The sequence below is a fragment of the Caldimonas hydrothermalis genome (assembly GCF_056746695.1).
Genome location: NZ_JBWQXA010000002.1, coordinates 54,581 through 108,555, shown reverse-complemented (window position 1 = coordinate 108,555; position 53,975 = coordinate 54,581). Strand labels below are relative to the sequence as shown.

The 53,975-nt window shown below is 68.1% G+C and carries 53 protein-coding genes and 2 tRNA genes (2 of these 55 running past the window's edge); 24 read left to right on the top strand and 31 right to left on the bottom strand.

What is annotated here, in order from left to right; all coding sequences use genetic code 11:
• On the bottom strand, positions 1-90 hold the start of the coding sequence (locus tag AC1ECW_RS03815; RefSeq protein WP_481201236.1) for a GNAT family N-acetyltransferase. The gene continues 753 nt to the left of window position 1, outside the view; only the first 90 of its 843 coding nucleotides appear in the window; the start codon lies at positions 88-90; the stop codon falls past the left edge of the window.
• A 373-nt stretch (positions 91-463) separates the two neighbouring features.
• On the opposite strand from AC1ECW_RS03815, the gene AC1ECW_RS03810 reads away from it, so the two are divergent.
• The 3 genes from AC1ECW_RS03810 (at position 464) to AC1ECW_RS03800 (ending at position 5,092) form a co-directional block, all read left to right on the top strand.
• Positions 464-4,102 carry a hybrid sensor histidine kinase/response regulator gene (locus tag AC1ECW_RS03810; protein ID WP_481201235.1) on the top strand — a complete coding sequence of 1,213 codons (3,639 nt, stop codon included), beginning with the start codon at positions 464-466 and terminating at the stop codon, positions 4,100-4,102.
• Between the two features lie 95 nt (positions 4,103-4,197).
• The gene (grxD, locus tag AC1ECW_RS03805) at positions 4,198-4,515 is read left to right on the top strand and encodes a Grx4 family monothiol glutaredoxin (protein ID WP_481201234.1); all 318 of its coding nucleotides are present in this window, start codon (positions 4,198-4,200) and stop codon (positions 4,513-4,515) included.
• A gap of 10 nt (positions 4,516-4,525) precedes the next feature.
• The gene (locus AC1ECW_RS03800) at positions 4,526-5,092 is read left to right on the top strand and encodes a UbiX family flavin prenyltransferase (RefSeq protein ID WP_409657822.1); all 567 of its coding nucleotides are present in this window, start codon (positions 4,526-4,528) and stop codon (positions 5,090-5,092) included.
• Positions 5,093-5,105: 13 nt separating this feature from the next.
• Here AC1ECW_RS03800 and AC1ECW_RS03795 read toward each other — a convergent pair whose 3' ends face one another.
• Positions 5,106-5,777: a lytic transglycosylase domain-containing protein gene (locus AC1ECW_RS03795; RefSeq protein WP_481201233.1), complete on the bottom strand. Its 672-nt coding sequence runs from the start codon at positions 5,775-5,777 to the stop codon at positions 5,106-5,108.
• Positions 5,774-7,519, bottom strand: coding sequence for a proline--tRNA ligase (locus AC1ECW_RS03790; RefSeq protein WP_481201232.1), 1,746 nt, complete (start codon positions 7,517-7,519; stop codon positions 5,774-5,776). Before AC1ECW_RS03790 ends, AC1ECW_RS03795 begins: the two co-directional genes overlap by 4 nt.
• Before the next feature lie 132 nt (positions 7,520-7,651).
• On the opposite strand from AC1ECW_RS03790, the gene AC1ECW_RS03785 reads away from it, so the two are divergent.
• A complete protein-coding gene (locus tag AC1ECW_RS03785) occupies positions 7,652-8,239 on the top strand; it encodes an RNA pyrophosphohydrolase (RefSeq protein WP_409657813.1) in 588 nt (195 codons plus the stop codon).
• A gap of 237 nt (positions 8,240-8,476) precedes the next feature.
• Here AC1ECW_RS03785 and proB read toward each other — a convergent pair whose 3' ends face one another.
• The 4 genes from proB to rplU form a co-directional block, all read right to left on the bottom strand.
• Entirely contained in the window at positions 8,477-9,595 is a 1,119-nt protein-coding gene (gene proB / locus AC1ECW_RS03780) for a glutamate 5-kinase (protein WP_481201231.1), read from the bottom strand.
• Between the two features lie 38 nt (positions 9,596-9,633).
• A complete protein-coding gene (gene cgtA / locus AC1ECW_RS03775) occupies positions 9,634-10,749 on the bottom strand; it encodes an Obg family GTPase CgtA (RefSeq protein WP_409663563.1) in 1,116 nt (371 codons plus the stop codon).
• A gap of 144 nt (positions 10,750-10,893) precedes the next feature.
• On the bottom strand, positions 10,894-11,151 hold the full coding sequence (gene rpmA, locus AC1ECW_RS03770; protein WP_409663566.1) for a 50S ribosomal protein L27: 258 nt from the start codon (positions 11,149-11,151) through the stop codon (positions 10,894-10,896).
• Between the two features lie 24 nt (positions 11,152-11,175).
• On the bottom strand, positions 11,176-11,487 hold the full coding sequence (gene rplU / locus AC1ECW_RS03765) for a 50S ribosomal protein L21 (RefSeq protein ID WP_409702213.1): 312 nt from the start codon (positions 11,485-11,487) through the stop codon (positions 11,176-11,178).
• Positions 11,488-11,780: 293 nt separating this feature from the next.
• Here rplU and ispB point away from each other — a divergent pair, with 293 nt between their 5' ends.
• A complete protein-coding gene (ispB, locus tag AC1ECW_RS03760; RefSeq protein WP_481201321.1) occupies positions 11,781-12,725 on the top strand; it encodes an octaprenyl diphosphate synthase in 945 nt (314 codons plus the stop codon).
• A 42-nt stretch (positions 12,726-12,767) separates the two neighbouring features.
• Positions 12,768-12,844: transfer RNA gene (locus AC1ECW_RS03755), tRNA-Pro, on the top strand.
• 134 nt (positions 12,845-12,978) lie between these two features.
• Here AC1ECW_RS03755 and AC1ECW_RS03750 read toward each other — a convergent pair.
• Positions 12,979-13,812, bottom strand: a complete 834-nt coding sequence (locus AC1ECW_RS03750) for a beta-keto acid cleavage family enzyme (RefSeq protein ID WP_409702149.1) — start codon at positions 13,810-13,812, stop codon at positions 12,979-12,981.
• Positions 13,809-14,030 carry a hypothetical protein gene (locus tag AC1ECW_RS03745; protein ID WP_409702147.1) on the bottom strand — a complete coding sequence of 74 codons (222 nt, stop codon included), beginning with the start codon at positions 14,028-14,030 and terminating at the stop codon, positions 13,809-13,811. The genes AC1ECW_RS03750 and AC1ECW_RS03745 overlap by 4 nt, the downstream gene beginning before the upstream one ends.
• A 294-nt stretch (positions 14,031-14,324) precedes the next feature.
• Here AC1ECW_RS03745 and pilB point away from each other — a divergent pair, with 294 nt between their 5' ends.
• The 6 genes from pilB (at position 14,325) to AC1ECW_RS03715 (ending at position 19,918) form a co-directional block, all read left to right on the top strand.
• The gene (gene pilB, locus AC1ECW_RS03740) at positions 14,325-16,043 is read left to right on the top strand and encodes a type IV-A pilus assembly ATPase PilB (protein WP_409702145.1); all 1,719 of its coding nucleotides are present in this window, start codon (positions 14,325-14,327) and stop codon (positions 16,041-16,043) included.
• Positions 16,044-16,076: 33 nt separating this feature from the next.
• The gene (locus AC1ECW_RS03735; RefSeq protein ID WP_409702143.1) at positions 16,077-17,294 is read left to right on the top strand and encodes a type II secretion system F family protein; all 1,218 of its coding nucleotides are present in this window, start codon (positions 16,077-16,079) and stop codon (positions 17,292-17,294) included.
• Between the two features lie 21 nt (positions 17,295-17,315).
• The gene (locus AC1ECW_RS03730; protein WP_409702141.1) at positions 17,316-18,170 is read left to right on the top strand and encodes a prepilin peptidase; all 855 of its coding nucleotides are present in this window, start codon (positions 17,316-17,318) and stop codon (positions 18,168-18,170) included.
• A gap of 5 nt (positions 18,171-18,175) precedes the next feature.
• On the top strand, positions 18,176-18,823 hold the full coding sequence (gene coaE / locus AC1ECW_RS03725; protein WP_409702139.1) for a dephospho-CoA kinase: 648 nt from the start codon (positions 18,176-18,178) through the stop codon (positions 18,821-18,823).
• A 127-nt stretch (positions 18,824-18,950) separates the two neighbouring features.
• On the top strand, positions 18,951-19,709 hold the full coding sequence (gene zapD, locus AC1ECW_RS03720) for a cell division protein ZapD (RefSeq protein ID WP_409702209.1): 759 nt from the start codon (positions 18,951-18,953) through the stop codon (positions 19,707-19,709).
• Positions 19,706-19,918, top strand: a complete 213-nt coding sequence (locus AC1ECW_RS03715; RefSeq protein ID WP_409702137.1) for a DNA gyrase inhibitor YacG — start codon at positions 19,706-19,708, stop codon at positions 19,916-19,918. The genes zapD and AC1ECW_RS03715 overlap by 4 nt, the downstream gene beginning before the upstream one ends.
• A gap of 75 nt (positions 19,919-19,993) precedes the next feature.
• Here AC1ECW_RS03715 and AC1ECW_RS03710 read toward each other — a convergent pair whose 3' ends face one another.
• From AC1ECW_RS03710 to argB, 6 genes are read right to left on the bottom strand one after another with little or no spacing between them, the layout of a single operon-like run.
• Entirely contained in the window at positions 19,994-20,425 is a 432-nt protein-coding gene (locus AC1ECW_RS03710; RefSeq protein ID WP_409702135.1) for an NUDIX domain-containing protein, read from the bottom strand.
• On the bottom strand, positions 20,422-21,303 hold the full coding sequence (locus tag AC1ECW_RS03705) for an ATP-binding protein (protein WP_409702133.1): 882 nt from the start codon (positions 21,301-21,303) through the stop codon (positions 20,422-20,424). The genes AC1ECW_RS03710 and AC1ECW_RS03705 overlap by 4 nt, the downstream gene beginning before the upstream one ends.
• A 55-nt stretch (positions 21,304-21,358) precedes the next feature.
• A complete protein-coding gene (gene pdeM, locus AC1ECW_RS03700; protein ID WP_409702131.1) occupies positions 21,359-22,015 on the bottom strand; it encodes a ligase-associated DNA damage response endonuclease PdeM in 657 nt (218 codons plus the stop codon).
• A 16-nt stretch (positions 22,016-22,031) separates the two neighbouring features.
• The gene (slmA, locus tag AC1ECW_RS03695; RefSeq protein ID WP_409702129.1) at positions 22,032-22,682 is read right to left on the bottom strand and encodes a nucleoid occlusion factor SlmA; all 651 of its coding nucleotides are present in this window, start codon (positions 22,680-22,682) and stop codon (positions 22,032-22,034) included.
• Positions 22,682-23,374 (bottom strand): pyrimidine 5'-nucleotidase, encoded by a 693-nt coding sequence (locus AC1ECW_RS03690; protein ID WP_409702127.1) that lies wholly within the window; start codon positions 23,372-23,374, stop codon positions 22,682-22,684. Before AC1ECW_RS03690 ends, slmA begins: the two co-directional genes overlap by 1 nt.
• A 13-nt stretch (positions 23,375-23,387) precedes the next feature.
• Positions 23,388-24,308 carry an acetylglutamate kinase gene (gene argB, locus AC1ECW_RS03685; RefSeq protein WP_409702125.1) on the bottom strand — a complete coding sequence of 307 codons (921 nt, stop codon included), beginning with the start codon at positions 24,306-24,308 and terminating at the stop codon, positions 23,388-23,390.
• A gap of 315 nt (positions 24,309-24,623) precedes the next feature.
• Here argB and AC1ECW_RS03680 point away from each other — a divergent pair, with 315 nt between their 5' ends.
• Both AC1ECW_RS03680 and AC1ECW_RS03675 read left to right on the top strand, forming a co-directional pair.
• Positions 24,624-25,112 carry a DUF411 domain-containing protein gene (locus tag AC1ECW_RS03680; RefSeq protein WP_409702123.1) on the top strand — a complete coding sequence of 163 codons (489 nt, stop codon included), beginning with the start codon at positions 24,624-24,626 and terminating at the stop codon, positions 25,110-25,112.
• Between the two features lie 17 nt (positions 25,113-25,129).
• Positions 25,130-25,405: a copper-binding protein gene (locus tag AC1ECW_RS03675; protein WP_409702121.1), complete on the top strand. Its 276-nt coding sequence runs from the start codon at positions 25,130-25,132 to the stop codon at positions 25,403-25,405.
• Between the two features lie 7 nt (positions 25,406-25,412).
• Here the strand turns inward: AC1ECW_RS03675 and bioD are convergent, their stop codons facing one another.
• From bioD to AC1ECW_RS03655, 4 genes are all read right to left on the bottom strand, one after another.
• On the bottom strand, positions 25,413-26,114 hold the full coding sequence (bioD, locus tag AC1ECW_RS03670; protein WP_481201230.1) for a dethiobiotin synthase: 702 nt from the start codon (positions 26,112-26,114) through the stop codon (positions 25,413-25,415).
• Positions 26,111-27,325 (bottom strand): 8-amino-7-oxononanoate synthase, encoded by a 1,215-nt coding sequence (gene bioF, locus AC1ECW_RS03665; RefSeq protein ID WP_481201229.1) that lies wholly within the window; start codon positions 27,323-27,325, stop codon positions 26,111-26,113. Before bioF ends, bioD begins: the two co-directional genes overlap by 4 nt.
• On the bottom strand, positions 27,315-28,712 hold the full coding sequence (gene bioA, locus AC1ECW_RS03660) for an adenosylmethionine--8-amino-7-oxononanoate transaminase (RefSeq protein ID WP_409702115.1): 1,398 nt from the start codon (positions 28,710-28,712) through the stop codon (positions 27,315-27,317). The genes bioF and bioA overlap by 11 nt, the downstream gene beginning before the upstream one ends.
• Before the next feature lie 196 nt (positions 28,713-28,908).
• On the bottom strand, positions 28,909-30,906 hold the full coding sequence (locus tag AC1ECW_RS03655; protein ID WP_409702113.1) for an SDR family oxidoreductase: 1,998 nt from the start codon (positions 30,904-30,906) through the stop codon (positions 28,909-28,911).
• 172 nt (positions 30,907-31,078) lie between these two features.
• On the opposite strand from AC1ECW_RS03655, the gene AC1ECW_RS03650 reads away from it, so the two are divergent.
• Positions 31,079-31,615, top strand: a complete 537-nt coding sequence (locus AC1ECW_RS03650) for a phasin family protein (protein WP_409702111.1) — start codon at positions 31,079-31,081, stop codon at positions 31,613-31,615.
• 2 nt (positions 31,616-31,617) lie between these two features.
• Positions 31,618-32,832 carry a patatin-like phospholipase family protein gene (locus tag AC1ECW_RS03645; protein WP_481201228.1) on the top strand — a complete coding sequence of 405 codons (1,215 nt, stop codon included), beginning with the start codon at positions 31,618-31,620 and terminating at the stop codon, positions 32,830-32,832.
• Here the strand turns inward: AC1ECW_RS03645 and argJ are convergent.
• From argJ to AC1ECW_RS03630, 3 genes are all read right to left on the bottom strand, one after another.
• Positions 32,820-34,049, bottom strand: coding sequence for a bifunctional glutamate N-acetyltransferase/amino-acid acetyltransferase ArgJ (gene argJ, locus AC1ECW_RS03640; RefSeq protein WP_481201227.1), 1,230 nt, complete (start codon positions 34,047-34,049; stop codon positions 32,820-32,822). The genes AC1ECW_RS03645 and argJ overlap by 13 nt on opposite strands.
• Before the next feature lie 8 nt (positions 34,050-34,057).
• Complete coding sequence (gene secA / locus AC1ECW_RS03635) at positions 34,058-36,802, bottom strand: preprotein translocase subunit SecA (protein ID WP_481201226.1); 2,745 nt, start codon at positions 36,800-36,802, stop codon at positions 34,058-34,060.
• A gap of 259 nt (positions 36,803-37,061) precedes the next feature.
• A complete protein-coding gene (locus AC1ECW_RS03630; RefSeq protein ID WP_481201225.1) occupies positions 37,062-38,021 on the bottom strand; it encodes a M23 family metallopeptidase in 960 nt (319 codons plus the stop codon).
• 17 nt (positions 38,022-38,038) lie between these two features.
• Between AC1ECW_RS03630 and AC1ECW_RS03625 the strand changes: the two genes are divergently transcribed.
• Genes AC1ECW_RS03625 through chrA form a run of 3 tightly spaced genes read left to right on the top strand, consistent with a single transcriptional unit; the run spans position 38,039 to position 40,128 of the window.
• Positions 38,039-38,344, top strand: coding sequence for a DciA family protein (locus AC1ECW_RS03625; protein WP_409702100.1), 306 nt, complete (start codon positions 38,039-38,041; stop codon positions 38,342-38,344).
• A 31-nt stretch (positions 38,345-38,375) separates the two neighbouring features.
• Positions 38,376-38,765, top strand: a complete 390-nt coding sequence (locus AC1ECW_RS03620) for a chromate resistance protein ChrB domain-containing protein (protein ID WP_481201224.1) — start codon at positions 38,376-38,378, stop codon at positions 38,763-38,765.
• A gap of 7 nt (positions 38,766-38,772) precedes the next feature.
• Entirely contained in the window at positions 38,773-40,128 is a 1,356-nt protein-coding gene (chrA, locus tag AC1ECW_RS03615) for a chromate efflux transporter (protein WP_481201223.1), read from the top strand.
• Between the two features lie 261 nt (positions 40,129-40,389).
• Here the strand turns inward: chrA and AC1ECW_RS03610 are convergent, their stop codons facing one another.
• The 8 genes from AC1ECW_RS03610 to petA form a co-directional block, all read right to left on the bottom strand.
• Positions 40,390-41,085, bottom strand: a complete 696-nt coding sequence (locus tag AC1ECW_RS03610; RefSeq protein WP_409702094.1) for a Bax inhibitor-1 family protein — start codon at positions 41,083-41,085, stop codon at positions 40,390-40,392.
• A gap of 107 nt (positions 41,086-41,192) precedes the next feature.
• A complete protein-coding gene (locus AC1ECW_RS03605; RefSeq protein ID WP_409702092.1) occupies positions 41,193-41,549 on the bottom strand; it encodes a hypothetical protein in 357 nt (118 codons plus the stop codon).
• Positions 41,550-41,640: 91 nt separating this feature from the next.
• A tRNA-Thr gene (locus AC1ECW_RS03600) sits at positions 41,641-41,716 on the bottom strand.
• 41 nt (positions 41,717-41,757) lie between these two features.
• Positions 41,758-42,273, bottom strand: coding sequence for a ClpXP protease specificity-enhancing factor (locus tag AC1ECW_RS03595; protein WP_409702090.1), 516 nt, complete (start codon positions 42,271-42,273; stop codon positions 41,758-41,760).
• Positions 42,274-42,280: 7 nt separating this feature from the next.
• Positions 42,281-42,892, bottom strand: a complete 612-nt coding sequence (locus tag AC1ECW_RS03590; protein ID WP_104303140.1) for a glutathione S-transferase N-terminal domain-containing protein — start codon at positions 42,890-42,892, stop codon at positions 42,281-42,283.
• Between the two features lie 119 nt (positions 42,893-43,011).
• Positions 43,012-43,791 carry a cytochrome c1 gene (locus AC1ECW_RS03585; RefSeq protein ID WP_409709426.1) on the bottom strand — a complete coding sequence of 260 codons (780 nt, stop codon included), beginning with the start codon at positions 43,789-43,791 and terminating at the stop codon, positions 43,012-43,014.
• A gap of 19 nt (positions 43,792-43,810) precedes the next feature.
• Positions 43,811-45,211, bottom strand: coding sequence for a cytochrome b (locus AC1ECW_RS03580; protein ID WP_409709429.1), 1,401 nt, complete (start codon positions 45,209-45,211; stop codon positions 43,811-43,813).
• Positions 45,212-45,245: 34 nt separating this feature from the next.
• Entirely contained in the window at positions 45,246-45,842 is a 597-nt protein-coding gene (gene petA, locus AC1ECW_RS03575; RefSeq protein WP_409709432.1) for a ubiquinol-cytochrome c reductase iron-sulfur subunit, read from the bottom strand.
• A 207-nt stretch (positions 45,843-46,049) separates the two neighbouring features.
• Between petA and mscL the strand changes: the two genes are divergently transcribed.
• Together mscL and AC1ECW_RS03565 are read left to right on the top strand one after the other, a co-directional pair.
• Entirely contained in the window at positions 46,050-46,466 is a 417-nt protein-coding gene (gene mscL, locus AC1ECW_RS03570; protein WP_481201222.1) for a large conductance mechanosensitive channel protein MscL, read from the top strand.
• Between the two features lie 167 nt (positions 46,467-46,633).
• Positions 46,634-49,135 carry a DUF1631 family protein gene (locus AC1ECW_RS03565; RefSeq protein ID WP_481201221.1) on the top strand — a complete coding sequence of 834 codons (2,502 nt, stop codon included), beginning with the start codon at positions 46,634-46,636 and terminating at the stop codon, positions 49,133-49,135.
• On the opposite strand, the gene pdxA is transcribed toward AC1ECW_RS03565, so the two are convergent.
• Complete coding sequence (gene pdxA / locus AC1ECW_RS03560; protein ID WP_481201220.1) at positions 49,113-50,147, bottom strand: 4-hydroxythreonine-4-phosphate dehydrogenase PdxA; 1,035 nt, start codon at positions 50,145-50,147, stop codon at positions 49,113-49,115. The genes AC1ECW_RS03565 and pdxA overlap by 23 nt on opposite strands.
• A 222-nt stretch (positions 50,148-50,369) precedes the next feature.
• Here pdxA and AC1ECW_RS03555 point away from each other — a divergent pair, with 222 nt between their 5' ends.
• From AC1ECW_RS03555 to AC1ECW_RS03545, 3 genes are all read left to right on the top strand, one after another.
• A complete protein-coding gene (locus tag AC1ECW_RS03555) occupies positions 50,370-50,774 on the top strand; it encodes a hypothetical protein (RefSeq protein WP_409710186.1) in 405 nt (134 codons plus the stop codon).
• 49 nt (positions 50,775-50,823) lie between these two features.
• A complete protein-coding gene (gene acuI, locus AC1ECW_RS03550; protein WP_481201219.1) occupies positions 50,824-51,807 on the top strand; it encodes an acrylyl-CoA reductase (NADPH) in 984 nt (327 codons plus the stop codon).
• Between the two features lie 130 nt (positions 51,808-51,937).
• Positions 51,938-53,975 carry the 5' portion of an NADP-dependent malic enzyme gene (locus AC1ECW_RS03545; protein ID WP_409707650.1) on the top strand. Its footprint extends 263 nt past the window's final position, so the window shows 2,038 of its 2,301 coding nt (coding positions 1-2,038); it begins with the start codon at positions 51,938-51,940; the stop codon falls past the right edge of the window.

Genomic DNA, 53,975 nt, shown 5'->3' with positions numbered 1-53,975 from the left:
TGTGGCAGGCGCCGCATCGGGGCGGTGAAGAGACCTCCGAGGCGCACGGATGTCGGCAATCGGCAAGGTCGGCAATGGCAGGTCCCTCATCAGGCGCTCCGTAGTGAGACGACGTCAAGGCTAAGGCGATTGCATGACCCGGCCATGACCCGGCCATGACAGGACGGTGACGTGTGACGACAAGCGTCGATGTCTGTCATATGACACATTCGCTAGGCCTTTTCCCGAGCCCCAAGGACCCATGAGCGTGTTACTTTGGTCGCCGAACGCGCGATGGGTTGTGGGTGTTTGCCGTCGTGCTGACTGACGCATGAATCGATCGCCCCCCACCGACACGCGCCCGCCTGGGTCGTCGACGCCCCCGCGCACACGCTGGGGCGGGGGTTGGGGCTCTGGCCTTCAAGCCGGCTTCCCCCGGCTGACGCTGCGTGTGCTCGACGGGCTGGGTGCATGCGGTCTGGTCTTGAGCACGCTGGCGTGGGCCTACGCATCGCCCACATCGGCTGCCGGATGGTGGGTGGGCTACGCTTTGAGTGCGCTGGTCTGGATTGCGCGTGTGTGGCTGTCGCGGCATGCACCGATCGACACCCCGGACGAGCCTGAGCAGGCCCGGCTGCTGCGGCAAGTGCACCATCGCCTGGCCATGGCCGTCCAAGTGGGCCGCTTCGGCATTTGGGAATACGACCTCGAACGCCGTGAGTTCCTCATCGACGCCCGTGAGCGCGAGCTCTACGGTGTGGCGCCTGACCTGGAACGCCCTCGCCTGGAGGACTGGCTGCGCGCGGTGCATCACGAGGACCTGGAACGGGTGCGCCACGCCTTCACTCAGGCCTTGAAAGCGCAGGCCCTTTACGAATGCCGCTACCGCGTCGTGCGCCCGGACGGTGAGCTGCGCTGGGTGCATTCGGTCGGTGAGGTCGAACGCAGCCCCGACGGCCGCGCCATGCGTCTGATCGGGCTGGACCAGGACGTCACGGCCGATGCCCAAGCCCAGGCCCACTTGCAAGCCGTGCTGCGTCGCCACGATCTGGCCGTCCAGGCCGCTGCCGGCATGGTCTGGGAATATGACGAGCGCTGCGGCGTGATCTGGCGCACCCCGGGTGCAGACGCCGCGCCTGACAGCGCGCCGCGCGAACAACTGAGCCGCTTCGACGCGCTGGAAACGATGATCGCGCCGCAAAGCCTGAACGACTTCCGGGCCTTCGTCGCCCGCTTGCTCCAAGGCGAAGAGCCGCAAGTGGAGCAAACGCTGCAAGTGCAGCTGCCGCGCCTCGGATTGCGTCACATCCGTTGCCTGGCCCATGTGGAACGCGATGCCCAAGGACGGGCCCGTCGCGCCTATGGCATGAACATCGACGTGACCGAGGAGGTGCAAGCGCGCGAGAGGCTGGACCGGGTATCGCAGCGCTTGCGTCTGGCCACCGAAGTCGCTCGATTGGGCGTCTGGGAATACGACGTGCGCACCCAACGCTTTGAGATCGATGCGCTGGAGCGTGAGTTGTTCGGCCTGCCCCCGGATGCCGTGCCCACCCGCGAGCTGCTGCGTTCGTGCATCCATCCGGACGACCGCGAGGGCGCCACCGAAGCCCTGCAACGGGTCATCGACGGCGAGCAACGTTACGAGTCGCAGTTCCGCGTCTTGCGCAGCGACGGGCTGCGCTGGCTGCGCGGCCTGGCACACGTCGAGCGCGATGAACAGGGGCACGCGCTGCGCCTGGTCGGGGTGAATTGGGACATCACCGAGGACCTGGCGGCCCAACAAGCCTTGCAAGACATCAACGATCGCTTGCGCATCGCCTTGTCGGCCGTGGACGCTTCCGTGTGGGTCTACGACGCGCGCACGCGCCGCCTGCACTGGGACGATCGCGGTCAAGAGCTGTATGGCATCGACCTCAACCGCGACCGCCAAGCCTGGGAGTCGGCACTCAGCCCCGGGGTGGCCGAGCGCACGCGGCAGCGTATTTACGCCTGTCTGAAAGACCCCGCCTGTCCGGCCTTCGACATCACGTACACCATCGAACACCCCGCGCGCGGCACGCGGCACATCCGCTCGGTGGCCCGCAACGAGCGAGACGCCAATGGCCGGCTGGTGCGCACCGTCGGCCTGGACATGGACATCACGCCCCAGGTGGAGACGGCTCATCGCGCCGAGGAACTGGCCCAGCGCTTGCAGCTGGCCATCACCGCCGCCGGCATCGGCGTGTGGAGCAACCGCTTGAGCGACGGCACGGTCGAGTGGAACGAGCAGCAGTACCGCATCTACGGCCAAGATCCGGCCCAGTTCCAGCCCAGCCGCGCCGCGTGGCTGGCATGCGTGCACCCGGACGATCGATCGCGACTGGCGGAAGAAATCGTCCGTGTGCACGAGCATCCGCAGGGCAAGACCTCGGAGTTTCGCATCGTGCGTCCCAATGGCGAGGTGCGCCATGTGCGGGTGGTGGCCCGCAGCACGCACGACGAGCTCGGACAGCCCACCGGCACCGTGGGCCTGACCTTCGACATCACCCCCGAGCGCCAGGCCACCGAAGCCATTGAGCGTGCCCGGGCCGCCGCCGAGGACGCCAACCGGCTCAAGAGCGAGTTTCTGGCCAATGTCAGTCACGAAATCCGCACCCCGATGAACGCCATCATCGGCATGACCGAGCTGGCACTGGGTGCGGGGCTGCCCCCGCGCGAGCACGACCAGATCGCCAAAGCCAATGCCGCTGCGCGCAATTTGCTGACCGTGCTCAACGACATCTTGGACTTCTCCAAGATCGAGGCGGGCAAGCTCGACGTGGACCACGCCGCCTTCTCGCTGCCGGCTCTGGTGGGCAGCGCGCTGGACATGGTGCGCCTGCAAGCCCAGGCCAAGGGATTGGCGCTGGAGGTGTCGATCGCGCCGGACGTGCCCGAGCATTGCGTGGGCGACCCGACGCGGCTCGGTCAGGTCCTCACCAACCTGCTGTCCAATGCCGTGAAGTTCACCGAGCATGGACGGGTGCAGTTGCGCGTCCGCCTGGCCGACGCCGTGCCGGTCGAGCGGCCCACCGTGCGCTTCGAGGTCGAGGACACCGGCATCGGCCTGAACGAGGAGCAGCAGGCGCGGCTGTTCGAAGCCTTCACCCAGGCCGATGCCTCGACCACGCGCCGCTTCGGCGGCACAGGCCTGGGCCTGGTGATTTCACGCCGCCTGCTCGACCTGATGGGCGGACGCATCGGGGTGCGCTCCACCCCCGGCGGCGGCTCGCTGTTCTGGTTCCAGTTGCCGCTGGAACGGGATGCCCGCGGATCGGCCGGCGACGGCGACGGCCCGCTCGCATCCGTTCCCCGGCTGGACGGCCTGCGTGTCCTGCTGGCCGAGGACAACCCGCTCAACCGCGAGCTCGCCGTGGCCCTGCTCGAACGGGCCGGCGCCCGGGTGACGGCCGTCGACAACGGCGCCCAGGCCGTCACCGAGGTGCAGCGGCGCAAATTCGACGTGGTCCTGATGGATGTGCAGATGCCGGAGATGGACGGCTTCGAGGCCACACGCCGCATCCGTGCGCTGCCGGGCGATGCCGCCCATGTGCCCATCGTTGCAATGACGGCCAACGCCATGTCCGGAGACCGCGAACGCTCGCTGGCCGTGGGCATGAACGAGCACCTGACCAAGCCCATCGACACCGTCACCCTGCGCCACACGCTGGCCCGGCTGCGACCGTCCCAGACGAAAACTGCCCCCGCCCCGACCGGCCCGCAAGCCCCGGACCGCTGCGCGCTGCCATCCGACCAGGACCTGGCCCTGCTGGACGTGGCGCTGGGCGTGCGTCTGTGCGCCCAGCGCGAGGACATCCATCGCCGAGCCCTGCAGCAATTCTTGCGACTCTACGAAGCAGGAGGCCGCTTCCCGCCCGACGCCTCCCCTTTGGCGGTGCAGCGTGAAGCGCACAGCCTCAAGGGCGCGTCGGCCAGCTTGGGCCTGGTGCGGCTGCATCACCAGGCCGCGCGAGTGGAGGCCCGCTGCAAATCGGGGCTGCCCGTGCAGGCCACCGACCTGGCCCAACTGAACGATCTCCTGACGGCCAGCTGCCAAGCCGTGCGCGTCCACCTCGACACCGCCCCCGCCCCAGAGCCGCCCTGAGGAATGGGCTTGGCCCCTCATCCCCCGGGGACAGACCGGGGCCGATACACTGTGGGCTGCCATTCCACGATGCGGCCCCCGCCGCCCGCCCCACCATGAACGACGTTCAGCAACGCATCGACGACCTCGTCAAATCGCACCGTGTGGTGCTTTTCATGAAGGGCACTGCACAATTCCCGATGTGTGGCTTTTCGGGCCGCGCCGTGCAGATCCTCAAGGCCTGCGGCGTGAGCGACCTGACCACCGTCAACGTCCTGGAAGACGAAGCCATCCGCCAAGGCGTCAAGGAATACGCCAACTGGCCCACCATCCCGCAGCTCTACGTCAACGGCGAATTCATCGGCGGCTCGGACATCATGATGGAGATGTACCAGTCGGGCGAACTGCAGCAGGTGCTGGGCGCCGCCCGATAAGGCCAGCCTCGTGGGCGCCCCCCAGATCGTCGTCGGGCTCACCGGGGCGACCGGCGCCATCTACGGCGTGCGCCTGCTCCAGCGGCTGCGCACGCTGGGCGCACGCACCCATCTGGTGGTCTCGTCGGCCGGGGTGCTCAATGCCCATCACGAGCTGGGCCTGGACCGCCGCGCGCTCGAAGCCCTGGCCGACGTGGCCTATGCGCCCGGCGACGTGGGCGCGGCCATCGCCAGCGGCAGCTTTCCCACCGCCGGCATGGTGATCGCGCCGTGCTCGATGAAGACCCTGGCCGCCGTGGCGCTGGGCCTGTCGGACAACCTGCTCAGCCGCGCGGCCGACGTCACGCTCAAGGAACGCCGGCGCCTGGTGCTGATGGTGCGCGAGACCCCTTTCAACCTGGCTCACCTGCGCAACATGACGGCCGTCACCGAGATGGGCGGCATCGTCTTTCCGCCGCTGCCGGCCTTCTACCACCGCCCCGACAGCATCGACGCACTCGTCAACGACAGCATCGAGCGCGTGCTCGCCCTGCTGGGCTTCGGCGAAGCTGCGCCCCGCGCCTGGCAGGGCCTGTGAACGCAGGCCCGGCTCACCCGCCGGTGACCTGCGGACCACCCGCCGGCCCGGCCGGCGGGTCGTAGACCCAATGTGCGCGCGCGGCAAAAACCGCGTTCGGATACTCGGCGCGGCCGCGGCTGCCGTTATAGCGCCCCAGGGCCATGAAGAGGTTGCCCTTCTCCATGTCCAGGTAGTGGCGCAAGATCACGCAGCCGAAGCGCAGATTGGTTTGCATGTGGAAGAGCTTGGCCGGATCGCCATCGCCGATCAGGCGGCTCCAAAAAGGCATGACCTGCATGTAGCCGCGCGCACCCACCCGGCTCACCGCGTGCTTGCGGAACGCGCTTTCCACCTGGATCAGGCCAAGCACCAGCGCCTTTTCCAGGCCGGCGCGGGTGGTCTCGTACCACAGCGTCTCCAGGAACTCCAGGCGTGTGGTGAGGTCCGGTTTGCGCCGGCGAAGGCGGTCGCTCATCTCGCCCAGCCAGCGCAGGTAGGCCAAGCGTTCCTCGATGCGGGTGAAGCTGGGCTTAGGGGGGGCGCTGTTGGCGATCGCTGCCGACAGAGCCGAGCGCACCGAGTCGGCCAGCGGTTCCTCGATCTGGCCGCCGGCCTGCGCGGGCGCGGCGGGCACGATCAGGCCGGCCGCGCCGGCCAGCATCAGCCGGCGCCGCAAGGGATGGACCGTCCGCCCGGGCCTCATGCCCCCAGGCGCTGGCGCAGGAACGCCAGCACCTCGGCCTCCGCCACCGGCGTGGCCTGGGCGTCACGCCGGCCCTGGTACTCGACCTGGCCCTCCTTGAGGCCGCGATCGGACAGCACCACGCGGTGCGGCACGCCGATCAGCTCCCAGTCCGCGAACATCGCGCCGGGGCGTTCACCACGATCGTCGAGCATCACGTCCACGCCCAGCGCGGCCAGTTCGTCGTGCAGGCGATCGGCCGCGGCCTTGACCTGCGCCGAGCGGTCGTAGCCGATGGGGCACAGCACCACCGTGAAAGGCGCGATGGCATCGGGCCAGACGATGCCGCGCTCGTCATGGTTCTGCTCGATCGCCGCACCCAAGATGCGCGTCACACCGATGCCGTAACAGCCCATCACCATCAGCTGGGGCTTGCCGTTCTCGTCGAGGTAGGTCGCATTCATCGCGGCGCTGTACTTCGTGCCCAGCAGGAAGACATGGCCCACCTCGATGCCGCGCTGGATGGCCAGAAGCCCCTGACCATCGGGCGAAGGGTCGCCCTCGACGACATTGCGGATGTCGGCCACCAGGTCGGGCTCGGGCAGGTCGCGGCCCCAGTTCACGCCGGTGTAGTGGAACCCGGCCTCGTTGGCGCCGCAGACGAAGTCGCTCATGTTCGCCACCGTGCGGTCGGCCACCACCTTGACCGGCCGCTTCAACCCAATGGGGCCCAGGTAGCCGGGCTGGCAGCCGAAGTGCGCCTCGATCTCGGCCGCGGTGGCAAAGCGAAAGCCCGCCTTCAGGCCCTCGAGCTTGCCGGCCTTGACCTCGTTGAGATCGTGGTCGCCGCGCACCAGCAGCAGCCACACCTGGGTGCGCACCACCTCGCCGGCCTCGTTCTTCTCGTCAGTGGCCAGCACCAGCGACTTCACCGTGCGCGAAAGCTCCAGGCCCAGCAGCTCGGCCACGTCGGCGCAGGTGCTCTTGCCCGGCGTGGGCGTCTTCTCCAGCGCCTGCGAGGGCGCGGCGCGTTGCGCAATCAGCGCCACCGCCTCGGCCAGCTCGATGTTGGCGGCGTAGTCGGACTGCGGGCAGTAGACGATCGCGTCCTCACCGGTGTCGGCGATCACCTGGAACTCGTGCGAGGCATCGCCACCGATCGCGCCGGTGTCGGCCGCCACCGCGCGGAACTGCAGACCCAGGCGCTCGAAGATGCGCACATAGGCGTCGTACATCTGCTGGTAGCTGCGGCGCGCCGAGGCGAGATCGCGGTCGAAGGAGTAGGCGTCCTTCATCGTGAACTCGCGCCCGCGCATGATGCCAAAGCGCGGCCGGCGCTCGTCGCGGAACTTGGTCTGGATGTGATAGAAGTTCTTTGGGAGCTGGCGGTAGCTGCGCAACTCCTGCCGGGCGATGTCGGTGATGACCTCCTCCGAGGTCGGCTGGATGACGAAGTCGCGGTCGTGCCGGTCCTTCACACGCAGCAGCTCGGGGCCCATCTTGTCCCAGCGGCCCGTCTCCTGCCACAGCTCGGCCGGCTGCACCACCGGCATCAGCAGCTCGATCGCTCCGGCCCGGTCCATCTCCTCGCGGATGATCCCCTCCACCTTGCGGATGGTGCGCAGACCCATCGGCATGTAGCTGTAGATGCCCGCGCCCAGCCGTTTGATCAGGCCGGCGCGCATCATGAGCTTGTGGCTAACGATCTCCGCGTCGGCGGGCGCTTCCTTCAAGGTGGAGATGAAGAACTGGGAGGCTTTCATGGACGGGGGTGGGGGCTAGGGACGGACCAGGCCGCAAAAGACGCCACACCGGCGCGCCTTGGGTGCAGCCCGGTAGGCAGCCGCGCGAGCCGGTGCAATAATGAATTCAACTGAAAAATCTGAGGTCCGATTATGCTCGACCGTGACGGCTTCCGGCCCAACGTCGGCATCATCCTGCTCAACCACAAGAACCAGGTTTTCTGGGGCAAACGCATCCGCACCCATTCGTGGCAGTTTCCCCAGGGCGGCATCAAACACGGCGAGAACCCCGAGCAGGCGATGTACCGAGAGCTCCACGAGGAAGTGGGGCTGCGTCCCGAACATGTGCGCATCGTCGCGCGCACCCGCGACTGGCTGCGCTACGAGGTGCCCGAGCACTACATCCGCCGCGATGCGCGTGGTCACTACAAAGGCCAGAAGCAGATCTGGTTCCTGCTGCAGCTCGTGGGCCGCGACAGTGACATGAACCTGCGCGCCACCGACCACCCGGAGTTCGACGCCTGGCGCTGGAACGACTACTGGGTGCCGCTGGACGCGGTGATCGAGTTCAAACGCGGCGTCTACCAGATGGCACTGACCGAGCTGGCACGCTACCTGCCCCGCCTGCCTCACCACCACAACCGCTACCTGCGCTCCGGGCTGCGGCCGCCTGCCCGCGAGGAGCCGCGCACGCCTTCTGCGGCACCGGCGGCCGAGCATCCGCAGCCTGACGAAGGGTGAAGGTGCGCGATGTGCTCGTGACACGAGCACGCCAAACAATCGTTGTGGCGCCGGCCCGGCCCGGCGCTGCGCGCCTTCACATCGCTGCGCGCCTTCACATCGCTGCGCGATATGAGCCCGCGCCGCAACCTGGTGCTCGTTACACGAGCACGCCAAACAGTCGTTGTGGCGCCGGCCCGGCGCTGCGCGCCTTCACATCGCTGCGCGATATGAGCCTGCGCCGCAACCTGGTGCTCGTTACACGAGCACCAGGTTGTCCCGGTGGATCAGTTCGGATTCGCCGGGGCAGCCCAGCAGGCGTTCGATCTCGCTGGACGGCTTGCGGGCGATGAGCCGGGCCTGGGTGCTGTCGTAGTTGGACAAGCCTCGGGCGATCTCGCGACCCTGAGTGTCCCGCACCGCGATCACGTCGCCACGGTCGAAGTCGCCGGTCACCTGCACCACCCCGATGGGCAGCAGGCTCTTGCCCGCCTCGCGCAGCTTGGCGACGGCCCCATCGTCCACCACCACCGCGCCGCGCAACTGCAGATGGTCGGCCATCCACTGCTTGCGCGCCGCCAGCTTCGCGGTGCCGGCCACCAGCAGCGTGCCGATCGACTCGCCCTGCGCCAGGCGGATCAGCACGTCGGCCTCACGGCCCCAGGCGATCACGGTCGAGGCCCCGCTGCCGGCGGCGCGCTTGGCCGCCAGGATCTTGGTGATCATGCCGCCCTTGCCGATGCTCGAGCCCGCCCCACCGGCCATGCGCTCCAGCTCCGGATCGCCAGCGCGCGCCTCGTCGATGAAGCGGGCGTTCGGATCCTTGCGCGGGTCGGCCGAATACAGGCCGCGCTGGTCGGTCAGGATCACCAGCACGTCGGCCTCGACCAGATTGGCCACCAACGCGCCCAGCGTGTCGTTGTCGCCGAACTTGATCTCGTCGGTGACCACGGTGTCGTTTTCGTTGATGACCGGGATCACCTTCAACGACAGCAGGGTCAGCAGCGTCGAGCGGGCATTGAGATAGCGCTCGCGGTCGGCCAGGTCGGCGTGCGTGAGCAGCACCTGGGCGCTGCCCAGGCCCTGGGCGCGCAGCTCGGTCTCGTAGATGTGGGCCAGACCCATCTGGCCCACGGCGGCCGCGGCCTGGAGTTCGTGCAACTCGGTCGGACGGCTGCTCCAGCCCAGCCGCTTCATGCCCTCGGCGATCGCCCCGCTGGAGACCATGATCACCTCCCGGCCCTCACGGGCCAGCACCGCCAACTGGCGGCACCAGTTGCCGATGGCGTGGGCATCCAGGCCGCGGCCCTCGTTGGTCACCAGGCTGGAGCCCACCTTCACGACGATACGGCGGGCATTGCGAAGCACGTCACTCATGGATGCAGGCGAGCGAGGAAACAGAGGCGACCACGGACTCAGCGAAAACGCGGATCGTCCGGGTCGTGGACCGGCGCGGGCGGCGCGGCTTCGGTGGCAGCCTCGGGCACAAAACGCACGTCGGGCTCTTCCACGTCGGGCTCGCGCATCGCCGCCACATGATCGTAGATCGCCCGCACCAGGGGCTCGCAGCCCTCGCGCGTGAGCGCCGAAATCTCGAAGACCGGCCCCTTCCAGCGCATGCGCTTGACGAAGTCTTTCACGCGCGCCGCGCGTTCGTCCTCGGGCACCATGTCCAGCTTGTTCAGCACCAGCCAGCGCGGCTTCTCGTACAAGGTCTTGTCGTACTTCTTCAGTTCGGCCACGATGGCCTTGGCCTGGGCGACCGGGTCGGTCCCGTCGTCGAAGGGCGCCAGGTCCACCAGGTGCAGCAGCAAACGGGTGCGCTGCAGGTGGCGCAGGAACTGGTGCCCCAGGCCCGCGCCCTCGGCGGCGCCTTCGATCAACCCGGGCACATCGGCCACGACGAAGCTCTGCTCCGGCCCGACGCGCACCACGCCCAGGTTGGGGTGCAAAGTGGTGAAGGGATAGTCGGCGATCTTGGGCCGCGCGTTGGAGATGGCCGCGATCAGCGTGGACTTGCCCGCATTGGGCATGCCCAGCAGGCCCACGTCGGCCAGCACCCGCAGCTCCAGCTTGAGCCGACGCTGCTGGCCTGGCCAGCCCATCGTGCGCTGACGTGGTGCCCGGTTGGTGCTGGATTTGAAATGCAGGTTGCCGAAGCCGCCATCACCCCCCTTGGCCAGCAGCACCTTCTGCCCCGGCACCAGCAGCTCGGCCACCACCTCACCCGTGTCCACATCGGTGATGATGGTGCCCACCGGCATGCGCAGCACGATGTCCTCGGCCGCGGCGCCGAACTGGTCCGAGCCCCGGCCATGCTCGCCGTTACGCGCCTCGTGCCGGCGCGCATAGCGGAAGTCGACCAGGGTGTTGAGGTTGCGGTCGCCCACGGCGTAGACGCTGCCACCGCGCCCGCCGTCGCCCCCGTTGGGGCCGCCGAAGGGGATGAACTTCTCGCGGCGGAAGCTCACGCAGCCGTTGCCGCCATTGCCGGCGGCCACGTCGATGTAGGCTTCGTCAACGAATTTCATGATGTCCTGTCTCACCAAGAGCGGCCGCGCGCGAGGGCCCGCCACCGTTGGCGATGGTACTGCAGCGCCGGGCGCCGGGGCGGCGGCGGCGCAAACAACGAAGCCCCGGCAGGCCGGGGCTTCGCTTCGAGGGAAGGTCGTCGCTCAGAGCGGCGTGACGCTCACCACCTTGCGATTCAGCGGGCCCTTCACGTCGAAGGACACCTGACCATCGACCAGGGCGAACAAGGTGTGGTCGCGACCCGTGCCGACGTTCACACCGGCATGGAAGCGCGTGCCACGCTGGCGCACGATGATCGAGCCGGCCGGCACGACCTGGCCGCCGAACACCTTCACGCCCAGCATCTTCGGTTGGGAGTCACGGCCGTTCCGGGTGGAACCGCCGCCTTTTTTCTGTGCCATGGTTGCTTACTCCTGGAAGGGGGGTCAGGCCGCTACCGCGCTGATCTGCAGCTCGGTGTAGGTCTGGCGGTGCCCTTGACTCTTCTTGTAGTGCTTGCGGCGGCGCAGCTTGAAGATGCGCACCTTGTCGTGCTTGCCATGAGCCACCACCGTGGCCTTGACGCTGGCGCCGGCAACCAAGGGCGTGCCAACCTTCAGCTCGTTGCCGTTGCCCACGGCGAGAACCTGGTCGATCACGATCTCTTGGCCGACTTCCGCAGCAATCTGTTCTACCTTGATCTTTTCGCCGGCAGCGACCTTGTATTGCTTGCCACCGGTTTTTATGACCGCGTACATATCAGCCCTTTCACAAACGCGCGCCTCGAAGGGAAGGCCCGCACCGATCGTCATGGCCCGCACGCTGCGCCGACGGTCGTCACCCGCAGGCCTCAAGGGTGCTCGATTGGCGCCATGACCCATACCCGGCCCGAAATCGACCGAGCCCAAAAGTATAGCACACCGACGCCTGCCGGCCCACAAGGCTCGGCAGGCGGCCACGGAGGCCGGCACATGCCTCTCTATAATCCGCGGATTCACGTCCCTGGGCCTTTCGCGTGTCCGCCCCTGCCTCTCCCCCTGCCCTTTCCCAGTTGCTGGCCGCCGAGATGGCCGAAGTCGACGCCGTGATCCAGCGGCGCCTGGCCTCCGAGGTGGCGCTGATCAACCAGATCGCTCATTACATCGTCAGCGCCGGCGGCAAGCGCATCCGGCCGCAGCTGGTGATCCTGGTGGCCCGGGCGCTGGGCTTCGACGGAGCGCAGCGGCACGAACTGGCGGCGGTGGTCGAGTTCATCCATACCGCCACCTTGCTGCATGACGATGTGGTGGACGAATCCCAGTTGCGCCGCGGCCGCGAAACGGCCAATGCGGTGTTCGGCAACGCCGCCAGCGTCCTCGTGGGCGACTTCCTCTACTCGCGCGCCTTCCAGATGATGGTGGCCATCGACCGCATGCGCGTGCTCGACGTGCTGGCCGAGGCGACCAACATCATCGCGGAAGGCGAGGTCCTGCAGTTGATGAACATGCACGACCCCGACACCGACATCGAGGCCTACCTGCGCGTCATCCGCTACAAGACCGCCAAACTCTTCGAAGCCAGTGCCCGCCTGGGCGCGGTGCTGGCCGACGCACCGGCTGCGGTCGAGCAGGCCTGTGCCGACTACGGCCGCCACCTGGGTACGGCCTTCCAGCTCGTCGACGACCTGCTCGACTACGAAGGCTCCACCGATGCGCTGGGCAAGAACGTCGGCGACGACCTGCGCGAAGGCAAGCCCACGATGCCGCTGCTGATCGCAATGGAACGCGGCAGCGCGCAGGAGCAGCAGTTGATCCGCCAGGCCATCGAGCACGGCGAGGTGGAGCGCCTGAAGGACATCCTCGCGATCGTGCGTCGCACGGGGGCGCTGGATGCGACGCGCGAAGCCGCCCGCGCCGAGGCCGACGCGGCCCGACAATGCCTGCAGGCCCTGCCGGCTTCCCTCTACCGCGAAGCTCTGCTAGAATTTTGCGTTCGCTCGGTCGATCGGTCTGCTTGACCCAAGCCCAGACCGCCAAGACAGACCGCGCGGAAGTCCCATCGGGGTGTAGCTTAGCCTGGTAGAGCGCTACGTTCGGGACGTAGAGGCCGGAGGTTCGAATCCTCTCACCCCGACCACCACCTTCTCTTCAGATCAAAACCGCGGCGCAGCCAAGTTGGCTGCTGCCGCGCGAGCGCCGGGTGGACGACGACCCCATCGGGCTCTGCGAGATTTCCAGGCCCACCCGGACACCCTGGGCTGAGCCGGCCCGTCAGCCGCGGCCGAAGCGCGCACGCACCTGATCCGCCGTGGCCAGCGGGCGACCCAGCACCTGGGCCCCCTGCGCCACCTGTGCCACCAGCGCCGCGTTGTCGGGCGCGACCCGGCCGTCACGCAGCAGCAGGTTGTTCTCGAAGCCCACCCGCACATGCCCGCCCAGCGCCGCGGCAGCCAACGCACAGGCGTGCTCTTGCGCCCCGAAGGCACACATGGCCCAGGGGTGGGCCCCATCATGGGCGTGCAGGAAGGGCAGCAGGTCGGCTGGCGAGGAGGTCTGCCCGGCGCGGTAGCGTCCCAGCACGAAGAGCAGGAACCAAGGCCCTTCGGGGATCACGCCGCGGCGGCGCAGATCCTGCCAGTCGCGCACATCGGCCTCGTCATAGAGGATCACCTGCGCCATCACGCGCTGCTCCACCAGCCACCGGAAGAAGCCGCCGAGTTCGGCCTCGCTCACCTGCGGCACATGCAGCTCACGCAGGCCCACCGACACGGCCTCGGGCACCACCTCACGCACCACGGCCATCTGGGCGGCCGGGGCATACACCTGGGCGGCCTCGGTGGTGATCTGCACCACCAGCTGCGAGCCCACCGCCTTGCGCACTGCCTCGGTGGCCTCGCGGTAGGCCTGGGCGTCGAGCAGGTGGCGACCGTCCGGTCGGCGCACATGCATGTGCAGCATCGCCGCACCGGCCTCCAGACAGGCCTTGGCTGTTTCGGCCAGGGCCTGCGCCGTCAGCGGCACCGCGGGGTGCTGTTCGTGGGTCTTGTAGGCCCCATTGGGGGCCACGGTGACGATGAGCGGCTCGGATGTGATCGTTGGGGTCATGGCCTGGTCCTTCGGGCGGTCTGGACGCTGTCATCCAGTGTGGTCAGTTTGTCGGCCAGCCGCAGGCGGTCGTGGCGCGCACGTGCGGGCAGGCCTTCGGTGATCGCGTAGAGGCGGAAGCCGGAATTGTTGCTCGTCGGCAACGCATTGGGACAGGTGCGCGCGACCGGGTCGGCGAACGGAAGCAACGACAACCGATCGCAGGGCCGGGCCGACATGCCGCATCTCTGGCCGAGCCCGTCTGGTCTGTGTTGTCTGTGAATTGCAAAGTTTCGAAACATCGTTCCATCCGATCGATCGCGCCGCCGCGCCGAGTCAGGCGGCACGCCCCCGGCGGCCAGATTTCAGACACCGCCGTGCATTTGTTCACCATATGCCCGCCGACCCCGTGCCGTTTGCACGGGCTTGCAAGGTTTACAGTGCGCAGAGGATCAGCGATCATTCCCCGGCTTCACACTCGGCGCCCCTGAGCGCTGTGCGACCGCTCACTTTTTCTGACTCGACCCCCTGGCATGGACACTCTGGCTGAGGCCCCGAACTCCACGCTGTCCGGCGTGGCGCGCGTGCTGGTCAACGCCGGCAAGCTCAATGTCAAGACCGCCGAAGACCTGGCCAAGCAGGCCAAGGACAAGCGCATCAGCTTCATTGGCGCGGTCATTGCCGCCGGCGCGGTCTCCCCCAGCGACTTGGCGCACACCCTGTCCACCGCGTTTTCGTTGCCGCTCATCGACCTGGGAGCCGTCGACACCCAGCGCCTGCCCAGAGGACTGTTCGATCCCAAGCTGTCGGCCCAGTACCAGGTCATCCCCCTGGGCAAGCGAGGCAGCCGCCTGTTCATCGCCGGCGCCGACCCGACCGACCAGGAGGCGCTCGAGCGCATCAAGTTCGCCACCCAGCTCACGCCCGAATGGGTGCTGGTCGAGCATGACAAGCTGGTCAAGGTGCTCGAAAGCATGGGCGCCTCGGCCAGCGAGGCGCTGGAGAACATCGTCGGCGGCGACTTCGAGTTCGACGTGTCGGAGGAGGACACCTCCACGACGGAATCGGCTGAGGTCGCTGCCGACGTGGAGGACGCACCGGTCGTGCGCTTCCTCCAGAAGATGCTGATCGATGCGATCAACATGCGCGCCTCCGATCTGCACTTCGAGCCCTATGAGCTGAACTACCGCGTGCGCTTCCGCATCGACGGCGAGCTGCGTGAGATCACCCAGCCGCCCGTTGCCATCAAGGACAAGCTGGCCTCGCGCATCAAGGTAATCTCGCGCCTGGACATCGCCGAGAAGCGCGTGCCCCAGGACGGGCGCATGAAGCTGAAGTTCGGTAACCGCGCCATCGACTTTCGCGTCAGCACGCTGCCCACGCTGTTCGGCGAGAAGATCGTGATCCGTATCCTCGACCCGTCCAGCGCGAAGCTGGGTATCGAGGCCCTGGGCTACGAAAAGGCCGAAAAGGAGCGGCTGCTGGCCGCCATCCATCGCCCCTATGGCATGGTGCTCGTCACCGGCCCCACCGGCAGCGGCAAGACGGTTTCGCTCTACACCTGCCTGAACATCCTGAACCAGCCCGGGGTGAACATTTCGACCGTGGAGGATCCGGCCGAGATCAACCTGCCGGGCATCAACCAGGTGAACGTCAACGACAAGGCTGGGCTGACCTTTGCAGCGGCGCTCAAAGCGTTCCTGCGCCAGGATCCCGACGTGATCATGGTCGGTGAGATCCGCGACCTGGAAACCGCCGACATCGCGATCAAGGCCGCCCAGACCGGCCACCTCGTGATGTCCACGCTGCACACGAACGATGCCCCCTCGACACTGACCCGCCTGCGCAACATGGGCGTGGCGCCGTTCAACATCGCCTCCAGCGTGATTCTGATCACCGCCCAACGCCTGGCGCGGCGCCTGTGCGAGAACTGCAAGCAGCCGGCTGTCTACCCGCGCGAGGCCATGCTCAAAGCCGGCTTCAAGGAAGAAGAACTCGACGGCAGTTGGAAGCCCTACCGTGCCGTGGGCTGCTCGAGTTGTAACAATGGCTACAAAGGGCGCGTCGGCATTTACCAAGTGATGCCCATTTCCGAGGAGATCCAACGCATCATCCTGTCCGACGGCTCGGCGATGGACATCGCCGCGCAGGCGCAAAAAGAGGGGGTGCGGGACCTGCGTCAGGCCGGGCTGTACAAGGTACGGCTCGGGGTGACGACGCTGGAAGAGGTCATCTCCGTGACCAACGAATAAGTTTTGATACAGGGTTTGCGCCCTGGAGGCACCATGGCAGTTGCAGCAGCAAAGAAGACCCAGGAATTCGTCTTCGAATGGGAAGGCAAGGACCGCAACGGCAAGGCCGTGCGCGGGGAGATGCGTGCCGGCGGGGAAGCCATGGTCAGCGCCAGCCTGCGCCGCCAGGGTGTGCTGGTCACCAAGGTCAAGAAGCGCCGCATGAGCGGCGGCAAGGCAATCAAGCCCAAGGACATCGCCATCTTCACGCGCCAGCTCGCCACGATGATGCGCGCCGGCGTGCCGCTGCTTCAGGCTTTCGACATCGTGGGCCGCGGCAGCAGCAACCCTCGACTGGCCAAGCTGCTCAACGAGATCCGCATGGACGTCGAGACCGGCACCAGCCTGTCGGCAGCCCTGCGCAAGCATCCGCTGTACTTCGACGCGCTGTACTGCAACCTGGTCGAGGCCGGCGAGGCCGGCGGTATCCTGGAAACACTGCTCGAGCGTCTGGCCACCTACAAGGAAAAGACCGAGGCCATCAAAGCCAAGATCAAGTCGGCCCTGATTTATCCGGTGGCCGTGCTGGTGGTGGCCTTCATCGTGGTGGCCATCATCATGATGTTCGTCATTCCGGCATTCAGAGAGATCTTCACCTCCTTCGGGGCGGACCTGCCGGCCCCCACGTTGCTGGTGATGGCGATGTCGGACCTGTTCGTCCAATACTGGTACATCATCTTCGGTGTCCTGATCGGGGGCACCTACTTCTTCTTCGAGAGCTGGAAGCGCTCGGAGAAAATGCAAAAAGCCATGGACCGGCTGCTGCTCAAAGTGCCCTTGTTCGGTCCGCTGGTCTACAAGTCGGCCGTGGCGCGCTGGACGCGCACGCTGGCCACGATGTTCTCCGCCGGCGTGCCGCTGGTCGAAGCCCTCGACTCGGTGGGCGGGGCCTCGGGCAACGCCGTGTTTGCCGAAGCCACCGAGAAGATCCAGAAGGACGTCTCCACCGGCACGAGCCTGACCACGGCGATGCAGTCCACCGGCATCTTCCCGGTGATGGTGTTGCAGATGTGCGCGATCGGCGAGGAATCCGGCTCGCTGGACCACATGCTCAACAAGGCCGCCGAGTTCTTCGAGCAGGAGGTCGATGAAGCCGTCAAGGGGCTGTCGAGCCTGATGGAACCGGTGATCATCGTGGTGCTCGGCACCATCATCGGTGGCATCGTGGTGTCGATGTACCTGCCCATCTTCAAGCTGGGCCAGGTGGTCTGAAGCACAACCGCAAGAACCTCGATGTCCCCTGAAGTGCTTGCCTGGTGGCTTTCTCCGGCCGCCCTGGCCGTGCTGGGCCTGTGCGTCGGCAGCTTCCTCAACGTGGTCATCCACCGCCTGCCCCTCATGCTGGAGCGGCAATGGCGACGCGACAGTGCCGAACTGCTGGAGCAGCCCCTGCCCGACGACGGCGAGCCGCTCAGCCTGCTGCGGCCACGTTCGCGCTGCCCCCAGTGTGGCCACCACATCCGCTGGTACGAGAACGTTCCCGTCATCAGCTGGATCGTGCTGCGCGCTCGCTGCTCGGCCTGCAAAGCCCCGATCTCCTGGCGCTATCCCGGTGTCGAGCTGCTGACGGCCGCCCTGTTCGCCGGCGTGGCCTGGAAACTGGGGCCGCAGCCCGTGGCCCTGGCCTGGTGCGCCGTGATGGCCACCTTGGTGGCCCTCACCTTCATCGACTGGGACACCACCTTGCTGCCCGACCAGCTCACGCAGCCCCTGCTGTGGGGCGGCCTGATCGCCGCGGCACTGGGCTGGACGATCCCGCTGTCCACCGCCCTGTGGGGCGCCGTGGCGGGCTATTTGGCGCTGTGGTCCGTCTACTGGCTCTTCAAGCTGACCACCGGCAAGGAAGGCATGGGCTTCGGCGACTTCAAACTGCTGGCCGCACTGGGCGCCTGGCTGGGCTGGAACACCCTGCTGCCGATCGCGCTGATCGCCTCGCTGATCGGTGCCATCGTGGGCATCGGGATGAAGCTCGCCAGCCGACTGCGCGAAGGCCGTTATGTGCCCTTCGGCCCTTTCCTGGCCGGCGCCGGCGTGCTGGTCTACTTCGTGGGCGCCGACACCGTGCTCGGCTGGATGGGCTGGGCCTGAAGTCCATGGACGGTCCGTGGCTACCCCGCCCCTTGCGGCTGGGCCTGACCGGCGGCATCGGCAGCGGCAAGAGCACGGTGGCGGCCTGGCTGCGCGAGCGCGGAGCCCATCTGGTCGACACCGACGCCATCTCGCGCCAGCTCACACAGCCCGGCGGGGCCGGCATCGCGCCGATCCGCGAGGCCTTCGGCGAGGCGGCCATCACCGCCGACGGCGCCCTGGACCGCGAGTTCATGCGCGAGCTCGTCTTCCGCGATCCACTGCGCAAGGCGCAACTGGAAGCCATCCTGCACCCCTTGATCGGCGCGGAAGCGGCGCGTCAGGCGGCCCAGGCCCGGCCGGGCCAGATGCTGGTCTTCGACGTGCCCCTGCTCGTCGAGTCGCGCATCTGGCGCACGCGGGTGGACCAGGTGCTCGTGGTCGACTGCTCGCCCGAGCGCCAGGTGGAGCGCGTGATGCGGCGCTCGGGACTGACCGAGCAGGCCGTGCAAGCCATCATTGCCCAGCAGGCCTCGCGGTCGCAGCGCCTGGCGGCCGCCGACATCATCGTGGCCAACGACACCGACACGCTGGCCGGCCTGCATGCCACATTGGAGGCGCTGTGGGCCCTGTGGCATCCCGCTGCGCAAGCGGCGCCAGGGCCATCGGCTTGAGCGACTGCTTGGCGCGGGGGACAAGCGGTCGCCGACCGGCAGACGGGGTCTTGGACCGCGCACCGGTGGTCCACCCTGCCGGGGTATGGAACAATGCCCGGCATCCCCTTGCATCGTGCCGCTTGCCTTGATCCTCTACGAATACCCCTTCAACGAGAGCATCCGCACCATGCTGCGGCTCGAACACCTGTTCGACCGGCTGGGCCAGCTGATGGTGCGTGAAGCGGCCGTCGATCATCATTTCGCCCTGGCCACCCTGTTCGAGATCATGGACGTGGCCTCCCGGGCCGACCTCAAGTCCGACCTGCTCAAGGATCTGGAGCGCCAAAAGACCGTCCTCAACGGCTACCGCGGCAATCCCTCGATCTCCGAGCAGGCCCTGGACGAGGTGGTCGGCCGCATCGACCACGCCTTCGTCCAGCTCAACCAGTTGCCCGGCAAGGCGGGCCATGCGCTCACGGGCAACGAGTGGCTGATGAGTGTGCGCAGCCGCATCAGCATCCCGGGTGGCACCTGCGAGTTCGACCTGCCCGCCTACTACGCCTGGCAGAAGCTGCCCGCCGTGCGGCGGCAAGCCGACCTGCAGCGCTGGGTGGGCACGCTGATGCCGCTGGCCGAGGCCTTGCGCGTGCTGCTGGGCCTGCTGCGCGAGTCGGGCGTGCCCCACAAGGTGATGGCCACGGCGGGCCAGTACCAGCAGAGCCTGCCCGCCGGGCGCAGCTACCAGCTCATGCGTGTCCGCCTGGATCCGTCCACCGGTCTCGTGCCCGAGATCAGCGGCCACCGGCTGATGGTGTCGATCCGCTTCATGCGCCAGGACGAGGAAGGGCGGTTGCGGCCAGCCGCCGAGGACCTGGGTTTCGAACTGACCTTGTGTACCGGATGAGTTCAGCCCCGCCCAAACCCCGCACCGTGCGCTGCCCGGCCTGTGGCGGGCCAAGCCTGTATGCGCCCGAGAACCCGCACCGCCCCTTCTGCAGCGAACGCTGCAAGAACCTGGATTTCGGGGCCTGGGCCAGCGAGAGCTACCGCGTGCCCGCCCCGCCGGACAGCACCGACGCCGAAGACCCACAGGCCACACCGCCGGTGCACTGACGCCCGCTCATCCCTTGGCCCCGGGGCTCGCCCCCCACGGGGAGACGGCCCGGCTTCGGGCGGCTGGGCCCTGGGTCAGGCGGCGTGGGTCGCGCCTTCGAATCCCCGCTCGGCCGCAAACCACTGCAGCACCGGCACCGTGCCCGGCAGCACCGGCTGCACCTGCACCGGCAGATCCTGCCAGGCCATGGACTGGCCTTCGCGCATCTCGAATTCGCCGCTCCAGTCGTAGACCTTGCAGAAATGCAGGCGCACCAGGGCATGCGGGTAGTCGACCAGCTCGACCTTCCACGGATGCACGGCCCCGATGGTGATGCCCAGTTCCTCATGCAACTCGCGACGCAGCGCCTGCTCCACCGACTCGCCGACCTCGAGCTTGCCCCCCGGGAACTCCCAATAGCCCGCATAGACCTTGCCCTGTGGACGCGAGGTGAGCAGGAAGCGGCCCTCTCCTGCCGGCGTGCGCTCGACCAGCACCCCCACGGCCACGTCGATGGGCGTTCTCATGCCGGGTGAAGGCCCACACGGCCGCAATAGTCTCGTGCGAACTGGTAGGCCACGCGGCCCGAACGCGAGCCGCGCTCCAAGGCCCACACCAGCGACTCCTGACGCGCGGCCTCGATGGCCGGCTCGTCCACGCCGAAGCTGCGCAGCCACTGGGCCACGATGCCCAGGTACTCGGCCTGGCTGAAGGGATAGAAACTGATCCACAGGCCGAAGCGCTCGGACAGGGAGATCTTCTCCTCCACCACCTCGCCCGGATGGACCTCGCCGTCCTCGGTGTGGGTGTAGGTGAGGTTCTCCTTCATGTACTCGGGCAACAGGTGGCGGCGGTTGCTGGTCGCATAGATCAGCACGTTCGGTGTGGCCGCGGCCACGGAGCCGTCGAGGATGGATTTGAGCTCCTTGTAGCCGAGTTCGCCCTCATCGAAGCTCAAGTCGTCGCAAAAGACGATGAAACGCTCTGGGCGATCGGCCACCAGGTCGATGAGGTCGGGCAGGTCCACGAGGTCGGCCTTGTCCACCTCGATGAGCCGAAGGCCCTGGCCGGCAAACTCGTTCAGGCAGGCCTTGACCAGCGAGGACTTGCCGGTGCCTCGCGCCCCGGTGAGCAACACGTTGTTGGCCTGTCGGCCCGCAACGAATTGCGCGGTGTTGCGCAGCAGGCGCTCTTTCTGCGCATCGACCTCGCACAGGTCCGACAGGCGGATGGTCGACACGTGACGCACCGGCTCGAGCCGACCCACCGGGCCGCGCCGGCGGTAACGGAACGCGATGGAGGCCGACCAGTCGGGTTCGGTCAGGGTCTCTTGGGGCAGCATTTTCTCCAGCCGAGCCAACACGGCTTCGGCGCGCAGCAACAGGGTATCGAGGGCGGCAGACATGGACACAGATGCGCACACGGCAAGGACTCGTCGACGCGCCAGTGTAGCGGTGCGCTCACGCCGCCACAGGCACGTTCATGACCAGGTCCTCGGCCACGGCATACACCTGGTCGCCGGCAACCGGCGCGATCGGATGCATGCCGGTGAAGTGCCCAAAGGCTGGCAGCACCCCCACCTGCGCGCCAAACCAGAAGCAAGGCAGCCGCAGGCGGTCATGCGCCCGGCCCTGCAGGCTCACGCAAGGATGCCAATGCCCGGCCAGCACATAGGCCTGAGGCTGCGGCACCGGGTGATGACACAGGGCCCAAGGCCCCAGGGGCCAGGGTTCGTCCACGCAGCACATACGCAGCCCGGCAGGCGGGTCGCCCGCCCGGTCGTCGTGGTTGCCGCGCACCAGCACGAGGTCCAGTTCGGGATGCTGCTGCCGCCAGCTCCACAGGGCCTGCAAGGTGGCGGGATTGTGGGCCTGCGCGGCATGCAGGAAATCGCCCAGGAAGACCAAGCGACGAGGCCTCAGGCGTTCGATCAGGACGCTCAGGCCCTGCAGGGCCGCACGGCTGCTGCCGCGCGGCACCGGCACCCCCTGACGGCGAAAGCTCGCCGCCTTGCCCAGGTGCACATCGGCCACCAGCAAGCTGGCGTGTGCGGGCAGCCACAGGGCCTTGTCAGGCAGCAAGACGGCCTGCTCGCCGGCCAAGGTGATGCTCAGCATGGCCGAGCCGCAACGCTCAGGCCGACAGCAGACGCAGGCTGGCGTCGAGGAACTCGGTGGGTGTGCGCTTGAAGCCCGAGCGGGCGTAGCGGTGCAGCCGCCCCACGACGAAGCCCGTCAACACCGAGGCCTGCGCCTGGGCATCGACCGAGGGTGTGATCGAGCCATTGGCCTCGGCCGCCTGGCGCAGGCTTTGTCGCAACTGGGCCTCGATGCGGTCGAAGAACTGGTTCATGCGCACCAGCAGGCGCTCGTTCTCGAACACCAGGGCATCGCCCACCATCACGCGCGTCATGCCCGGGTTCTTCTCGGCAAACTGCAGCACCACGGCGACGATCTTGTGCGCCTGGGCCTGGCCGGCGCCCTCGCGCTCGGTGATCTGGTTGATCAGCGTGAAGACGCTGTGCTCGATGAACTCGATCAGGCCCTCGAACATCTGGGCCTTGCTGGCGAAATGGCGGTACAAGGCCGCCTCGCTCACCGCCAGCCGCGCCGCCAGGGCCGCGGTGGTGATGCGCTCGGCCCCGGGCTGTTCGAGCATGGCCGCCAGTGTCTGCAGGATCTGCACCCGGCGCTCGCCGGGCTTGGGCCGCTTGCGTGACGCCGCCTCGCCAGCGGCCTCGGCGGCGGGAGACGTCGGCTCGGCAGGGACGGAAGGCTCGGCCATCACGGTGCGTGCAGAGAATGTAACTTTTGTAGCGAGCGGATTCTCGCACACACGTAAACGGGCTTGCGGCGCAGGTAAACACCAACTTCCGGGCCGTGTGCATTGTGTCGCAGATATCGCTGCATCCACACCGTGCGCATGCCCAGGGCGCGGGCGGCCTTTTGATGGGCCAAGGTGTCTTCGACCAGGATGCAGCGACTGGGTGGCACCTTCAAGCGCACCGCCACATGGCGCAGCATGCGTGCGTCGGGCTTGGGCCGCCAGCGGCCGAACATGCGCAGGGCCTCGATGGGGATGATCCCGTCGAAGACCGTCTCCAGGCCCAGCGCCCCCAGCACCCGCCGCGCGTAGCCCCGCGGGGCGTTGGTCAGCACATACTTGCGCCCACCCAGGCGCTGGAGCGCGGCCCTGTCATGGGCATGCGTGAAGACCCGCGCCTCCAGCCCGGGCAGCGCGTGCGTGTGCTCCAGAAAGTGCGCGGGGCGGATGCCATGGTGATGGATCAGGCCGAGCAGCGTGGCGCCGTAGCGCCGCCAGTAGTCGCGCCGCAGGGCATCGGCCTGCTCGTGCGGCACCCTCAGCTCGCGGGCGATGTACTCCGTCATCGAGCCGTCGAGATGACGGAACACCGCCCGGGAGGCATCGTGCAGCGTGTTGTCCAGGTCGAACAGCCAGACGCTGCGGCGCTTCATGCGCTGGCGCGGCTCAGTGCGAGCGGATCATCGTGCCGAAGGCCTGTTCGGTGAGGACCTCCAGCAGCATCGCATGCGGCACGCGGCCGTCGATGATGTGCACGGCGTTCACGCCGCTCTTGGCCGCGTCCAGCGCGGAGGCGATCTTGGGCAGCATGCCGCCCGAGATGGTGCCGTCGGCGAACAGCTCATCGATCTCGCGTGCGGTCAGGTCCGTGAGCAAATTACCGTTCTTGTCGAGCACACCCGGGGTGTTGGTCAGCAGCATCAGCTTCTCGGCCTTGAGCACCTCGGCCAGCTTGCCGGCCACCACGTCGGCGTTGATGTTGTAGTTCTCGTTGTGCTCGCCAAAGCCCAGCGGCGAGATGACCGGGATGAACTGGTCGTCCTGCAGGGCCTTCACCACGCTCGGGTCGATCGCAACGATGTCGCCCACCTGGCCCACGTCGTGTTCCTTGGTCGGGTCGGTCTTGTCCTTCATGCGCAGCTTGCGTGCGCGGATCAGCCCGCCGTCACGCCCCGTCAAGCCCACAGCCTTGCCGCCGGCAGCGTTGATCAGGCCGACGATGTCTTGTTGCACCTGGCCGGCCAGCACCCATTCGACCACTTCCATGGTCTCTTCATCGGTCACGCGCATGCCCTGGATGAAGGTGCCCTTCTTGCCGATCTTGGCCAGGGCTTCGTCGATCTGGGGCCCTCCGCCGTGCACCACCACCGGGTTCATGCCCACGAGCTTGAGCAGCACCACGTCCTCGGCGAAGTCCTGTTGCAGCGCCGGGTCGGTCATGGCATTGCCACCGTACTTGATGACGATGGTCTTGCCATGGAACTTGCGGATGTAGGGCAAGGCCTGGGCCAGGATCTCGGCCTGGTCGCGCGGGGCGATGTGTTGCAGGTCGTGGGGGGCCGCTGGGGCCGCAGCAGGGGTGTTCATGCGGGGGAGACTCCGGGACGCTTCGGGAACGGACGGTGAGGGGCCGCCGGACGATGCCCGGATTCTAGGGCGGCTGGTGCGGCGCAGCACGTCGCGGCTGCACGCACCGCCCCTTGTTCCCGGGCGAGGGACGGGAGATGCAAACACAGGCATCATGGCGTGTGCAGACCGGCACCGTTTTCGTTCGATGTGCGAACGGCGCAGGGAACCGAGGCGCGCGCCCCAAACTCCAAGCTTGCACCGCTCCGACGGCACAGGCCAGCGCCCCGGGAAACCGGAACCGGTTTGATCCATCGTTGGAAAGAGATCCATCTCATGTCTTTGTCGATGTCACGCCGCCGGTGGCTGGCCTGGGCGAGCGCCCTGGCCGGCACCGCCGCCGCCCCGGCCCTGGTCAGCGCCGCCCGCCAGCCGCTGGTCGAAGTCTGGAAGTCCGAGAGCTGCGGCTGCTGCGGCGCCTGGGTCGAGCACCTGCAGGCCCATGGCTTCCAGGTCAAGGTGAACAACGTGCGTGGCCCGGCCGAATACCGCGAGAAGCTGGGCATGCCCGATGAGTTCGGCTCCTGTCACACCGCCGTCGTGCAAGGCTATGTGCTCGAAGGCCATGTGCCGGCACGCGAGATCCGCCGCCTGCTGGCCGAGCGCCCTGCCGCGATCGGGCTGGCCGTGCCGGGCATGCCGGTGGGCTCGCCGGGCATGGAAGTCGGTGACCGCCGCGACGCCTACGATGTGATCCTCGTCGGCCGCGACCGCAAGGGCCGCGTCTATCAGCACTACCCGGCCCTTGCCGGCACACGCACTTGAATGAGGAAAGGCCCCACATGAAACGATGGCTCGGCGCGATCGCCCTGGCTGCGGCAAGCACCCTCGCCCTGGCCCAGGCAGCCGAAGGCGAGGTGCGCAAGATCGACAAGGCCGCCGGCAAGATCACCATCAAGCACGGCGAGATCAAGAGCCTGGACATGCCGCCGATGACCATGGTCTTCCGCGCCGAACCGCCCAGCCTGCTCGACAAGGTGCAGGTGGGCGACAAGGTGAGCTTCCAGGCCGCCAAGGTCGGCGGCACCTACACCGTCACCGCGATCGAGAAACGCTGAACGCGGCTCACCACGGCCCCAGGACCGACAGGTCCAGATGGGGGGCCACCGCGGCGGCATCGGGCTCGTGCAGCGGAGGGACCACCCCCAGACAGGGCGCTTCGAAGTAACGGGCCAGACGCTCGCGCAGGGTCTCGACATTGGCCTCGCGCCAGGGCATGCGGGGGTCCACTGCGTTGCCCACCCAGCCGGCCAGCCGCAGGCCTCGGGCACGCACGGCCTCGGCGGTGAGCAAGGCATGGTTGAGGCAGCCCAGGCGCAGCCCCACCACCAGGATCACGGGCAGGCCCAGGCGCACGGCCAGGTCGGCCGTGTCGAGCCGCTCGTCCAGCGGCACGAGGAAGCCGCCCACGCCTTCGACGATGAGCCGGTCCACCCGGCCGGCCAGGCGCTGCGCGCCCGCCAGCAACGCCTCCAGCGAGATCGTCACACCGGCCTCGCGCGCCGCCAGGTGCGGGGCACAGGCGGCATCGAGCAGGCAGGCGCAGACCTCCTCGGCGGCCAGCGGCACATTGGCCGCGGCCCGCAGGCGCTCGATGTCGTCGTTGACGCGCCGGCCCCCGCGCCATTCGGTGCCGGCGGCCACCGGCTTGTAGCCGGCCACACGCCAGCCGCGGCGGCCCAGGGCCTGCAACAGACCGGCACTGACGGTGGTCTTGCCGATCTCGGTGTCGGTGCCGGTGACGAACCAACCCTGTAACGGAATCATGAGCGCTCTCCGGGGACGGCCGCCGCGGCACGGATCGCCTCGACCAGGCGGTCCACGTCCTCGGCCGTGTGGGCGGCGCTGAGGGCCACGCGCAAGCGGGCGGTGCCCACCGGCACCGTGGGGGGGCGGATGGCCGGCACCCACAGGCCGCGGGCTTCCAAGGCGGCCGACAGGGTCAGCGCCGTCTCGTTGTCGCCGACGATCAGCGGCTGGATGCCGGTGGACGAGGGCGCCAAGTGCCAGGCCGCCGGCAGGCCGCCGGCGAGGCCGCGGCGCCACTGCGCGATGCGCTCGCGCAAGGCGGCACGCCGGCGCGCGCCCTCGTCGCCGAACACCAGGCCCAAGCTGGCGCTGACCGCATGGGCCACGGCCGGGGGTGAGGCGGTCGTGTAAATGTAGCTGCGCGCGCTTTGCACCAGCCAGTCGATCACGGTGGGATGCGCCGCCACGAAGGCCCCGGCCACGCCCGCGGCCTTGCCCAGGGTGCCGATGTAGACGACGCGGCGGCTGCGCAGGCCGAAGTGCTCCAGGCTGCCACGCCCCGTGGGCCCCAGCACGCCAAAGCCATGGGCATCGTCCACGATCAGCCAGGCGTCATGGCGCTCGGCCAGGGCCAGCAGCGCGTCCAGCGGAGCGAGGTCGCCGTCCATGCTGAAGACCGCATCGGTGACGATCAGCCGCAGCGGTGTGGCGCAGCGCACCAGCAGCGCCTCCAGCGCCGCCACGTCGTTGTGCGGGTATTTCACCACCGTCGCGCGGGCCAGGCGCGCCCCGTCGATCAGCGAGGCGTGGTTGAGGGTCTCGCACAGCAGTGTGGCCTGTGCCTGCCCCAGCGCTGTCAGCACCGCCAGATTGGCCATGTAGCCGGTGCAAAAGCTCAGCACCGCCAGCTCGGGCCAATGGGGTGACAGGATCTCGGCCAGTTGGGCTTCCAGCCGTGCATGGGCCAGGCTGTGGCCGTTGATCAGGTGCGAGGCGCCGCTGCCGGCGCCGAAACGGGCCGCACCTTCGGCCAAGGCCTCGCGCAGCACCGGGTGGGCGGCCAGTCCCAGGTAGTCGTTGCTGCAAAAACTCAGCAGCTCGCGCGGCGCAGCGCCGTCGGCGGCCAGCACCTGACGGGGCTGGCAGGGCGAGTGGGCCGTGCGACGCCGGCGCTGCAGGGCCTGCGCCTGCCGCTCGGCCAGTTGTGCACGCAGGTGGTCAAGCAGCATGGGCGGCTCCGGGCACCACGGCGTCCAGCGTTGCGCGCACGCGCTGCGCGAGCCAGTCGGCCAGCGCCTCGTCGAGCACATAGGGCGGCATGAGGTACACACTGCGGCCGATCGGACGGATCAGCAGTTCCTGTGCCAGACCCTCCCGATGAAAGCGCTCGGCAAAGTCGGCGCGGGCGTATTCGGCCTTCACGTCGAAGGCATGGATGGTGCCGCAGCGTCTCAGATGCTCGATGCGCGGATCCCCGACCAGCGGGGCCAGCCCCGCGGCCAGGCGATCGGCCGCCACGCGGTTGCGCTCGAGCACCGGCTCCTGGTCGAAGCGGTCGAGCACGGCCAGCGCGGCGCGACACGCCAGCGGATTGCCCGTGTAGGAATGCGAATGCAAGAAGGCGCGCTCGCTGCGCTCGTCCAGGAAGGCGGCATAGAGGGGCTCGCGCACCATCACCAGCGACAAAGGCAGGTAGCCGCCGCTGATGCCCTTGGACAGGCACAGCAGATCCGGCCACACCGGCGCGTCGCCCGCTGCGGTGGCCTGTTCGCACGCAAAGAAGGTGCCGGTGCGCCCGCAGCCCACCGCGATCTCATCGGCGATCAGGTGCACCTCGTAGCGGTCGCACAAGGCGCGCAGGCCGCGCAGATAGGCCGCATCGTGCATGGCCATGCCGGCCGCCCCCTGCACCAGCGGCTCGACGATGACCGCCGCCAGGTGCTCGTGGCGGGACTCCATCAGCGCCTGCATCTGCGCCAGCGCACGCTGCGCCACCTCGACCGCCGTCTCGCCGGGCCGGGCCTGGCGCGCATCGGGCGACATCACCTGGTGGGTGCGCAGCAGCAGCGGGTCGTAGGCGTCGCGGAACACCCTCACGTCGGTCACGGCCAGCGCCCCCAGGGTCTCACCGTGGTAGCCACCGCGCAGGCAGACGAACTCGCGCTTGGCCGCGCGTCCACGGTTGCGCCAGCTGTGAAAGCTCATCTTCAGTGCAATCTCCACCGCGCTGGCCCCGTCGCTGGCGTAGAACGCATGCCCCAGCACGCCGCCGGTGCGCTGCGACAGACGCTCGGCCAGCAGCACCGCGCTCTCGTGCGTGCAGCCGGCCAGCATCACGTGGGGCAGGCGGTCGAGCTGGTCCTTCACGGCCGCCCCGATGCGCGCGTCGGCATGACCGAAGAGATTCACCCACCACGAGCTGATCGCGTCGAAGTAGCGCCGCCCGTCCGGGTCGAACAGCCATGGGCCCTGACCACGCACCAGGGGCAGGGGCGCACTGGCGGCCAGGCGCTGGATCGGCGTGCAGGGATGCCAGACCTGCGTGAGGCTGCGTTGCGCCCAGTGCGCGCTGGCGCCGGCGGCCAGGGCGGCCGGGTGGGAGGTGTCGTTCGTCATCGGGCCGTCGTGCGAAGCAAGGCCCCGGATGGTACGCAAGCGCGGCGCCGCCGATCAACTCCCCCGCCAGAGCATGGAACCCGGCAAGATGGACGGCGTTGACAACATTTGCGAACAAGCTCGCGGCATTCGCAACCCTTCTGATCCCAACCGCCACCAACCGGTGCCCGCCCTCGTTACATCTTCGGCAGCCGCGTCAGAAATGGATGCCTCGCATCATCTGTTGCAGCGCGATCGCCTCGGCCGAGAGCTGGGGCTTGCCCCCTTTGTCCCCCTTGGCGGCCTCACTGTCGGGGAACATGCGGAAGCTGGTGTTCATGATGATCTGCGCCACGCGTGGCACCAGGGCATGCAGCACCTGGCCCAGGATGCCCAGGCGGGTGGCGATGCGCACCGGCTTGTCGACCACGGCCTGGGCGATCATCTCGGCAGCCTCCTCGGGCGAGAGCGTGGGCACGTTGTTGTAGATCTTGGTCGGCGCGATCATCGGCGTGCGCACCAGCGGCATGTTGATCGTCGTGAAGCTCACGCCCACATCGGCGAACTCGCTGGCCGCGCAGCGCGTCCAGGCGTCCAGCGCCGCCTTGCTGGCCACATAGGCCGAAAAGCGCGGCGCATTGGTCAACACACCGATCGAGCTGATGTTGACCACGTGGCCCTTCTTCTTGGCCACCATGCCCGGCAACAAACCCATGGTCACGCGCAGGCAGCCGAAGTAGTTGAGCTGCATGGTGCGCTCGAAATCGTGGAAGCGGTCGTAGCTGTTCTCGATGGCGCGGCGGATCGAGCGGCCCGCGTTGTTGATCAGCACGTCCACGCCGCCGAACTCGTCGTTGAGCCAGGCCACCAGGGCAGCACAGCTCGCCTCGTCGGCGATGTCGGCCGAGTACGCGTGCACCTGCGCATCGGCCCCGGCAGCCTCCAGGATCTCCTGCCGGGCCTGCGCCAGCTTGGCCTCATCTCGTGCGCAGATCACCGTGATCGCACCGGCCTCGGCGAACTTCTTGGCCGCCGCCAGGCCGATGCCCGAGGAGCCGCCCGTCACCAGCACCACCTTGCCGGCCACGGCCCCCTTGAGCGAACGGTCGATGAACAGGTCGGGGTCGAGGTGACGCTCCCAGTAGTCCCACAGGCGCCAGGCGTAGTCGTGCAGGTTGGGGCAGGCAATGCCGCTGCCCTTGAGCACGGCCAGCGTCTCGCGGCAGTCGAAGCGCGTGGGATAGTTGACAAAGGTCAGGATGTCCTCGGGCAGGCCCAGGTCCTTCATCACGGCGTTGCGCACGCGGCGCACCGGGGCCAATGCCATCAGGCTCTTCTTGACCCCCTTTGGAATGAAGCCGAGCAAGGCGGCATTGACGAAGACATTCATCTTGGGCGCATGCGCGGCCTTGCTGAAGATGTCCAGCACATCGCCCACGCGGTAGCCCTTGGGGTCGACCAGGTGAAAGCACTTGCCGGCCAACGGGGTCTTGGCGTGGCTGATGTGATCGATGGCATCGACCACGAAGTCCACCGGCACGATGTTCACGCGCCCCCCTTCGAGGCCCACCATCGGCATCCACGGTGGCAGGAGCTGGCGCAGGCGCTGGATGAGCTTGAAGAAATAGTAGGGCCCGTCGATCTTGTCCATCTCCCCGGTGCGCGAGTCGCCCACCACCATCGCCGGCCGGTACACCGTCCAGGGCAGCTTGCACTCCTTGCGCACGAGCTTCTCGCTCTCGTGCTTGGTGTGGAAGTAGGGATGGTCGAGGTTTTCGGCCTCCTCGAACATGTCTTCGCGAAACACACCCTCGTACAGCCCCGCGGCCGCGATCGAGGACACGTGATGGAAGTGCGCCGCCTCGATGGCCTTGGCAAACTCCACCGTGTGCCGAGTGCCATCGACGTTCACGGCCACCTGGGTGTCGGAGGCGGCGGCCAGGTCGTAAACGGCCGCCAGGTGGTAGAAGTGGTCGATCTGGCCTTTCAAGGCCTTCACATCCTCGGCCGCCACACCAAGCCGGCGCTGGGTGAGATCGCCGTGCACAGGGATCGCGCGCGCCTTGCTCACGCCCCAGTACGCCAGCAGCTCCGGCACCTTGGCCTGGCTTTCCTGGCGCAGCAGGAAATACACGACCGCTCCGCGGCGCTCGAGCAGCTTCTTGACCAGACGTTTGCCGATGAAACCGGTGGCACCGGTGACGAAATACCGCATGACAGCCCTCCTGGAGACGAATGGCCCCGATTCTTCACGAGCACCGCCGCGCCGGCGCTGCGCGCTTTCCCCAGGGTCGCCATAGAGGCGCCTCACTAGAGAATTAGGCTGTCGCGCCTAGGGTGCCCCCCCTATAGTGCCCCTGTCTCCACGCAACCTGGAAGGAACCCCCATGGTCAAGAAACTGCAGAAGATGGCCGAGAAGAAGGCCACCTCCCCCGCCGGCCTGCTCGATTCCCAGCTCGCGGCCACCGTGCGCGAATCGGCGCAGCAGATCTGGCTGGCCGGCCTGGGGGCGTTCTCCAAGGCCCAGGCCGAAGGCGGCAAGGTCTTCGAGGCTCTGGTCAAGGAAGGGGTGTCCCTGCAGCGCAAGACCCAGGCCGTGGCCGAGGACAAGATCGGCGAGGTCACCGGCAGGATGAGCGCGATGGCCGGCGAGATCACCGGCCGCGCCGGCCAGCACTGGGACAAGCTCGAAGCCATCTTCGAGGAGCGCGTCTCGCGCGCGCTGAACAAGCTGGGCGTGCCCAGCCACAAAGATGTCGATGCCCTGATCGCGCGCATCGATGCGCTCAGCCAGGCCGTGGCCAAGTTGTCCAAGACCTCGGCCAAGCCGGCCGGCGGTGCCGCCAAGGCCCCCCGCAAGACGGCAGCGGCGGCCAAGAAGGCGGCCGCCAAGCGGGCCCCGGCCCGCAAGGCCGCTGCCTGAGGATGACCGGCCGCACCGCCCGGGCACGCATCGGCCTGGCGCTGGCCGGTGGCGGCCCGTTGGGGGCGATCTACGAGATCGGCGCCCTGTGCGCGCTCGACGAGGCGCTGCAAGGCCTATCGCTGACGCAGTGCGAGGGCTATGTGGGCGTCTCGGCCGGCGGCTTCATCGCCGCGGGTCTGGCCAACGGCTACACGCCGCGCGAGCTGTGCCGCGCGTTCATCGAGAACCTGGGGCCGGCCCGCGAGGTCTTCGAGCCCTCGCTGCTGGTGCGTCCGGCCGTGGGCGAGTTCGTGCAGCGCGCTGCCGCCCTGCCGGGGCTGCTGGGGTCGGCCGCCTGGCACTACACCTTCGGGCGGCGTTCGCTGATGGGGGCCGTCGAGCGCCTGGGGCGTGCCTTGCCCACGGGCCTGTTCTCGAACGAGCAGATCCACACCCGGCTGGCCGAGCTCTTCTCCGCTCCCGGCCGCAGCAATGATTTCCGCACCCTGGGCCGCAAGCTCGTGCTGGTGGCCACCGACCTGGACAGCGGATCGGCCGCGCCCTTCGGCCAGCCGGGCTGGGATCATGTGCCCATCTCGCGGGCCGTGCAGGCCAGTGCCGCCCTGCCCGGGCTCTTCCCGCCGGTGGAGATCGACGGCCGCCACTATGTGGATGGGGCGCTGAAGAAGACGGTGCACGCCTCGGTGCTGCTGGAGCAAGGCCTGGACCTGTTGATCTGCCTGAATCCGCTGGTGCCTTTCGAGGCACGCGAGGGCGAGGAACGCAGCGCGCATCGCATCCCACGCATCGCCGATGGTGGCCTGCCGGTGGTGCTGTCCCAGACCTTCCGCTCGATGATCCACTCCCGGCTGGAGCTGGGGCTGCGCAGCTACGAGCGGGCCTATCCGCACACCGACATCGTGCTCTTCGAGCCCGAAGCGCACGATGCCGAGATGTTTCTGGCCAACACTTTCAGCTATGCCCAGCGCCGCCGCCTGGCCGAGCACGCCTACCAAAGCACCCGCCAGGCGCTGCGCGCGCGCATGGACGAGCTGGCACCGCGCCTGGCCCGCCACGGGATCACGCTGGATACCGCCGTGCTGGCCGACACCTCACGCACACTGCTGGACGTGAAGGCGGCCGGCCGACGCGAGCGCAGTGCCCGGGCGATGACCTCGCTGCAGCTCACGCTCGATCGCCTGGAGCGCCACCTGGGGTCGGCTCAGCTTCGATAGTCGGCGTTGATGCTGACGTAGTCGTGCGAGAAATCGCAGGTCCACACCGTGGCATGGGCCTGGCCACGGCCCAGCAGCACCCTCACGGTGATTTCAGAGCGCTTCATCACGCGCTGGCCATCCTCCTCCCGGTACTGCGGATGGCGGCCGCCCCGGTGGGCCACATGCACGTCGTCGAGGTAGAGGTCGATCGTCGTCTGATCGAGGTCCTCGATGCCTGCATAGCCCACCGCGGCCAGGATGCGGCCCAGGTTGGGATCGCTGGCGTAGAAGGCCGTCTTCACCAGCGGTGAGTGGGCGATGGCGTAGGCCACCTTGCGGCACTCGTCTTTCGTGGCGCCGCCTTCCACACGCACGGTGATGAATTTGGTGGCCCCTTCGCCATCGCGCACGATGGCCTGGGCCAGTTGCTGCGCCACGCCGATCACGGCCTCGCGCAGCACGGCCCCTTCGGGCGATTCGAGCTGGGTGATCGAGGCATGGCGCGCCTGGCGCGTGGCGATGACCACGAAGGCATCGTTGGTGGAGGTGTCGCCGTCAATGGTGATGCGGTTGAAGGACTGGTCGGCCGCCTCGCGCACCAGGGCGGGCAGCAAGCCCGGATCGATGTTCGCATCGGTGGCCAGGAAGCCCAGCATCGTGGCCATGTTGGGCCGGATCATGCCCGCGCCTTTACTGATGCCGGTGATCGTGACCGTTTGGCCACCGATGCTCACCTGGCGCGAAACGGCCTTGGGCACCGTGTCGGTCGTCATGATGGCCTGCGCCGCATCCGCCCAATGGTCGGCCTTCAGATCGGCCAGGGCCGTGGGCAGGCCGGCCACGATGCGCTCCACCGGCAGCGGCTCCATGATCACGCCGGTGGAAAACGGCAACACCTGCGTGGGGCTCACGCCGAGATGGCCGGCCAGGGCCTCGCAGGTGGTGCGGGCACGGGCCAGGCCCTCCTCGCCCGTGCCCGCATTGGCGTTGCCGGTGTTGATCACGAGGGCCCGGATGCCCTGCCCGGCGGCCAGATGCTCACGGGCCACCTGCACCGGCGCCGCGCAGAAGCGATTGCGCGTGAAGACCCCGGCCACCGCCGCCCCCTCGTCGAGCACGAAGACGCACAGATCCTTGCGCTGGGCTTTGCGCACGCCGGCCATCGCGATGCCGATGCGCACACCGGGCACCGGGTGCAGAGTCCGGGGATCGGGAGCTTGCAGGTTCACAGGCATGTTCGACCTCAGTTCAACTTGCCGTGGCAGTGCTTGTATTTCTTGCCGCTGCCGCAGGGGCAGGGGTCGTTGCGGCCCACCTTGGGCACCTGGACGGCGGCGGTGCGCGGGTCGGTCTCGCTGGCCACCGTGCCATCCTCGTTGGGGTGGGTGTAGGTCACGTTGCTGATGTGCTCGGCCTTGTCCCCGATGGCTTCGGCCGCCTGGGCCACCTGCTCCTGGGTCTGGATGCGCACCGTCAGCAAGATGCGCGTGACCTCCATCCTCACCACATCGAGCAGTTGCGCGAAGAGCTCGAAGGCTTCGCGCTTGTACTCCTGCTTGGGGTTCTTCTGCGCATAGCCGCGCAGATGGATGCCCTGACGCAGGTAGTCCAGTGCCGCCAGGTGCTCGCGCCAATGGGTGTCAAGGGACTGCAACAGCACCATGCGCTCGAACTGCGCGAACTGCTCCTTGCCCACGCGCTCCACCTTGGCCTGGTAGGCTGCGTGGCCGGCCTGCACCACACGCTCGACGATGTCCTCATCGGACACCGCCTCGCTGGACTCGACCCACTGGCGCAGGTCGACGTCGAGCTGCCACTCGTCACGCAGCGTGTTCTCCAGCCCCGCCAGGTCCCATTGCTCCTCGACGCTGTCGGCCGGGACATAGGTGCGCACCACATCGGTCAGCGCGCCTTCTCGCAGGTGGGCGATCTGGGCGCTGATGTCGGTGGCATCCAGGATGTCGTTGCGCTGCTGGTAAATGACCTTGCGCTGGTCGTTGGCGACGTCGTCGTACTCCAGCAGTTGCTTGCGGATGTCGAAGTTGCGTGCCTCGACCTTGCGCTGCGCGCTTTCGATGGAGCGTGTGACGATGCCCGCCTCGATGGCCTCGCCGTCGGGCATCTTCAGGCGGTCCATGATGGCCTTGACGCGGTCGCCCGCGAAGATGCGCATCAGCGGGTCTTCGAGAGAGAGGTAAAAGCGCGAGGAGCCGGGGTCGCCCTGGCGGCCCGAGCGGCCGCGCAACTGGTTGTCGATGCGGCGCGACTCGTGGCGTTCGGTGGCGATGATGCGCAGCCCCCCCAGCGCCTTGACCTGCTCGTGCAGGCTTTGCCATTCGGCGCGCAGCTTGTCGATGCGCTGCCGCTTCTCGGCCTCGCTCAGCGACTCGTCGGCCTCGATGAGCTGCACCTGCTTGTCCACATTGCCGCCCAGCACGATGTCGGTGCCGCGGCCGGCCATGTTGGTGGCGATCGTGATCATGCCCGGGCGCCCGGCCTGGGCGATGATCTCGGCCTCCTTCGCATGCTGCTTGGCGTTGAGCACCTGGTGCGGCAGCCCGGCCTTGGTGAGCAGGTCCGACAGCAACTCGGAGTTCTCGATCGAGGTCGTGCCCACCAGCACGGGCTGGCCGCGCTCATGGCATTCGCGGATGTCGGCGATCACCGCCTCGTAGCGCTCGCGGCTGGTCTTGTAGACGCGATCGAGCTCGTCTTTGCGCTGCGTGGGCTTGTTCGGCGGGATGACCACCGTCTCCAAGCCGTAGATCTCCTGGAACTCATAGGCCTCGGTGTCGGCCGTGCCCGTCATGCCGGCCAGCTTGCCGTACATGCGGAAGTAGTTCTGGAAGGTGATCGATGCCAGGGTCTGGTTCTCGGCCTGGATGGCCACGCCCTCCTTCGCCTCCACGGCCTGGTGCAGGCCGTCGGACCAGCGACGCCCGGCCATCAGGCGGCCGGTGAACTCGTCGACGATGATCACCTCGCCGTTTTGCACCACGTAATGCTGATCGCGGTGGAAGAGATGATGGGCGCGCAGTGCGGCATACAGGTGGTGCACCAGGGTGATGTGCGAGGGGTCGTAGAGACTCGCTCCCTCGGCCAGCAACCCGGCCTGGGTCAGCACGCGTTCGGCGTTCTCGTGGCCCTGCTCGGTCAGAAAGACCTGACGGCTCTTTTCGTCGATCGTGAAGTCGCCCGGCTCGATCACCCCTTCGCCGGTGCGCGGGTCGGCCTCGCCGATCTGGCGCTTGAGCAGCGGCACCACCTGGTTGATGCGCATGTACAGCTCGGTGTGGTCCTCCGCCTGGCCACTGATGATCAGCGGGGTTCGCGCCTCGTCGATCAGGATGGAGTCCACCTCGTCGACGATCGCGTAATGCAGGCCGCGCTGCACCCGGTCGGCCGTCTCGTAGACCATGTTGTCGCGCAGGTAGTCGAACCCGAACTCGTTGTTGGTGCCGTAGGTCACGTCGGCCCCGTAGGCCGCCTGCTTGTCCTCGCGCGACATCTGGGGCAGGTTCACGCCCACGCTCAGGCCGAGGAAACCATAGAGCCGTCCCATCCACTCGGCATCGCGGCGGGCCAGGTAGTCGTTCACCGTGACCACGTGGACACCTTTGCCAGCCAGCGCATTCAGGTAAACGGGCAGCGTGGCCGTCAGCGTCTTGCCCTCACCCGTGCGCATCTCGGCGATCTTGCCGTCATGCAGCGCCATGCCCCCGATCAGTTGCACGTCGAAATGGCGCATCCTGAGCACGCGCTTGCTGGCCTCGCGCACCACCGCAAAGGCTTCGGGCAGCAGGTCGTCGAGGGAAGCCCCCTGGGCCAGGCGCTGGCGAAATTCGCCGGTCTTGGCCTGCAGGGCCGCGTCGTCCAGAGCCTCGAACTGCGGCTCCAGGGCATTGATGCGCTCCACCACGCGCCGGTACTGCTTGAGGAGCCGGTCGTTGCGACTGCCGAAAATCTGGGTGAGAAGCTTGGGCAACATGCGTGATGGGGTCGTCAGATACGGTGGACGGACCTCGGGGACCGGGCCGTCGGAAACACACCGGGAAGGGAGATGCACCGGTTCGATGCGTCGCTCGGCGCGGGTCCGACAGCCTGTGTCGGCCCCGGAGCTCCAAAGCGGTCGAGTTTAGCACCGGGCCTCCAGGCCGGGAGCACCGCGGGGTGGGCGTGCCAAGGGGTGCCGCCCCCGGGCCTTGCCCTTTCACCGCCGGGCGCGGGCATGGGCCCGGCGTCGGGCCTCAGGGCGCCGCAGGACGGGCCGCCGAGACCTCGGCCAGGGCCTGCCGCGGGCCCTGGCCGGCAAGAAAGCGGGCCGGGTTCTGGGGCACGCCCGAGACGAGCACCTCGAAATGCAGGTGCGGCCCGGTGGAGCGGCCGGTGGAGCCGACCTCGGCAATCACCTGGCCGCGCTTGACCAAGTCGCCCTGACGGACGAGCAGCTTCGAGGCATGGGCATAGCGGGTGACCAGCTCGTTGCCGTGATCGATGTCCACCATCTGGCCGTAGGCCGGATGGTATTCGGCCGCGATCACCACCCCGCCGGCCGCCGCCTGGATGGGCGTGCCCACGGGGGCCGGGAAATCCAGCCCCGTGTGCAGGGCCTGGCGGCCGGTGAAAGGGTCGTGCCGGAAGCCGAAGCCGGAGCTGGTGGGCGCCGCCACCGGGCGGGTGTTCGGGATCCTCAGTGCCTGCATGCGCTGCTCGAAAAGCTGGGATTCGATCAGCGTGAAGAGGTCTGCGTGGAGGGCTGCGGCATGGTCGAGCTCGTCGACCAGGCGCTGGAGCTGCTCGAAAGAAGGCTGCGCGGTGGGCACATAGGGCCCTCCCTTGGGTCCGTCGGACACCGCCGCCTTGATCTGGTCGGGCTTGAGCCCCACCATGTCGGACACGCGCTCACCCACGGCCTCGAGCTGCACCAGGCGGGCCTGCATCTCGCCCACCCTGCGGGCCATGGCGTCGAGGTTCTCCCGCAGGAAGCGGTCACGCTGGGCGAACTCGTCCTTGACCACCAGGCGCACGATCTGGCTGACCACCGGCCACCCTTCGCGCGCGGCCTTGAGGAAGATGAAGTGGTAGACCAGCCCCGACAGCAGCATCATCAGACCCAGGCCGCCGCCCAGCACCGCGGCCAACTGCCAGCGGTTGAGCGTCAGCACGCGCGTGCGCGCGAACCGGCTGTGGGTGATCATGATCTGCATCAGTACACTCCCACCCCATGAATGCCCGCGCGGACCGCACGCTGCCCATCCAAGAGGCCATGAACCGCCACACCGTGCTGGAGCGGCTTCAACAACTCATGCGCGAATCTCAGTCGCGCCTCGAAGGCATCCGCCCCCTCCTGCCCCCGGCGCTCGCGGCCCATGTCAAAGCCGGGCCCGTCGATGACGCGGGGTGGACGCTGCTGGCTCCCAACGCAGCGGCTGCCGCCAAACTGCGCCAACTCCAGCCGCGCCTCGAAGCGGCCTTACGCCAACAGGGCTGGCAGGTTAGCGCAATCAGGGTGAAGGTTCAATCGAACTGACCCCGGCAACGGAAACCGTCGGTAACCCGCCGTGCAGGTGTCACGGAACATCGGCCCCGACATCCGTGCAAACCCGCACCCCCTAACGACGAGCCGACCCCGGTGGATCCAGATCCGTCCGGCCGGGCTCGGAGCGCACGCCCTCATCCTGCCCACCGGCCGCCCACTGGCGAAGGCGGAATCATTATTTCCAGGCTTGAGATCTATATTTCAACCATGTGGGCCCCGGGTCGACCGACTGGCCTGCGCTTGGCTGATCCGGCGCTTCATCGACCCGCAGGCCGAGTGCCTCTGCCTGGACGCCCCGGCCGGCGCCAGGTGCATGCCGACAACGACCGCCTGGCCGCCGCCGCGGCCCAGGTGTTCGATGCCCTTTACGCCGCTCCCGCAAGCTCCCGATGAACGCATCCTCCGCCCCTGAGGCTTCCATGCCATCCGCCGACGACACCGCCGCCCCGGCGCTGGTGAGCTTCGGCGAGGCCTTGCGCTTCTGGCTCAAGCTCGGCTTCATCAGCTTCGGCGGCCCGGCCGGGCAGATCGCGATCATGCACAGCGAACTGGTCGAGCGGCGCCGCTGGATCAGCGAAAAGCGTTTCCTGCACGCCCTGAACTACTGCATGCTGCTGCCCGGCCCCGAGGCCCAGCAACTGGCCACCTACATCGGCTGGCTGATGCACCGCACCTGGGGTGGCATCGTCGCCGGCGCGCTTTTCGTGCTGCCCTCGCTGTTCATCCTGATCGCGCTGAGCTGGGTCTACCTGCGCTTTGGCGACGTGCCAGCGGTGGCCGGCCTGTTCTACGGCATCAAACCGGCCGTGACGGCGCTGGTGCTGCACGCCGCTCACCGCATCGGCACACGCGCGCTAAAGAACGGCTGGATGTGGGGCATCGCGGCCGCGGCCTTCGTCGCCATCTTCGCCTTTGACACGCCCTTTCCGGCCATCGTCGCTGGGGCCGCGCTGATCGGTGCGGTCGGTGCGCGCCGCTGGCCTGCGGTCTTTGCGCTTGGCGGCGGCCCTGGTGCAGCCCAGGCCGGCCACGGCTCCGCGCTGATCGACGACCACACGCCGCCGCCGGTGCATGCGCGCTTCTCGCGCTCCCCTGTGGCCAAGGTGCTGGCCTCGGGCCTGGCGCTGTGGGCGGCCGCGATGGCCGCACTCATCGCCTGGCAGGGCTGGGACAGCACACTCGCGCAGATGGGCTGGTTCTTCACCAAGGCCGCGCTCGTGACCTTCGGCGGCGCTTATGCGGTGCTGCCCTATGTGTACCAGGGTGCGGTCGAGCATCACCAGTGGCTCAGCGGCGCGCAGATGATCGACGGCCTGGCCCTGGGTGAAACCACACCGGGCCCGCTGATCATGGTGGTGGCCTTTGTCGGCTTCGTGGGCGGCTGGCTGCACCAGGTGCTGGGTGCCGAGGCGCTCTTCCTGGGCGGGGCGTTCGCCGCCACGGTGGTCACCTTCTTCACCTTCTTGCCGTCCTTCGTCTTCATCCTCGCAGGAGGGCCGGCGGTGGAGGCCACGCACGGCAAGCTGGGCTTCACGGCGCCGCTGTCGGCCATCACCGCGGCGGTGGTGGGCGTGATCCTGAACCTCGCGCTCTTCTTCGCCTACCACGTGCTGTGGCCGCAAGGCTTTGCCGGCCGCTTCGATGCCATCTCGGCGCTGATCGCCGCAGGCGCGGCGGTGGCGCTGTTTCGCTTCAAGCTGGGGGTGATGCCGCTGCTGGGTGGCTGCGCCCTGATCGGCCTGGGCGCGAGCCTGCTTCTGCACAGCCCGGCATGAAAGGACACCGCGTCAACGTTGTGAACCCGAAGGAGGGGTCGGCCCCGAGGCCCTGGAGGGCGCCGCGGCGTTCGACGTGCGGCGCGCACCCGTGTTCGCGCAGGCCGATGTGATGATCCCGGGCACCCGATCGCGCGACCCGGCCGGGATGGTGCGGTGAGCCCACGCGCAGGTGACCGGCCAGCCGGTGGTGGTCTATGGTGTGCATGGCCACGAGGTCAGCCAGCACACGGCCGCGACCTGCGCGCCGCCCGCAAGGCCTTATTCCTCGCGGCCGCCGAACAGGCCCAGCAGGGCCAGCAGCGACTGGAAGACGTTGTACAAGCTCAGATAGACACCCAGCGTGGCCGAGATGTAGTTGGTTTCCAGACCGTCGTGCACCCGCTTGAGGTCATGCAGGATGAAGGCCGAGAAGATGCCGATCGCCAGCACCGACAGGGTGATCATCAGGGCGCTGGACTGGATGAACACGTTGGCGATGCCGGCCACCAACAGCATGATGACGCCGACGAACAGGAACTTGCCCATCGAACTCAGGTCGCGTTTGATGACCGACGACAGGGCCGCCATGCCGAAGAAGATCGCACCGGTGCCGGCAAAGGCCGTCATGATCAGGCTCGCACCATTGGCCAGGCCGAGCACCACGCCCACCAGGCGCGACAGCATCACACCCATGAAGAAGGTGAAAGCCAGCAGCACGGGCACGCCCGCGGCCGAATTCTTGGTGCGCTCGATCGCGAACATGAAGCCAAAGGCGCCGCCCAGGAAGACCACCAGACCCACCATGGGCGACATGGCCCGGGTGATGCCGGTGGCCAAACCCAGCCAGGCCCCCAGCACGGTGGGCACCATCGACAGGGCCAGCAGCCAGTAGGTGTTGCGCAAGACGCGGTTGCGCTCCTGGAGGGAAGGAACCGATGCGCCCAGCGCGGACGGAAGGACCGTGTTCTCGTTCATGGAAAAGGCTCCAAAAGGTGAGGGTGAAAACTACGAGGGGCCGCTTCTGGGCGGCCACGGGGGGTAGACAGTCGGGGTCGCTGGGCCCCGGCCGGGGACGGTCCGGGTCAGGCGGCCCGTGCGTCGCAGGTCGGTGGGCGCAGCAGTCCGTCAAGCACCGGCGAGGGCACGAGGCGGGCCCCCGTGCGGAGGGACCAGACCTGGGTGGTCAGGGGCTGCTCCAGGTGCGCTTCGATGGCCACGGCCGCATGGAGCTCGACGGCCGGATCGATGGGCGCGGCGCCCGCCGAAGAATGCTCCGGCTGCGCGGCATCGCTGCCGGGTGGGGCCACAGGGTCGGTCGGCGGCTCGGCCAGCGCGCCGTGGAGGGCCGCTGCAATGGGGGTGACGGGACCCGACGGCACCGCGTGGGCCGCCACGGCCAGGACCATGAGCACCACCAACGACCAAAGTCGCATCATCATGGCCCGGATTCTATGCGCAGACCCCATCGGCCGAGTGCGCCCCGCTGACGATCCAGGCTGCGGCGGTGACCCCCGGCCGGTGGAAAACGGGTGGTGCCGGCTATCCGACTCGAACGGATGACCTACCGCTTACAAGGCGGTTGCTCTACCAACTGAGCTAAGCCGGCAGCCTGGCCTGCGGCGAGGTGCACTCAGGATTCTAAAGGGCTCACTTGACCCGCTTGAGCGCGGGGCGGCCGCCGCTGGGCGGTGAGGGCTCGGGGGGCTCCTCGCCGGGCGGCTCGGCCGGGGTGCGGCCCGCAGCAAGCTTGAGCGGGCCGCCGGTCGATCGTGCCGCCCCGTGCTGCGCACCGTCGGCAGGCGAGGAAGGCTCACCGGCGGCGGCTGCCGGCACCGGGAAGGCCATGCCTTGCCCGTTCTCGCGGGCATAGATGGCGATCACATGGTCCACCGGCAGCACGATGTCACGCGCCACTCCGCCAAAGCGGGCACGGAACTCGATGGTCTCGTTGCCGAGCTTGAGCCCGCTGGTGGCATCGAAGCTGACGTTGAGCACGATCTCGCGGTTCTTCACGTACTCGTGCGGCACCTGCACCGAGTCGTCCACGTACACGGCCAGATAGGGCGTGAAGCCGTTGTCCGTGCACCAGTCGTGCAGTGCACGGATCAGGTAGGGCCGTGTGGAGGCGACCTCGGGGCTGTCAGGTGCGTTGGGATCGCTCATCGCATCATCACTTGCGCATGACCTTCTCGGACGGGGTCAGCGCCTCGATGTAGGCCGGCCGAGAGAAGATGCGCTCGGCGTACTTGAGCAGCGGCATGGCGTTCTTGGACAGGTCGATGCCATAGTAATCCAGGCGCCACAGCAGCGGGGCGATGGCCACGTCGAGCATCGAGAAGTCCTCGCCCAACATGTACTTGTTCTTGAGGAAGATCGGCGCCAACTGGGTCAGCCGGTCGCGGATCTGGGCGCGCGCGCGCTCGAGCTGCTTGTCGGTGGGCTTGATGCCGCGCGACTCCAGCACGTTGACATGGGCGAACAGCTCCTTCTCGAAGTTGAGCAGGAACAGCCGCACACGGGCGCGCGCCACGGGGTCGCCGGGCATGAGCTGCGGGTGCGGGAAGCGCTCGTCGATGTATTCGTTGATGATGTTGGACTCGTACAGGATGAGGTCGCGCTCCACCAGGATGGGCACCTCGTTGTACGGGTTCATCAGCGCGATGTCCTCGGGCTTGGCGAAGAGATCGACATCGCGGATCTCGAAGTCCATGCCCTTCTCGAACAGCACGAAGCGGCAGCGGTGGGAGTAGGGGCAGGTGGTTCCGGAGTAAAGCACCATCATGGTGGCGAGCTCCTCGTGAGGCGAGAGATCCTAAAAACGAAAGGAGTGGGACGCGTCGGCGGGCCCACTCCGGCGGGGGATGACGCTGCGCCGCTTCAGCGGCCCGCGTCACGCCCGTCTCATTTCACGTCTTTCCAATAAGCGGCGTTCAAGCGCCAGGCGATGAAGGTGAAACCTGCCAGGAAGATCAGCACCCACACCCCCAGGCGCACACGCTGGTTTTGGGCCGGCTCTCCCATCCATTGCAGGAAAGCCACCAAGTCGGCGATGGCCGAGTTGAACTCGGCTTCGGTCATCTTGCCCGGAGTGATCTGCTCGAAGCCGGCAAACACCTCGACGGTCTTGCTCGGATCGTGCGGATCGGGCTGCTGGGCGTAGCGTGCCACGCGCTGGCCTTGCAGCTCCCACATCACATGGGGCATGCCCACGCTGGGGAAGGCCAGGTTGTTCCAGCCGGTGGCCTTGGTGTCGTCGCGGTAGTAGGTACGCAGGTAAGTGTAGAGGTAATCGGCGCCCGAACCCTTGCCGGCGGCCGCGCGCGAACGGGCGATGACGGTGAGGTCGGGCGGATTGGCGCCGAACCATTCCTTGGCCATCTTCGGGTCGATGGCCACCTTCATGGTCTCGCCCACCTTGTCGGTGGTGAACATCAGGTTGTTCTTGATCTGCTCTTCGGTCAGGCCGATGTCGCGCAGGCGGTTGTAGCGCATGAAGGCCGCCGAATGGCAGTTCAGGCAGTAATTGACGAAGAGTTTGGCACCGTTTTGCAGCGCGGCCAGGTCGGTGACCCGCTCTTTGGGGAACTTGTCCCAGGCGATGCCGCCACCGGCCGCATGGGCCGTGGACAGGCCGACACTCAGCACCAGCGCGGCCAGCAGTGTTTGGATCATTTTTTTCATGGGGCAGACTCCGGCGGGCTCAGTGGGCGGCAAAGGTCACACGCTCGGGTACCGGCTTGAACTCGCCCAGGCGCGACCACCAGGGCATGAGCAGGAAGAAGCCGAAGTAGAACAGCGTGCCGATCTGGGAGATCAGTTCGCCCATCGGCGAGGGCGGCTGGATGCCCAGATAGCCCAGCACCACGAACACGAGCACGAACGCGCCGTAGATGTATTTGTGCCAGTCGGGACGGTAGCGGATGGACTTGACCGGGCTGCGATCGAGCCAGGGGAGGAAGAACATGATGATCACGGCCCCTCCCATCACCACCACGCCCCAGAACTTGGCATCGAAAGCCTTGAGCAGACCGGCGGCCACCACGGCACCGACGATGATGGCCAGCTTGCCCTTGGCGCCAAAGCCGCCCCGCAGCACCGCCAGGATGGCGCCCAGCGCGACCAGCACAACGAGCACGTTGACCATCAGGTCGGTGGTGGCGCGCAGCATCGAGTAGTACGGCGTGAAATACCACACCGGGGCGATGTGCGCCGGGGTCTTCAGCGGGTCGGCCGGGATGAAGTTGTTGAACTCCAGGAAGTAGCCGCCGAACTCGGGCGCGAAGAACACCACGGCCGAGAACACCATCAGGAAGACGCTCAGCGCAAAGATGTCGTGCACCGTGTAGTACGGATGGAAGGGAATGCCATCGAGCGGACGGCCCTGGGCATCCTTCTTGGCCTTGATCTCGACGCCATCAGGGTTGTTCGAGCCCACTTCGTGCAGCGCGATGATGTGCGCCACCACCAGGCCCAGCAGCACCAGCGGGATGGCGATGACGTGGAAGCTGAAGAAGCGGTTCAGGGTGGCGTCGGAGACCACGTAGTCGCCGCGGATCAGCAGGGCCAGGTCGGGGCCGATGAAGGGCACGGCAGCGAACAGGTTCACGATCACCTGGGCCCCCCAGTAGGACATCTGGCCCCAGGGCAGCAGGTAGCCGAAGAAGGCCTCGGCCATCAGGCACAGGAAGATCGCGCAACCGAAGATCCACACCAGCTCGCGCGGCTTGCGGTACGAGCCGTAGAGCAGCCCGCGGAACATGTGCAGGTAGACGACGATGAAGAAGGCCGAGGCACCCGTGGAGTGCATGTAGCGGATCAGCCAGCCCCAGGGCACGTCGCGCATGATGTACTCGACCGAGGCGAAGGCGAGGTTCGCATCGGGCTTGTAGTGCATCACAAGGAAGATGCCGGTGACGATCTGGATCACCAGCACCACGAGGGCCAGCGAGCCGAAGACGTACCAGAAGTTGAAATTCTTGGGCGCGTAGTACTCGCCCATGTGCTCGTTGTAGAGCTTGGTGAGCGGGAAGCGGTTGTCGATCCAGGTCAGCAGCTTCTGGCCCGCGGTGGCGCCGACGGGCGCCTCTTTGAATTCAGCCATGGGGTGTCACCTTTTCTTGTCCGTGCATCAGGGCTCAGGCCTGCTTGTCCTCACCGATCAACAGCTTGGTGTCGGACAGGTACATGTGCGGCGGCACTTCCAGGTTGTCCGGTGCAGGCTTGTTCTTGAACACGCGCCCGGCGATGTCGAAGGTGGAGCCGTGACAGGGACACAGGAAGCCGCCCTGCCAGTCGTCGGGCAGCGAGGGCTGGGCGCCCGGCGTGAACTTGGAGACGGGCGAGCACCCCAGATGCGAGCAGATGCCCACCCCCACGAAGATCTCGGGCTTGATCGAGCGATGCTGGTTGCGCGCGTACTCCGGCGTGGGGTACTGGGTGCGCTCGGAGTTCGGGTCGGCCACCTGGGACTCGGTCTTGGCCAGCGATTCGAGCTGCTCGGGGGTGCGACGCAGGATCCACACCGGCTTGCCCCGCCACTCCACGGTGATCATCTCGCCCGGCTTGAGCGTGCTGATGTCCACCTCGACCGCAGCACCGGCGGCACGGGCACGCTCGGACGGCTGGAAGGTGCTGACGAAGGGGATGGCGGTGGCCACGCCGCCGACAGCGCCCGCGCCACAGGCAATGGCGACCCAGGTGCGGCGGCTCTTGTCCACTTGCTGATCACTCATGGGGGATCCTCAGAAGCACTTCTTTGGTTAGGGGCAACCCGCGATTCTAGCGGACAGCCGGGACGCCCAGCCAGAGCGAACGCCGCCCGGCTGTGCGCCAGCCGCGCGCGCCGCCGCCCGGCTTGGCCGCCGCAGTCCCCGCAGGCATACTGCGCGCAACCGCGGGCGAGGGGCGCCACGGGTGGGCCAAGCACTAAGGAGAACTGCATGGGCTTCATGAGCGAATTCAAGGAGTTTGCCGTCAAAGGCAACGTCATCGATCTGGCCGTCGGGGTGATCATCGGCGGGGCGTTCGGCAAGATCGTCGACTCGATGGTGGGTGACGTGATCATGCCGGTGGTGAGCACCCTCTTCGGCGGCCTGGATTTCTCCAACTACTTCATCCCGCTGGCAGGCCAGACCGCCGAGACCCTGGCCGAGGCGAAAAAGGCCGGCGCGGTGTTGGCCTACGGCAGCTTCCTCACGGTGGCGATCAACTTCCTGATCCTGGCCTTCATCATCTTCCTGATGGTCAAGCAGATCAACCGGCTCAAGCGCCAGACCCCGGCGCCGGCGCCGGCGCCGGCCGCGCCCCCGGAAGACATCGTGCTGTTGCGCGAGATTCGCGACGCCCTGAAGAAGTAACCGGACGTTACGCGCGCCGGGCCTGGCGTGGCGGGCCGGCACAGACGACCCGGCCACACCTGTGCCCGATTTGGCACACCGCCGGGCGCAAGCGCCTCCCGGCAGCGCAGCGGGCCCCGGGGGGCGGTTTTCGGGCCATACTGTTTCCTCTTGCAACCGCAAGTGCCATGACCCTGCCCGACCCGCGACTCCACGCCGCCATGCAGGCGGCTGTGCAGAAGATCCTGAACACCGCGTCGTCGACCGCCAGCCGCGTGGTCGACGCGCTGGGCATGCTCGCGCTGTCGGCCAAGAGCAATGCGCAACGCCAGGCCTACATGTCGGCGCAGTTCGACCTGCAGCGCAAGCTGTCGGCCTTCAACATGACGTTCACCTCGGTGCTCAACGAGAAGGTCGCCCAGGAGATCACGCCGCGCGTGGGCAGCGGGCGCAGCCTGGCCAGCACCGACTGGTCCTCGCTCAGCCTGGTGGGCGACAGCGAGGTCGAGGAGCAAGTCACGGCCCATCGGCTCGGCCTGGAGATCGAGCACGAGTGCGAGTGGGAGCTGCGCGAACTGGATGCCTACATGGGCTCGCTGCTGGGCCTGGGACGGCCCGACCCGGAGCGCAACCCCGTCCGGCCGGACGTCATCGGCAAGGCGCTGTTCCGCAGCATCGAAGTGGTGAGCCCGGAGGCCGCCGTGCGCAAGACGCTGGCCAGTGAACTGGGCCACGGGTTGGCCAAGTCGATGCGCCAGTGTTATGGGGCGATCGTCGCCGACCTCAGCGCGCGGGGGATCCAGCCGGTGGGTCTGGCCGTGCGCAGCGCCGTCATCTCGGGCACCGGCGGCGTCACGGCCCCGGCCGTGCCTTTTCGCAGCACCGGGGGCGGCCCCCTGGCCGACCAGCGCCAGGCGGCACAGGCCCTGAGCGCCCTGTTCGGCGTGCCCGCGCCGGCCGGCTTCGGGCCCAGCGGTGCAGGCGTCTTGGGCAGCACCGCCCCCGGTCCGAGCGGGGCGGGCGGTCTGCCGGTCAGCGGCGCGGCGGCCCTGGGCGGGGCGGGTGGCCCGTCCGGCCAGGGTGGACTGGGCGGCCTCGGCCGCCCGGGGGCACCGGCCGGGGCCGACGCGCAGATGCTGGATGTCATCCGCCGCCTGGCCTACCTGACCAGCGGCCCGGGCGCGCTGGACGGCGTGAGCACAGGCGGCTGGAGCACCAGCGGGGCCGGCGCGGCGCCCCCCTCCACGGCCCCGGGGGGACTGCATTCGGGCCTGAGCGGCCTGATGGCCGTCAACCTGATCCGCGCGCACCGCGAGGAACTGATGCGCGCCAGCAGCGGGGCGCTCGATCACATGGTGATCGACATCGTCGCCTCGCTGTTCGACCAGATCCTGTCCGACCCGAAGGTGCCGCCGCAGATGGCGCGCCAGATCGCCCGACTGCAGTTGCCCGTGCTGCGGGTGGCGCTCAAGGACGTGCAGTTCTTCTCCTCGCGCAGCCATCCGGTGCGCAAGTTCGTCAACCGCATGGCCTCCATCGCCTGCGCCTTCGAGGACTTCGACGAAGGCCCCGGCAAGCGCTTCCTGAGCCTGGTGCGCGAACTGGTTCAGCAGGTCGTCGAGGGCGATTTCGACCAGATGGATCTCTACGAGGGCAGGCTGCGGGCCCTCGAGACTTTCGTGCAGGAACAGGCGCAGGACGAGGCTTTGGCTCATGCCGAGGCGGTCGCGTTGCTGGCCAACAAGGAAGCCCAACTGCGCATCGTGCACCGACACGAGATGCAGATGCACGGCGTGCTGGCGTCGATCGGTCTGCACGACTTCATCCGCGACTTCCTCGTGAAGGTGTGGAGCCAGGTCGAGGTGGAGGCCACGCTGCGCCACGGGTCGCAGGCCGAGACGACCCGGCGCATCCGGCGTGCCGCACGCGAACTGGTGATGTCGGTGCAGCCCAAAGCCACGCCAGCCGAGCGCAAGCAGTTCATCCTGGCGCTGCCCCAGTTGATGAAGACGCTCAACGAGGGCCTGGCGCTGATTCACCACCCGGAGGAGCAGAAGAAGGCCTTCTTCGCCGAACTGCTGCCGCTGCATGCCCAGTCGCTCAAGGGCCAGCCGCTGACCGACTTCCAGATGCGCCAGCTCGACGCCCAGCTCCAGGGGCTGGACCGGCTGGTCGTGCCCACGGCCGAGGAGGTGCCGCCCACCGAGGTGCCGGCCGCGGTGGCAGCCCCGGAGACGAACTTCTCGCCCGACGAGGCCCGCAGCATCGGGCTGGTGGCCGAGACCGCCATCGACTGGGACGGCCGCATCGACATCGACCTCAGCGGCGGCGAGGCCGGCGGCACCGACGTGGACATCAACCTCGAGGCACTCGAGCCCGAGATGCGGCCCGAGCAGCCCACGCAGGGCGTGGCCCTGGTACAGCACGTGCAGCCTGGCGTGGCCTACCAGATGCACCTGGACGGCCAGTGGAAAAAGGTGCGGCTGAACTGGGTGAGCCCGGGGCGGACCTTCTTCATCTTCAGCCACGGCAAGAAGCACCAGACCATCGTCTCGATGACTGGGCGCATGCTGACCAAGATGTGCGAGACCGGGCGCTTCCGCGCCTTCGAGCAGGCCTACCTGATCGAGCGCGCCGTGGCACGCGCGCGCAAGCAGCTCGCCGAGCTCACCGCGAACAGCCAGCGCTGAGCCGGCGGGCCATGCGGGCCGCGGCGATCAGGCTGGACGGATCGGCCCGGCCCGTGCCGGCGATGTCGAAGGCGGTGCCATGGTCGGGGCTGGTGCGAATGAAAGGCAGGCCCAGCGTCACGTTCACGCCCTGCTCCACCCCGAGGTACTTCACCGGGATCAAGCCCTGGTCGTGATACATCGCCACCACCAGGTCGAACTCGCCCGGATGACCCGGCGCGTGGCGGGCCCGCATGAAGACCGTGTCGGGCGCGTAAGGGCCGCGGGCGTCGATGCCCTCGGAGCGCGCCGCCTCGATGGCCGGGGCGATGTGGCGGATCTCCTCGTCGCCGAACAGGCCGCCCTCGCCCGCATGCGGGTTGAGCCCGGCCACCGCGATACGCGGCCGCGGTTGCCCCCACAGCGCCGCGCTGCGGTGGGCGATGCGGATCGTCTCCAGCACCGACTCGCACGTCACCCGCTCGATCGCCTCGCGCAGCGGCAGGTGGATGCTCACGAGCACGGTCTTGAGCTCGTCATTGGCCAGCATCATGCGCACCGCCGGTGCGGCCTCGCCCGGGCCGGCCGCCTCGGCGGCCAGCAGTTCGGTGTGGCCGGGATAGGGCTCGCCCGCTGCAGCCAGCGCCTCCTTGTGCAGCGGCGCGGTGACGATGCCAGCCACCTCGCCGGCACGCGCCCAGGCGATGGCCTGGCGCACACAGCAGGCAGCGGCTGCGCCAGCGCGCGCATCGACGCGGCCCCAGGGCAGCTGGGCCAAGCCCATGGGCAGGCCGGGGGGCTCGATCACGGGCACGGCAGCCGCCGGCACCGAGACCGCCTCGTCCGGATGGTCGAGCACCACCACGGGCGCCTGCAAGCCTTGGCACGCCAGGGCACGGCGCATCACGGCGGCATCGCCCACCACGACAGCAGCGGGCATCGCTCCGGCGACCAGGGCGCGGGCCAGGATTTCCGGGCCGACGCCGCAGGGGTCTCCCATCGTCAAAGCCAAGGGACGGTCGGTAGCGCTCATCGGGGCAGACGCAAGGGACTGGACATGTCCGCATTGTGAACGCACCGCATCGAAAGCCCGTGTGCGTGCATGACGCCGCTGGAATTCCCCCTTTAGGGGGAGGCACCTGGGGTTGGTTTTGTGATCCTATCTGCACGTTTTTGGGAAACGCCAGCCGTCCGTCCCTTCGGGCCGGTCCGGCTCGCGCTCACCCGCAAGGAATCTATGTCTTCGATTAGCCCCATGACTCAACATCTTGCCCGCATCCGCTTTGCGGACGGCCTGACCCTGCTCGGGTTGTACGACGCCCAGGCCGACAGCATGGAGCCCTCACTGGTGCGACCGATGCCTGACATCACGGGTCGCTGGGAGTGTTGCCATCTCGAGCCACCGGATTGCCGTGAACGCTATGAACGCGCCCACCGTGTGCAGCACGGCTGTGCGCCCGCGGAACGCATGCAGCGCCTGTGGCGCAGCGCGATGGCACTGACGGCCGGCGATTCCGGCCTGCTGGAAGAGGCCCTGGACTGGCAGTCTCAGACCGAGCCGGTGGAAGTGGACGTGCCCGCCTGTGATGCCCGCTGGCGCTCCCATGCCGACCGCAGCCGTCTGGCCCTGGTGGGCACGCTGGAGCCGGTGCGTCACTGAGCCGTCGTTTTGGGTCAAGATCGGGGCTGCCATGGAAGGAGACGCCCCGATGTTCAAAGCCTTGCTACTGACCCAAGAGGACCGCCAGACCCGCGCCGCGCTGGTCGACCTGGACGACGCCCAGCTGCCCGAGGGGGAGGTGACCGTGAAGGTCGAATACTCCACCCTCAACTACAAAGACGCGCTGGCCGTGACCGGCCGCGGGGCCATCGTGCGCACCTGGCCGATGGTGCCGGGCATCGATCTGGCCGGCACGGTCGAGGCCAGCACCGATCCGGCCTGGCGCGCGGGCGACCCGGTGGTCGTGACCGGCTGGGGCCTGGGCGAGACGCATTGGGGGGGCCTGGCCCAGAAGGCCCGGCTGAAGGCCGGCTGGCTGCTGCGACGGCCGGCGGCCTACACCGCCCGGCAGTCGATGGCGATTGCCACCGCGGGCTTCACCGCCGCGCTGTGCGTGATGGCCTTGCAGCGTCACGGCCTGCAGCCAGGAGACGGCGAGGTGCTCGTCACCGGTGCGGCCGGCGGCGTGGGCTCGGTCGCGGTGGCTCTGCTGGGCAGCCTGGGCTACACGGTGGTGGCCTCGACCGGGCGGCCCCAGGAGGCCGACTACCTGCGCAGCCTGGGCGCCGCCCGCTGCGTGGACCGCCAGGAATTCACCCAACCCGGCAAGCCGCTGCAGAGCGAGCGCTGGGCCGGCGTGGTCGACACCGTGGGCAGCCACACCCTGGCCAATGCCTGTGCCGCCACACGCTGGAACGGCGCCGTGGCCGCCTGCGGCCTGGCCCAGGGGGCCGACTTCCCCGGCACGGTGATGCCTTTCATTCTGCGCGGGGTCACGTTGTACGGCATCAACAGCGTCTTCACCGACCACGACACGCGCCGCAGGGCCTGGGACCTGCTCGCGCAGCATGTCCCGGCCCAGCGGCTGGAGGCGATGACCACCGAGATCGGCCTGAGCGAGGTGATCGGGTATTGTCCGAAGCTGCTGGCGGGCCAGGTGCGCGGGCGCACCGTGGTGGACGTGTGGCGGTGAACGCCGCCCCGGGGAAGGCCCACCCGGCGTAAGCTGCCCAACCTTCCACGCCATGAATCCGCACCGCGCAAAAGGGTAGGCTTGAGGCTTGCGGGGACGTCAGCGTCCCGCAAGCTTCAAGGAGCACCTCATGGCCGCCAAGACCCCGCTGTCGCCCGCCGAACAGGCTCTGCGCGACGCCGCCCTCGAATACCACCGCAGCCCGGTGCGCGGCAAGATCGCCGTGGCACCCACCAAGCCGCTGTCCAACCAGCGCGACCTCTCGCTCGCCTACTCGCCCGGCGTGGCCTATGCCTGTCTGGCCATCGAGGAGGACCCTCGCCTGGCGGCCGACTACACCTCGCGCGGCAACCTCGTCGGCGTGGTCACCAACGGCACCGCCGTGCTGGGGCTGGGCGACATCGGCCCGCTGGCGGGCAAGCCGGTCATGGAGGGCAAGGGCTGTCTGTTCAAGAAGTTTGCCGGGATCGACGTCTTCGACATCGAGCTGGCCGAGAAGGACCCGGACAAACTGATCGAGATCATCGCTGCGCTCGAACCCACGCTGGGCGGCGTCAATCTCGAGGACATCAAGGCGCCTGAGTGCTTCTACATCGAGAAGAAGCTGCGCGAGCGCATGAACATCCCCGTCTTCCACGACGACCAGCACGGCACGGCCATCATCTCCGCCGCCGCCTTGCTCAATGGCCTGGAGCTGGTGGGCAAGCGCATCGGCGACGTGAAGCTCGCCGTCTCGGGCGCAGGGGCTGCGGCCATCGCCTGCCTGGACCTGATGGTGGAACTGGGTGTGAAGCGCGAGCACATCTTCGTGTGCGACTCCAAGGGCGTGATCCACGACCGCCGCGAAGACCGGCTCGACGAATCCAAGCAGCGCTATGTGCAGAAGACCGAGGCGCGCACCCTGGCCGACGCGGTGCGCGGCGCCGACGTCTTCCTGGGCTGCTCGGCCCCGGGCGTGCTCACCGCCGAGATGGTGAAGACCATGGCGGAGCGACCCATCATCCTGGCGCTGGCCAACCCCGAGCCGGAGATCCGCCCCGAGGTGGCCAAGGCGGCGCGGCCCGACTGCATCATCGCCACCGGCCGCTCGGACTACCCCAACCAGGTCAACAACGTCCTGTGCTTTCCCTACATCTTCCGCGGCGCGCTCGACAGCGGCGCCACGCGCATCACCGAGGCGATGAAGGTGGCCTGCGTGCGCCAGATCGCCGACCTGGCCAAGGCCGAGATCAGCGACGAGGTGGCCTCGGCCTATGCCGGGCGTGAGCTGCGCTTCGGGCCCGACTACCTCATCCCCACGCCTTTCGACGCCCGTCTGATCCTGCGCATCGCCCCGGCCGTGGCCCAGGCGGCGGCCGACTCCGGCGTGGCCACCCGCCCGATCGCCGACCTGGACGCCTACCGCGAATCGCTCACGCGCTTCGTGACGCACACGGGGCTGTTCATGCGGCCGGTCTTCCAGGCGGCCAAGGCTGCGCCCCGGCGCATCGCCTACGCCGAAGGCGAGGACGAACGCGTGCTGCGTGCGGTGCAGATCGCGCTGGACGAAAAGCTGGTCCGGCCCATCCTCGTGGGCCGCCCCCACGTGATCCAGATGCGCCTGGAACGTGCCGGCTTGCGCCTGCAGCCCGGCCGCGACTTCGAGGTGGTCAACCCCGAGGACGACCCGCGCTTCCGCCAGTACTGGGAGACCTACCACCGCCTCAAGGCCCGTGACGGCGTGACCCCCGAGATGGCCAAGGTGGCCCTGCGACGCTCCAACACGCTGATTGCGACCATGATGGTGCACCTGGGCGATGCCGACGGGATGGTCTGCGGCCTGGTGGGGCGCTACGAGGCCCACCTGGAACACGTGCGCGACCTCATCGGCCTGAAGGCCGGCGCCAGCGGCTTCGCCGCGATGAACGCGCTGATGCTGGACAAGCACACCTTGTTCATCGCCGACACCTTCGTGAACGAGGACCCGGACGCCGCCACGCTGGCCGACATCGCGGTGCAGGCCGCCGATGCGGTGCGCCGCTTCGGGCTGCCCCCGCGTGTAGCCTTCCTGTCGCACTCGATGTTCGGCTCCAGCACGCGCCCCTCGGCACGCAAGATGCGCGCCGCGCGCGACCTCTTCGTGCAACGCCGCCCCGACGTCGAGGCCGATGGCGAGATGCACGGCGACG

What these genes read in the sequence shown, in the direction of transcription:
- AC1ECW_RS03590 (WP_104303140.1), bottom strand. Translation starts at nt 42,892, where the DNA reads ATGATGGTGCTTTACTCCGGAACCACCTGCCCCTACTCCCACCGCTGC.
- AC1ECW_RS03675 (WP_409702121.1), top strand. Translation starts at nt 25,130, where the DNA reads ATGAAACGATGGCTCGGCGCGATCGCCCTGGCTGCGGCAAGCACCCTC.
- rplU (WP_409702213.1), bottom strand. Translation starts at nt 11,487, where the DNA reads ATGTACGCGGTCATAAAAACCGGTGGCAAGCAATACAAGGTCGCTGCC.
- acuI (WP_481201219.1), top strand. Translation starts at nt 50,824, where the DNA reads ATGTTCAAAGCCTTGCTACTGACCCAAGAGGACCGCCAGACCCGCGCC.
- bioF (WP_481201229.1), bottom strand. Translation starts at nt 27,325, where the DNA reads ATGCTGCTTGACCACCTGCGTGCACAACTGGCCGAGCGGCAGGCGCAG.
- petA (WP_409709432.1), bottom strand. Translation starts at nt 45,842, where the DNA reads ATGAGTGATCAGCAAGTGGACAAGAGCCGCCGCACCTGGGTCGCCATT.
- chrA (WP_481201223.1), top strand. Translation starts at nt 38,773, where the DNA reads ATGCCATCCGCCGACGACACCGCCGCCCCGGCGCTGGTGAGCTTCGGC.
- coaE (WP_409702139.1), top strand. Translation starts at nt 18,176, where the DNA reads ATGGACGGTCCGTGGCTACCCCGCCCCTTGCGGCTGGGCCTGACCGGC.
- AC1ECW_RS03745 (WP_409702147.1), bottom strand. Translation starts at nt 14,030, where the DNA reads ATGTCGGCCCGGCCCTGCGATCGGTTGTCGTTGCTTCCGTTCGCCGAC.
- AC1ECW_RS03585 (WP_409709426.1), bottom strand. Translation starts at nt 43,791, where the DNA reads ATGAAAAAAATGATCCAAACACTGCTGGCCGCGCTGGTGCTGAGTGTC.
- AC1ECW_RS03610 (WP_409702094.1), bottom strand. Translation starts at nt 41,085, where the DNA reads ATGAACGAGAACACGGTCCTTCCGTCCGCGCTGGGCGCATCGGTTCCT.
- AC1ECW_RS03605 (WP_409702092.1), bottom strand. Translation starts at nt 41,549, where the DNA reads ATGATGATGCGACTTTGGTCGTTGGTGGTGCTCATGGTCCTGGCCGTG.
- proB (WP_481201231.1), bottom strand. Translation starts at nt 9,595, where the DNA reads ATGAGTGACGTGCTTCGCAATGCCCGCCGTATCGTCGTGAAGGTGGGC.
- argB (WP_409702125.1), bottom strand. Translation starts at nt 24,308, where the DNA reads ATGAACACCCCTGCTGCGGCCCCAGCGGCCCCCCACGACCTGCAACAC.
- AC1ECW_RS03795 (WP_481201233.1), bottom strand. Translation starts at nt 5,777, where the DNA reads ATGAGGCCCGGGCGGACGGTCCATCCCTTGCGGCGCCGGCTGATGCTG.
- cgtA (WP_409663563.1), bottom strand. Translation starts at nt 10,749, where the DNA reads ATGAAATTCGTTGACGAAGCCTACATCGACGTGGCCGCCGGCAATGGC.
- AC1ECW_RS03690 (WP_409702127.1), bottom strand. Translation starts at nt 23,374, where the DNA reads ATGAAGCGCCGCAGCGTCTGGCTGTTCGACCTGGACAACACGCTGCAC.
- AC1ECW_RS03645 (WP_481201228.1), top strand. Translation starts at nt 31,618, where the DNA reads ATGACCGGCCGCACCGCCCGGGCACGCATCGGCCTGGCGCTGGCCGGT.
- mscL (WP_481201222.1), top strand. Translation starts at nt 46,050, where the DNA reads ATGGGCTTCATGAGCGAATTCAAGGAGTTTGCCGTCAAAGGCAACGTC.
- grxD (WP_481201234.1), top strand. Translation starts at nt 4,198, where the DNA reads ATGAACGACGTTCAGCAACGCATCGACGACCTCGTCAAATCGCACCGT.
- slmA (WP_409702129.1), bottom strand. Translation starts at nt 22,682, where the DNA reads ATGGCCGAGCCTTCCGTCCCTGCCGAGCCGACGTCTCCCGCCGCCGAG.
- AC1ECW_RS03790 (WP_481201232.1), bottom strand. Translation starts at nt 7,519, where the DNA reads ATGAAAGCCTCCCAGTTCTTCATCTCCACCTTGAAGGAAGCGCCCGCC.
- pdeM (WP_409702131.1), bottom strand. Translation starts at nt 22,015, where the DNA reads ATGCTGAGCATCACCTTGGCCGGCGAGCAGGCCGTCTTGCTGCCTGAC.
- argJ (WP_481201227.1), bottom strand. Translation starts at nt 34,049, where the DNA reads ATGCCTGTGAACCTGCAAGCTCCCGATCCCCGGACTCTGCACCCGGTG.
- AC1ECW_RS03630 (WP_481201225.1), bottom strand. Translation starts at nt 38,021, where the DNA reads ATGCAGATCATGATCACCCACAGCCGGTTCGCGCGCACGCGCGTGCTG.
- AC1ECW_RS03715 (WP_409702137.1), top strand. Translation starts at nt 19,706, where the DNA reads ATGAGTTCAGCCCCGCCCAAACCCCGCACCGTGCGCTGCCCGGCCTGT.
- AC1ECW_RS03650 (WP_409702111.1), top strand. Translation starts at nt 31,079, where the DNA reads ATGGTCAAGAAACTGCAGAAGATGGCCGAGAAGAAGGCCACCTCCCCC.
- AC1ECW_RS03730 (WP_409702141.1), top strand. Translation starts at nt 17,316, where the DNA reads ATGTCCCCTGAAGTGCTTGCCTGGTGGCTTTCTCCGGCCGCCCTGGCC.
- bioD (WP_481201230.1), bottom strand. Translation starts at nt 26,114, where the DNA reads ATGATTCCGTTACAGGGTTGGTTCGTCACCGGCACCGACACCGAGATC.
- AC1ECW_RS03580 (WP_409709429.1), bottom strand. Translation starts at nt 45,211, where the DNA reads ATGGCTGAATTCAAAGAGGCGCCCGTCGGCGCCACCGCGGGCCAGAAG.
- bioA (WP_409702115.1), bottom strand. Translation starts at nt 28,712, where the DNA reads ATGACGAACGACACCTCCCACCCGGCCGCCCTGGCCGCCGGCGCCAGC.
- AC1ECW_RS03680 (WP_409702123.1), top strand. Translation starts at nt 24,624, where the DNA reads ATGTCTTTGTCGATGTCACGCCGCCGGTGGCTGGCCTGGGCGAGCGCC.
- pilB (WP_409702145.1), top strand. Translation starts at nt 14,325, where the DNA reads ATGGACACTCTGGCTGAGGCCCCGAACTCCACGCTGTCCGGCGTGGCG.
- AC1ECW_RS03655 (WP_409702113.1), bottom strand. Translation starts at nt 30,906, where the DNA reads ATGCGGTATTTCGTCACCGGTGCCACCGGTTTCATCGGCAAACGTCTG.
- AC1ECW_RS03785 (WP_409657813.1), top strand. Translation starts at nt 7,652, where the DNA reads ATGCTCGACCGTGACGGCTTCCGGCCCAACGTCGGCATCATCCTGCTC.
- AC1ECW_RS03735 (WP_409702143.1), top strand. Translation starts at nt 16,077, where the DNA reads ATGGCAGTTGCAGCAGCAAAGAAGACCCAGGAATTCGTCTTCGAATGG.
- AC1ECW_RS03705 (WP_409702133.1), bottom strand. Translation starts at nt 21,303, where the DNA reads ATGTCTGCCGCCCTCGATACCCTGTTGCTGCGCGCCGAAGCCGTGTTG.
- secA (WP_481201226.1), bottom strand. Translation starts at nt 36,802, where the DNA reads ATGTTGCCCAAGCTTCTCACCCAGATTTTCGGCAGTCGCAACGACCGG.
- AC1ECW_RS03625 (WP_409702100.1), top strand. Translation starts at nt 38,039, where the DNA reads ATGAATGCCCGCGCGGACCGCACGCTGCCCATCCAAGAGGCCATGAAC.
- AC1ECW_RS03565 (WP_481201221.1), top strand. Translation starts at nt 46,634, where the DNA reads ATGACCCTGCCCGACCCGCGACTCCACGCCGCCATGCAGGCGGCTGTG.
- pdxA (WP_481201220.1), bottom strand. Translation starts at nt 50,147, where the DNA reads ATGAGCGCTACCGACCGTCCCTTGGCTTTGACGATGGGAGACCCCTGC.
- rpmA (WP_409663566.1), bottom strand. Translation starts at nt 11,151, where the DNA reads ATGGCACAGAAAAAAGGCGGCGGTTCCACCCGGAACGGCCGTGACTCC.
- AC1ECW_RS03710 (WP_409702135.1), bottom strand. Translation starts at nt 20,425, where the DNA reads ATGAGAACGCCCATCGACGTGGCCGTGGGGGTGCTGGTCGAGCGCACG.
- AC1ECW_RS03595 (WP_409702090.1), bottom strand. Translation starts at nt 42,273, where the DNA reads ATGAGCGATCCCAACGCACCTGACAGCCCCGAGGTCGCCTCCACACGG.
- AC1ECW_RS03555 (WP_409710186.1), top strand. Translation starts at nt 50,370, where the DNA reads ATGACTCAACATCTTGCCCGCATCCGCTTTGCGGACGGCCTGACCCTG.
- AC1ECW_RS03750 (WP_409702149.1), bottom strand. Translation starts at nt 13,812, where the DNA reads ATGACCCCAACGATCACATCCGAGCCGCTCATCGTCACCGTGGCCCCC.